Source organism: Jiangella gansuensis DSM 44835 (assembly GCF_000515395.1).
In the GTDB taxonomy this organism is placed as follows: Bacteria; Actinomycetota; Actinomycetes; order Jiangellales; family Jiangellaceae; genus Jiangella; species Jiangella gansuensis.
The window spans coordinates 4,052,444-4,108,063 of record NZ_KI911782.1; the positions used below are offsets into that span (position 1 = coordinate 4,052,444).

At 71.6% G+C, this 55,620-nt stretch carries 58 protein-coding genes and 1 other RNA gene (2 of these 59 only partly in view); 25 read left to right on the plus strand and 34 right to left on the minus strand.

Features of this window, described 5'->3' with window-relative positions:
• The 5 genes from JIAGA_RS0119000 to JIAGA_RS0119020 all read right to left on the minus strand — a co-directional run.
• Positions 1-151, minus strand: the 5' portion of a protein-coding gene (locus JIAGA_RS0119000; protein ID WP_026876888.1) for a CehA/McbA family metallohydrolase domain-containing protein. 1,616 nt of this gene lie to the left of the window's left edge; 151 of the gene's 1,767 nt are visible here — the first part of the coding sequence; its start codon is at positions 149-151; its stop codon lies off the left edge, out of view.
• 144 nt (positions 152-295) lie between these two features.
• Entirely contained in the window at positions 296-550 is a 255-nt protein-coding gene (locus tag JIAGA_RS0119005) for a hypothetical protein (RefSeq protein ID WP_026876889.1), read from the minus strand.
• A gap of 67 nt (positions 551-617) precedes the next feature.
• On the minus strand, positions 618-887 hold the full coding sequence (locus tag JIAGA_RS0119010) for a hypothetical protein (protein ID WP_026876890.1): 270 nt from the start codon (positions 885-887) through the stop codon (positions 618-620).
• Complete coding sequence (locus JIAGA_RS0119015) at positions 884-1,435, minus strand: hypothetical protein (RefSeq protein WP_026876891.1); 552 nt, start codon at positions 1,433-1,435, stop codon at positions 884-886. The genes JIAGA_RS0119010 and JIAGA_RS0119015 overlap by 4 nt, the downstream gene beginning before the upstream one ends.
• Positions 1,436-1,704: 269 nt before the next feature.
• Complete coding sequence (locus JIAGA_RS0119020; RefSeq protein WP_026876892.1) at positions 1,705-2,064, minus strand: hypothetical protein; 360 nt, start codon at positions 2,062-2,064, stop codon at positions 1,705-1,707.
• A 102-nt stretch (positions 2,065-2,166) separates the two neighbouring features.
• Between JIAGA_RS0119020 and JIAGA_RS30875 the strand changes: the two genes are divergently transcribed.
• The 3 genes from JIAGA_RS30875 to JIAGA_RS0119035 are packed head-to-tail and all read left to right on the plus strand — an operon-like array spanning position 2,167 to position 4,926.
• A complete protein-coding gene (locus tag JIAGA_RS30875) occupies positions 2,167-3,036 on the plus strand; it encodes a Nif3-like dinuclear metal center hexameric protein (RefSeq protein WP_035812714.1) in 870 nt (289 codons plus the stop codon).
• Positions 3,037-3,043: 7 nt separating this feature from the next.
• Positions 3,044-3,769, plus strand: a complete 726-nt coding sequence (locus JIAGA_RS0119030) for a zinc ribbon domain-containing protein (RefSeq protein WP_211239734.1) — start codon at positions 3,044-3,046, stop codon at positions 3,767-3,769.
• Positions 3,766-4,926, plus strand: coding sequence for a bifunctional RNase H/acid phosphatase (locus tag JIAGA_RS0119035; RefSeq protein WP_026876894.1), 1,161 nt, complete (start codon positions 3,766-3,768; stop codon positions 4,924-4,926). Before JIAGA_RS0119030 ends, JIAGA_RS0119035 begins: the two co-directional genes overlap by 4 nt.
• Before the next feature lie 186 nt (positions 4,927-5,112).
• On the opposite strand, the gene JIAGA_RS0119040 is transcribed toward JIAGA_RS0119035, so the two are convergent.
• Together JIAGA_RS0119040 and yaaA are read right to left on the minus strand one after the other, a co-directional pair.
• On the minus strand, positions 5,113-6,597 hold the full coding sequence (locus JIAGA_RS0119040) for a glutamate-cysteine ligase family protein (protein ID WP_026876895.1): 1,485 nt from the start codon (positions 6,595-6,597) through the stop codon (positions 5,113-5,115).
• Positions 6,598-6,671: 74 nt separating this feature from the next.
• Positions 6,672-7,481 (minus strand): peroxide stress protein YaaA, encoded by an 810-nt coding sequence (gene yaaA / locus JIAGA_RS0119045; protein WP_026876896.1) that lies wholly within the window; start codon positions 7,479-7,481, stop codon positions 6,672-6,674.
• A gap of 124 nt (positions 7,482-7,605) precedes the next feature.
• Here yaaA and JIAGA_RS30880 point away from each other — a divergent pair, with 124 nt between their 5' ends.
• Together JIAGA_RS30880 and JIAGA_RS0119055 are read left to right on the plus strand one after the other, a co-directional pair.
• Positions 7,606-8,439, plus strand: a complete 834-nt coding sequence (locus JIAGA_RS30880) for a methyltransferase domain-containing protein (protein ID WP_051426269.1) — start codon at positions 7,606-7,608, stop codon at positions 8,437-8,439.
• Between the two features lie 18 nt (positions 8,440-8,457).
• The gene (locus JIAGA_RS0119055) at positions 8,458-11,460 is read left to right on the plus strand and encodes a glycine--tRNA ligase (RefSeq protein WP_035814687.1); all 3,003 of its coding nucleotides are present in this window, start codon (positions 8,458-8,460) and stop codon (positions 11,458-11,460) included.
• A gap of 95 nt (positions 11,461-11,555) precedes the next feature.
• On the opposite strand, the gene JIAGA_RS30885 is transcribed toward JIAGA_RS0119055, so the two are convergent.
• Positions 11,556-12,338 (minus strand): MBL fold metallo-hydrolase, encoded by a 783-nt coding sequence (locus JIAGA_RS30885; protein ID WP_051426270.1) that lies wholly within the window; start codon positions 12,336-12,338, stop codon positions 11,556-11,558.
• A 75-nt stretch (positions 12,339-12,413) separates the two neighbouring features.
• Between JIAGA_RS30885 and JIAGA_RS0119065 the strand changes: the two genes are divergently transcribed.
• Complete coding sequence (locus tag JIAGA_RS0119065; RefSeq protein ID WP_035812715.1) at positions 12,414-13,466, plus strand: iron-siderophore ABC transporter substrate-binding protein; 1,053 nt, start codon at positions 12,414-12,416, stop codon at positions 13,464-13,466.
• Between the two features lie 44 nt (positions 13,467-13,510).
• Here the strand turns inward: JIAGA_RS0119065 and JIAGA_RS0119070 are convergent, their stop codons facing one another.
• Positions 13,511-13,894, minus strand: a complete 384-nt coding sequence (locus tag JIAGA_RS0119070) for an ArsR/SmtB family transcription factor (protein WP_026876899.1) — start codon at positions 13,892-13,894, stop codon at positions 13,511-13,513.
• Positions 13,895-14,074: 180 nt separating this feature from the next.
• On the opposite strand from JIAGA_RS0119070, the gene JIAGA_RS30890 reads away from it, so the two are divergent.
• Entirely contained in the window at positions 14,075-15,049 is a 975-nt protein-coding gene (locus tag JIAGA_RS30890; RefSeq protein WP_157553325.1) for a cation diffusion facilitator family transporter, read from the plus strand.
• On the opposite strand, the gene JIAGA_RS0119080 is transcribed toward JIAGA_RS30890, so the two are convergent.
• On the minus strand, positions 15,046-15,666 hold the full coding sequence (locus tag JIAGA_RS0119080; RefSeq protein ID WP_026876900.1) for a class I SAM-dependent methyltransferase: 621 nt from the start codon (positions 15,664-15,666) through the stop codon (positions 15,046-15,048). The two genes, JIAGA_RS30890 and JIAGA_RS0119080, sit on opposite strands and share 4 nt — an antisense overlap.
• 138 nt (positions 15,667-15,804) lie before the next feature.
• Here JIAGA_RS0119080 and JIAGA_RS0119085 point away from each other — a divergent pair, with 138 nt between their 5' ends.
• The gene (locus JIAGA_RS0119085) at positions 15,805-16,653 is read left to right on the plus strand and encodes a hypothetical protein (protein WP_026876901.1); all 849 of its coding nucleotides are present in this window, start codon (positions 15,805-15,807) and stop codon (positions 16,651-16,653) included.
• 69 nt (positions 16,654-16,722) lie between these two features.
• On the opposite strand, the gene JIAGA_RS36375 is transcribed toward JIAGA_RS0119085, so the two are convergent.
• The 4 genes from JIAGA_RS36375 to map form a co-directional block, all read right to left on the minus strand.
• The gene (locus tag JIAGA_RS36375) at positions 16,723-17,199 is read right to left on the minus strand and encodes a DUF2510 domain-containing protein (protein ID WP_084469800.1); all 477 of its coding nucleotides are present in this window, start codon (positions 17,197-17,199) and stop codon (positions 16,723-16,725) included.
• A 96-nt stretch (positions 17,200-17,295) separates the two neighbouring features.
• An RNA gene (gene rnpB / locus JIAGA_RS33540) (RNase P RNA component class A) lies at positions 17,296-17,669 on the minus strand.
• A 32-nt stretch (positions 17,670-17,701) separates the two neighbouring features.
• Entirely contained in the window at positions 17,702-18,460 is a 759-nt protein-coding gene (gene ppgK / locus JIAGA_RS0119095; protein WP_026876902.1) for a polyphosphate--glucose phosphotransferase, read from the minus strand.
• Positions 18,461-18,504: 44 nt separating this feature from the next.
• A complete protein-coding gene (map, locus tag JIAGA_RS0119100; protein ID WP_026876903.1) occupies positions 18,505-19,353 on the minus strand; it encodes a type I methionyl aminopeptidase in 849 nt (282 codons plus the stop codon).
• 86 nt (positions 19,354-19,439) lie between these two features.
• Here map and JIAGA_RS0119105 point away from each other — a divergent pair, with 86 nt between their 5' ends.
• Positions 19,440-19,628, plus strand: coding sequence for a hypothetical protein (locus JIAGA_RS0119105; protein ID WP_026876904.1), 189 nt, complete (start codon positions 19,440-19,442; stop codon positions 19,626-19,628).
• A 99-nt stretch (positions 19,629-19,727) separates the two neighbouring features.
• Positions 19,728-19,862, plus strand: coding sequence for a hypothetical protein (locus JIAGA_RS35990; RefSeq protein ID WP_281172713.1), 135 nt, complete (start codon positions 19,728-19,730; stop codon positions 19,860-19,862).
• On the opposite strand, the gene panB is transcribed toward JIAGA_RS35990, so the two are convergent.
• The gene (panB, locus tag JIAGA_RS0119115; RefSeq protein WP_026876905.1) at positions 19,853-20,689 is read right to left on the minus strand and encodes a 3-methyl-2-oxobutanoate hydroxymethyltransferase; all 837 of its coding nucleotides are present in this window, start codon (positions 20,687-20,689) and stop codon (positions 19,853-19,855) included. The two genes, JIAGA_RS35990 and panB, sit on opposite strands and share 10 nt — an antisense overlap.
• Positions 20,690-20,880: 191 nt before the next feature.
• Positions 20,881-22,947, minus strand: a complete 2,067-nt coding sequence (locus JIAGA_RS30895; RefSeq protein WP_084469801.1) for an NAD+ synthase — start codon at positions 22,945-22,947, stop codon at positions 20,881-20,883.
• A gap of 68 nt (positions 22,948-23,015) precedes the next feature.
• Between JIAGA_RS30895 and JIAGA_RS35355 the strand changes: the two genes are divergently transcribed.
• The 5 genes from JIAGA_RS35355 to JIAGA_RS0119145 all read left to right on the plus strand — a co-directional run bounded on the left by JIAGA_RS35355 (position 23,016) and on the right by JIAGA_RS0119145 (position 29,069).
• Complete coding sequence (locus JIAGA_RS35355; protein WP_026876906.1) at positions 23,016-24,353, plus strand: glutamine synthetase family protein; 1,338 nt, start codon at positions 23,016-23,018, stop codon at positions 24,351-24,353.
• Positions 24,350-25,069, plus strand: a complete 720-nt coding sequence (locus JIAGA_RS35360) for a type 1 glutamine amidotransferase (RefSeq protein WP_035812717.1) — start codon at positions 24,350-24,352, stop codon at positions 25,067-25,069. The genes JIAGA_RS35355 and JIAGA_RS35360 overlap by 4 nt, the downstream gene beginning before the upstream one ends.
• A gap of 103 nt (positions 25,070-25,172) precedes the next feature.
• Complete coding sequence (gene crcB / locus JIAGA_RS0119135) at positions 25,173-25,598, plus strand: fluoride efflux transporter CrcB (protein ID WP_084469802.1); 426 nt, start codon at positions 25,173-25,175, stop codon at positions 25,596-25,598.
• Positions 25,595-25,945, plus strand: a complete 351-nt coding sequence (crcB, locus tag JIAGA_RS0119140; RefSeq protein ID WP_026876908.1) for a fluoride efflux transporter CrcB — start codon at positions 25,595-25,597, stop codon at positions 25,943-25,945. The genes crcB (JIAGA_RS0119135) and crcB (JIAGA_RS0119140) overlap by 4 nt, the downstream gene beginning before the upstream one ends.
• Positions 25,946-26,057: 112 nt before the next feature.
• Positions 26,058-29,069 (plus strand): bifunctional [glutamine synthetase] adenylyltransferase/[glutamine synthetase]-adenylyl-L-tyrosine phosphorylase, encoded by a 3,012-nt coding sequence (locus JIAGA_RS0119145; RefSeq protein WP_026876909.1) that lies wholly within the window; start codon positions 26,058-26,060, stop codon positions 29,067-29,069.
• A gap of 45 nt (positions 29,070-29,114) precedes the next feature.
• Here the strand turns inward: JIAGA_RS0119145 and JIAGA_RS0119150 are convergent, their stop codons facing one another.
• From JIAGA_RS0119150 to glnA, 3 genes are all read right to left on the minus strand, one after another.
• Positions 29,115-30,056 carry a hypothetical protein gene (locus JIAGA_RS0119150; protein ID WP_026876910.1) on the minus strand — a complete coding sequence of 314 codons (942 nt, stop codon included), beginning with the start codon at positions 30,054-30,056 and terminating at the stop codon, positions 29,115-29,117.
• Between the two features lie 23 nt (positions 30,057-30,079).
• The gene (locus tag JIAGA_RS0119155) at positions 30,080-30,607 is read right to left on the minus strand and encodes a hypothetical protein (RefSeq protein ID WP_157553327.1); all 528 of its coding nucleotides are present in this window, start codon (positions 30,605-30,607) and stop codon (positions 30,080-30,082) included.
• 399 nt (positions 30,608-31,006) lie between these two features.
• On the minus strand, positions 31,007-32,431 hold the full coding sequence (glnA, locus tag JIAGA_RS0119160; RefSeq protein WP_026876912.1) for a type I glutamate--ammonia ligase: 1,425 nt from the start codon (positions 32,429-32,431) through the stop codon (positions 31,007-31,009).
• A gap of 268 nt (positions 32,432-32,699) precedes the next feature.
• Between glnA and JIAGA_RS0119165 the strand changes: the two genes are divergently transcribed.
• Positions 32,700-33,119, plus strand: coding sequence for an RDD family protein (locus tag JIAGA_RS0119165; protein ID WP_026876913.1), 420 nt, complete (start codon positions 32,700-32,702; stop codon positions 33,117-33,119).
• A gap of 185 nt (positions 33,120-33,304) precedes the next feature.
• Here JIAGA_RS0119165 and JIAGA_RS0119170 read toward each other — a convergent pair whose 3' ends face one another.
• The gene (locus JIAGA_RS0119170) at positions 33,305-34,006 is read right to left on the minus strand and encodes a DUF4191 domain-containing protein (RefSeq protein ID WP_026876914.1); all 702 of its coding nucleotides are present in this window, start codon (positions 34,004-34,006) and stop codon (positions 33,305-33,307) included.
• Between the two features lie 386 nt (positions 34,007-34,392).
• Between JIAGA_RS0119170 and JIAGA_RS0119175 the strand changes: the two genes are divergently transcribed.
• On the plus strand, positions 34,393-34,788 hold the full coding sequence (locus JIAGA_RS0119175; RefSeq protein WP_026876915.1) for a hypothetical protein: 396 nt from the start codon (positions 34,393-34,395) through the stop codon (positions 34,786-34,788).
• Between the two features lie 23 nt (positions 34,789-34,811).
• Here the strand turns inward: JIAGA_RS0119175 and JIAGA_RS0119180 are convergent, their stop codons facing one another.
• The 5 genes from JIAGA_RS0119180 to JIAGA_RS0119200 all read right to left on the minus strand — a co-directional run bounded on the left by JIAGA_RS0119180 (position 34,812) and on the right by JIAGA_RS0119200 (position 38,552).
• Positions 34,812-35,561 carry a hypothetical protein gene (locus JIAGA_RS0119180; RefSeq protein WP_157553329.1) on the minus strand — a complete coding sequence of 250 codons (750 nt, stop codon included), beginning with the start codon at positions 35,559-35,561 and terminating at the stop codon, positions 34,812-34,814.
• A gap of 67 nt (positions 35,562-35,628) precedes the next feature.
• Complete coding sequence (lipA, locus tag JIAGA_RS0119185) at positions 35,629-36,558, minus strand: lipoyl synthase (protein WP_026876917.1); 930 nt, start codon at positions 36,556-36,558, stop codon at positions 35,629-35,631.
• 9 nt (positions 36,559-36,567) lie between these two features.
• Complete coding sequence (lipB, locus tag JIAGA_RS0119190) at positions 36,568-37,257, minus strand: lipoyl(octanoyl) transferase LipB (protein ID WP_051426696.1); 690 nt, start codon at positions 37,255-37,257, stop codon at positions 36,568-36,570.
• 60 nt (positions 37,258-37,317) lie between these two features.
• Entirely contained in the window at positions 37,318-38,034 is a 717-nt protein-coding gene (locus tag JIAGA_RS0119195; protein ID WP_026876919.1) for a Type 1 glutamine amidotransferase-like domain-containing protein, read from the minus strand.
• Positions 38,031-38,552 (minus strand): DedA family protein, encoded by a 522-nt coding sequence (locus JIAGA_RS0119200; protein WP_051426272.1) that lies wholly within the window; start codon positions 38,550-38,552, stop codon positions 38,031-38,033. The genes JIAGA_RS0119195 and JIAGA_RS0119200 overlap by 4 nt, the downstream gene beginning before the upstream one ends.
• Before the next feature lie 71 nt (positions 38,553-38,623).
• On the opposite strand from JIAGA_RS0119200, the gene JIAGA_RS0119205 reads away from it, so the two are divergent.
• Positions 38,624-40,579: a protein kinase domain-containing protein gene (locus tag JIAGA_RS0119205; protein ID WP_026876921.1), complete on the plus strand. Its 1,956-nt coding sequence runs from the start codon at positions 38,624-38,626 to the stop codon at positions 40,577-40,579.
• Between the two features lie 103 nt (positions 40,580-40,682).
• Here the strand turns inward: JIAGA_RS0119205 and JIAGA_RS0119210 are convergent, their stop codons facing one another.
• From JIAGA_RS0119210 to lpdA, 3 genes are all read right to left on the minus strand, one after another.
• On the minus strand, positions 40,683-41,579 hold the full coding sequence (locus tag JIAGA_RS0119210; RefSeq protein ID WP_026876922.1) for a TIGR01777 family oxidoreductase: 897 nt from the start codon (positions 41,577-41,579) through the stop codon (positions 40,683-40,685).
• 41 nt (positions 41,580-41,620) lie between these two features.
• Positions 41,621-43,507 carry a 2-oxoglutarate dehydrogenase, E2 component, dihydrolipoamide succinyltransferase gene (gene sucB / locus JIAGA_RS0119215; RefSeq protein WP_026876923.1) on the minus strand — a complete coding sequence of 629 codons (1,887 nt, stop codon included), beginning with the start codon at positions 43,505-43,507 and terminating at the stop codon, positions 41,621-41,623.
• A 69-nt stretch (positions 43,508-43,576) separates the two neighbouring features.
• Positions 43,577-44,959 carry a dihydrolipoyl dehydrogenase gene (gene lpdA, locus JIAGA_RS0119220; RefSeq protein ID WP_026876924.1) on the minus strand — a complete coding sequence of 461 codons (1,383 nt, stop codon included), beginning with the start codon at positions 44,957-44,959 and terminating at the stop codon, positions 43,577-43,579.
• A gap of 220 nt (positions 44,960-45,179) precedes the next feature.
• Here lpdA and JIAGA_RS0119225 point away from each other — a divergent pair, with 220 nt between their 5' ends.
• Positions 45,180-45,503: a hypothetical protein gene (locus tag JIAGA_RS0119225; protein ID WP_026876925.1), complete on the plus strand. Its 324-nt coding sequence runs from the start codon at positions 45,180-45,182 to the stop codon at positions 45,501-45,503.
• A gap of 340 nt (positions 45,504-45,843) precedes the next feature.
• Here the strand turns inward: JIAGA_RS0119225 and JIAGA_RS0119230 are convergent, their stop codons facing one another.
• Both JIAGA_RS0119230 and JIAGA_RS0119235 read right to left on the minus strand, forming a co-directional pair.
• Positions 45,844-47,340, minus strand: coding sequence for a leucyl aminopeptidase (locus JIAGA_RS0119230; RefSeq protein ID WP_026876926.1), 1,497 nt, complete (start codon positions 47,338-47,340; stop codon positions 45,844-45,846).
• Between the two features lie 63 nt (positions 47,341-47,403).
• Positions 47,404-48,159 carry a metallophosphoesterase family protein gene (locus tag JIAGA_RS0119235; RefSeq protein ID WP_026876927.1) on the minus strand — a complete coding sequence of 252 codons (756 nt, stop codon included), beginning with the start codon at positions 48,157-48,159 and terminating at the stop codon, positions 47,404-47,406.
• A 46-nt stretch (positions 48,160-48,205) separates the two neighbouring features.
• On the opposite strand from JIAGA_RS0119235, the gene gcvT reads away from it, so the two are divergent.
• Positions 48,206-49,306, plus strand: a complete 1,101-nt coding sequence (gene gcvT / locus JIAGA_RS0119240; RefSeq protein ID WP_026876928.1) for a glycine cleavage system aminomethyltransferase GcvT — start codon at positions 48,206-48,208, stop codon at positions 49,304-49,306.
• Between the two features lie 16 nt (positions 49,307-49,322).
• On the opposite strand, the gene JIAGA_RS0119245 is transcribed toward gcvT, so the two are convergent.
• The gene (locus tag JIAGA_RS0119245) at positions 49,323-50,579 is read right to left on the minus strand and encodes an MFS transporter (RefSeq protein ID WP_051426273.1); all 1,257 of its coding nucleotides are present in this window, start codon (positions 50,577-50,579) and stop codon (positions 49,323-49,325) included.
• A 333-nt stretch (positions 50,580-50,912) separates the two neighbouring features.
• Here JIAGA_RS0119245 and JIAGA_RS0119250 point away from each other — a divergent pair, with 333 nt between their 5' ends.
• Positions 50,913-51,134 carry a hypothetical protein gene (locus tag JIAGA_RS0119250; protein WP_026876930.1) on the plus strand — a complete coding sequence of 74 codons (222 nt, stop codon included), beginning with the start codon at positions 50,913-50,915 and terminating at the stop codon, positions 51,132-51,134.
• A 98-nt stretch (positions 51,135-51,232) separates the two neighbouring features.
• Here JIAGA_RS0119250 and JIAGA_RS0119255 read toward each other — a convergent pair whose 3' ends face one another.
• From JIAGA_RS0119255 to JIAGA_RS30905, 3 genes are read right to left on the minus strand one after another with little or no spacing between them, the layout of a single operon-like run.
• The gene (locus JIAGA_RS0119255) at positions 51,233-52,237 is read right to left on the minus strand and encodes an aldo/keto reductase family protein (RefSeq protein WP_026876931.1); all 1,005 of its coding nucleotides are present in this window, start codon (positions 52,235-52,237) and stop codon (positions 51,233-51,235) included.
• Between the two features lie 38 nt (positions 52,238-52,275).
• Complete coding sequence (locus JIAGA_RS0119260; protein ID WP_245597208.1) at positions 52,276-52,785, minus strand: GNAT family N-acetyltransferase; 510 nt, start codon at positions 52,783-52,785, stop codon at positions 52,276-52,278.
• Positions 52,782-53,369, minus strand: a complete 588-nt coding sequence (locus JIAGA_RS30905; RefSeq protein WP_035812719.1) for a DUF3043 domain-containing protein — start codon at positions 53,367-53,369, stop codon at positions 52,782-52,784. The genes JIAGA_RS0119260 and JIAGA_RS30905 overlap by 4 nt, the downstream gene beginning before the upstream one ends.
• A 136-nt stretch (positions 53,370-53,505) precedes the next feature.
• Here JIAGA_RS30905 and JIAGA_RS0119270 point away from each other — a divergent pair, with 136 nt between their 5' ends.
• The 4 genes from JIAGA_RS0119270 to pspAB all read left to right on the plus strand — a co-directional run.
• On the plus strand, positions 53,506-54,279 hold the full coding sequence (locus tag JIAGA_RS0119270; protein WP_026876933.1) for a PspA/IM30 family protein: 774 nt from the start codon (positions 53,506-53,508) through the stop codon (positions 54,277-54,279).
• Positions 54,276-54,569: a PspA-associated protein PspAA gene (gene pspAA, locus JIAGA_RS0119275; protein WP_026876934.1), complete on the plus strand. Its 294-nt coding sequence runs from the start codon at positions 54,276-54,278 to the stop codon at positions 54,567-54,569. The genes JIAGA_RS0119270 and pspAA overlap by 4 nt, the downstream gene beginning before the upstream one ends.
• 132 nt (positions 54,570-54,701) lie before the next feature.
• Positions 54,702-55,601 (plus strand): zinc metalloprotease HtpX, encoded by a 900-nt coding sequence (htpX, locus tag JIAGA_RS0119280; RefSeq protein ID WP_026876935.1) that lies wholly within the window; start codon positions 54,702-54,704, stop codon positions 55,599-55,601.
• A gap of 2 nt (positions 55,602-55,603) precedes the next feature.
• Positions 55,604-55,620 carry the 5' end (the start) of a PspA-associated protein PspAB gene (gene pspAB, locus JIAGA_RS0119285; protein ID WP_026876936.1) on the plus strand. The gene runs 550 nt beyond the window's last position, so the window shows 17 of its 567 coding nt (coding positions 1-17); it begins with the start codon at positions 55,604-55,606; its stop codon lies off the right edge, out of view.

The window sequence follows — 55,620 nt, forward strand, 5'->3', positions numbered from 1 at the left end:
GCGACAGTTCGCCGTCGGCGATGGAGGTGTCCAGCGCGACCGCGGTGTCCGGGTCGAGGTCGTCCGTGCCGTGGGCATGGCCGTGGCTGTGCGTGTGACCGTGGCCGTGGTGATGGTCGTGCGGCTCGTCGAGGCCGTGGCTGTGGCACATGGGACTGCCTTTCGGACGGGGACGGACGCTTGCTCCCGCAACATCGCTCCACAAGGTGACCGCAGGGAGACATTCCGGTACGCAGCGCGCGAACGGTGATCGACCGGTACGACGTCCAGGTGCGTCAGGCCGCGTGCGGCGGAGTCAGCCACGGCCGCCGCGGGCGGCCTCGACGGCACGTACCCAGGCCGCCAGCGCGGGCCAGTCGAGGTCGGCGACGATCTCGTGCCCGACGATCGCGACCCCGGTCCACAGCGCGCAGCGGCGGCCCTCGACGGACGGCGGGACGAGCGTGCCCAGCGCACGGCCGAGAGGCTGGCTGTCCATGACCTCGAGAACGAGCGGGATGCGCGCCTCCGGGCCGGGGTGCTCGTCGATGGGGGAGATGCGGTGCGCCACGCTGGACCTCCATGGTGTGCGGGAAGGCCGCCGAGCCCGCGGGCCCGGCGGCAGATGCCGGCCCTGGTCATCGGTTGGCCCGGGACGCAGCGTCGATGAGTGCCCGGCCGACGCTCTTCGCCTCGGCCGGGTCGAGCGGGACGATGGCCACGGCGCCGCGCCGGGTGCTGGCGGTGAGCTCGACGTGTGCCGTGTCGTCGTTGGCCTGGACCGTGTTGACGCCCACCATCCACGAGCCGCGCCACGCGACCAGTGACGTGAGATAGAGCCGGTGGACCGTGTGGTCGCCGATCTCGTTGCACCACGTGACCTTGCATTCGCCGCGCCCGGTGTTCACGGCCGCTCGCTTTCGGCCCGGTAGAACGCCGCGAGCTCGTCCAGCGACGTACGCAATTCGGTCAGGGGCGCAGCCGCCGTGGCCACCGCGGCCAGGTGGTCGGCGGCGGCATCGATTGCCGCGACCGCCCGGGCGACGGCCTCACCGCCGAGCTCGGCGGTGAGCAGCCGCCCGGCTCGCCAGCCGAGCGTGCCGTGGTGGCCGGGCGCCATGCCGCGGTGGGCACGGGCGAGCCGGTCCAGCCGCTCGATGATCTGCTGGTCGGTGTGGCCGGGTAGGAACCGCTCCCGTACCTCGGTCAGCACGGCCGGCGTCCAGGCGGCCCGCTGGGCGACGTCGGCGATCTCGGTGAGCTGGCCGGCGAGGTCACGCGCCTCGGCCGGGGACAGCGACAGCTCGACACGCTGACCGCTGTCAGTGGGCGCCACGGCGACATCGATGGTCGGCCCGTCGGTGTCGTGCCGCGCGACCATCTGGCCGACGTCGTCGCTCAGGAAAGCAGTGCACACGATGATGTCGGACTGCGTGGAGTTGGGTACGGTGACCACGGATCTCCTCCAGGAATGAGCTGGATGGGGTCAAGGGGCCGCCCCGACGGGCATGCGCCGGGGCGGCCTCGCCTGGAGCCGCGCCGGATCGGCGGGCATGAATGTCGCGTCGTCGCCAGCCGTCCCACGATGAGCGGCTGGAACGAGGCGACCGGCGGGCTTGCCCGTGCCTCGTGGTCGTGTCACCGGATCGGGCCGAGGGGCCGGACCGGTGGTGGTGAGGCGATTCTGACATCGGTGTAGTTCGGGAGTCAAACAGGCGTTCGAATTCATTGCTTCGAGCTGGTCATCTGTTCGGACAGCTCTTCCAGCGTGGCGATGAGCTCGCGGACCTGAGCGGCGGTGAGCTGCGACAGGTTGCCCCGGCGCGGCCGGCCGAGCGCGATGCGCAACGTCGCGGAGCCCGCGCCCTCGAGCCAGGCCGCGCCGCCGCCGGGCAGCCGCCGGACGTCGCCGAGACAGGTACCGGTCGGGTCGTGCTCGACGCACCACGGAAAGCCCTCGGAATCGTCGTGAGCGCAGATGGTGCCGACCTCCGTTCGCCGTTGTGGGATGCGCCGAGACCCCGGCCGGAAGCCGGTGCCGTCGGCGGTGCACAGGCGTCCTCGCGTGGCCGCGGGGCCCTGCACGGGGACAGGTTCACGCGGGTGCTGGCAGGCGTCAACGACGGTCTTTATGAAGCGACGCCGGCGCCCGGACCCGCCGTCGGTGCGGCTCGGTAGGGTCGGTGCGTGGCTCGCCTCACCGATGTCGTCGCCGCCCTCGAGCGGCTGTATCCGCCTGCCCTTGCCGAGCCGTGGGACGCCGTCGGCCTGGTCTGCGGTGACCCCGACGCCGAGGTCGGGCGAGTGCTGTTCGCGGTCGACCCGGTCGCCGCCGTGGCCGACGAGACGCTTTCCTGGGGCGCCGGTCTCGTCGTCACCCACCACCCGCTGTTCCTGCGGCCGGTGCACGGAGTACCCGCCACCACGCCGAAAGGGCGGCTCGTGCATCGGCTGATCACCGGTGGCGCCGCGCTCTTCGTCGCGCACACCAACGCCGATCGCGCCGCTCCAGGCGTCAACGACGCTCTTGCCGCCGCCATCGGGCTGGAGGGGACTCGCCCGCTGGTGCCGGCCGACCCCGCCGAGCCCGCCCTCGGGCTGGGCCGCATCGGCGTGCTGTCCACACCACAACCGCTGGCCGCGTTCGTCGAACGGGTCGCCCGCGGCCTGCCGTCCACGGCGGCCGGCGTCCGGGCCATGGGTGACCCCGACACCGTCGTCGAGACGGTGGCCGTCTGCGGCGGCGCCGGCGACTCCCTGCTGGACACCGTGCGGGCCGCCGGCGTCGATGCGTACGTCACCGCGGACCTGCGCCATCACCCGTCGTCGGAGGCGGGGGAGTCCGGTGGGCCAGCCCTCGTGGACGTCGCGCACTGGGCCAGCGAATGGCCGTGGCTGGCCGATGCCGCCGCACGCCTGGCGGCGGAGTTGTCGTCGCGGGGCAGTACGGTGGAGACTCGCGTCTCGACCACACCCACCGACCCGTGGACGATGCTCGCATCGTCCACGAGCGCACCGGTCGGCTGGGCCGACGAAGGAGGCTCCGCTGAACGCTGACCCCGCCGTGCAGTTGCGGCTACTCGACCTCCAGACTCTCGACCAGACGCTGGATCAGCTGGCCCACCGTCGCGCGTCGCTGCCGGAGGCGGCTGAGCTGCAGACCTTGGCCGCCGAGCACAGCCGGCTCCGCGACGCCGAGGTGGTCGCCGGCACCGCCGTCGCCGACCTCGAGCGGGAGCAGAAGCGCGCCGACACCGAGGTGGAACAGGTCCGCGCCCGCAAGGATCGGGACCAGCAGCGGCTCGACGCCGGCCAGGTCTCCTCGGCCAAGGAGCTGGAGAGCCTGCAGAGTGAGATCGCCTCGCTCAACCGCCGGCAGGGCGTCCTCGAGGACGCCGAGCTCGAGATCATGGAGCGTCTGGAGGAAGCACAGCGGGAGGCCGCGGCGCTGGCCGCCGAGCGCGAAGGGGTCGGCAAGCGGGCCCAGGAAGTCCAGCGTGCGCGCGACGCCGCCTGGTCGAAGATCGACGAGGATGCCGCCGCGGCGCGGGCCGAGCGGACGGCGCTGGCCGCCCAGATGCCGGCCGACCTGCTGGCCCTCTACGAGAAGATCCGCGCCGAGCGGGGCGGTATCGGTGCGGCCGCGCTGCGGCAGGGCCGGTGTGAGGGCTGCCGGCTGCAGTTGGACGCCGCCGAGCGCACTCGCATCCGCGGCCTGGCGCCCGACGTCGTCGTCCGGCACGACGAGTGCCGCCGCATCCTGGTGCGTACGCCCGAGTCCGGCTTGTGAGCGGACGCCGGCTGATCGTCGAAGCGGACGGCGGTTCGCGGGGGAACCCCGGCCCGGCGGCCTACGGCGCGCTCGTGCGTACCGCCGATGCAGGGGAGGTCCTGGCCGAGGTCGCCGAGGCCATCGGCGTCGCGACGAACAACGTCGCCGAGTACCGCGGCGTCCTGGCCGGCCTGCACGCCGCGCACCAGATCGACCCCGACGCCGTCGTCGAGGCTCGCTTGGACTCCAAGCTGGTCGTCGAGCAGATGTCCGGCCGGTGGAAGATCAAGAACGCGGAGCTGCAGCCGCTCGCGCTCGAGGCACGGCGGGTGTTCCCGCCCGGACGGGTCACGTACACCTGGGTGCCGCGGGCCCAGAACACACACGCCGACCGCCTGGTCAATCAGGCCCTCGACGGACAGCCGATCGGTACGGCCTCGGTGGTCGCGCAGCCGGCTGCGGCGCCGGACCAGGCCGACCGGTCCGAGGCGCCGGGCGCCGTCGGAGCGGAGCCGGCCGAGCCGAGCAGCCCGCAGAACCGGCTCGCGGCCTGGAGCCCGGAGCTCGGCACCCCGACCACGCTGCTGGTCGTGCGGCATGGGCAGACCCCGTTGACGGCTGCCCGGCGGTTCAGCGGCGGTGGCGTCGAGGGGCCGGGTCTCGACGAGGTCGGGCGCGAGCAGGCGGCCCGCGCCGCCGAGTTGCTCGCGTCGTCGGGCGCCGTCGCGGTCGTGGCGTCGCCCATGGTCCGCACCCGGCAGACCGCCGAGGCCATCGCCGCCCGGCTGGGCGTGAGCATCCGCGTCGACGACGGCTGGCGGGAATGCCACTTCGGCGAGTGGGAAGGCCTGACGCTGGCGGAGATCACCGAGCGCTACCCCGAGCAGGTCGCCAGCTGGTACGCGTCGACGGCGACGGCGCCGCCGGGCGGGGAGTCGCTGGACGACCTCGCCCGCCGGGTCGGCGTGGCTCGCGACAAGGTGCTGGCGCGCCACCCGGCCCAGACGGTCGTCGTCGTGACCCACTCCATGCCGATGCGCACGCTCACCCGGATCGCCCTGGGCGCGCCGCCGGAAACGCTGTTCCGGCTGCTGCCGGCGCCGGGGTCGGTCACCGAGATCCAGCTCTTCGCCGACGGCGCCGCCGCCGTGCCCCGCTTCGGCCATCGTCCGTAGCCCCGTCGCACCGGCCCGTCCCTGCGCCCGGCGCCGGTAGCCCCATTCGGAAATGATCACGTCCACCATGGGTGCACCCGCATACCCAGGAATGCTTGCCCGGTGACGCGGGAGAACCCATGGTAGACGTGATCATTTCCGGCTCTCCGACCCGATCCGTGGGCGGTGGCAGCCGGCGGCCGGCGTTCACCTCGTGACGCTGGGCCACGCGTGCGCGGGCTGGTTGGCGTGCATGTGCTCGCTGTAGCGGCTCAGCATGGTGCGCAGCGCGTCGTCGCGGCTGGCTGAGGTGGTGTCGAAGAGCTCGTGGAACGCCCGGGCCTGCCAGGTGGCACCGTTGGTACCGGTGGCGCAGCGCTGCTCGATGATGCCGAGCAGCCGGTCGCGCTGCTCGGGTTCGACGTCCCAGCGGCGCAGGCCCTCGTGCGCGAGCGGCAGCAGCCGGCGCAGCACCAGCTCCGCGACCGGTACGTGGCCGAGCCCCGGCCAGTACACGTGTGCGCCGATGCCGTCGCGGGCGCATGCGTGGAAGTTCTCCTCGGCGGCGCTGAACGACATCTGCGTCCACAGTGGCCGGTCCTCGTCGGCCAGCCCGCGCATCAGCCCGTAGAAGAACGCCGCATTGGCGAGGGTGTCGACGACGGTCGGCCCGGCGGGCAGCACGCGGTTCTCCACCCGCAGGTGCGCCCGGCCGCGCACCACCGCGTACACCGGCCGGTTCCATCGGTAGATGGTGCCGTTGTGCAGGGTCAGCTCGGCGAGCTTGGGGGTGTCGCCGTGGTCGAGCACATCGATGGGGTCCTCGTCGGAGCAGATCGGCAGCAGCGACGGGAAGTACCGGACGTTCTCCTCGAACAGGTCGAAAATGGACGTGATCCAGCGCTCGCCGAACCAGACCCGCGGTCGCACGCCCTGGGCCTTGAGCTCTTCGCTGCGGGTGTCGGTGGCCTGCTCGAACAGCGCGACGCGGGTCTCCGCCCACAGTTCCTTGCCGAACAGGAACGGTGAGTTCGCGCCGACGGCGATCTGCACGCCGGCGATGGCCTGGGCGGCGTTCCACATGGCGGGGAACTGCTCGGGACTGACCTGCAGGTGGAGTTGCGTGCTCGTGCAGGCGGCCTCGGGGACGATGGTGTCCGACGTGGCCCGCAGCCGCTCGCGGCCGTTGATGGCCAGGTGCAGGTCTTCCCCGCGGGCGGCCAGGATCTGCTCGTTCAGCAACGCGTAGCGCGGATTGCCCGACATCGCGTGACCGGACATGTGCTGCTGGCGCAGGGTGGGCAGGATGCCGATCATGACCAGGCGGAGGTCCACGGTGCGCGCCTTTTCCTCCGCGGCGTTCAGGCTGGCGCGTACGTCGTTCTCGAACGCCTCCGCGCCGTGCCCGCTCAGCTGCCGCGGAGCCAGGTTGATCTCGAGGTTCCACTGACCCAGCTCGGTCTGGAACGCCGGGTCGGCGATGGCGGCCAGCGCGTCGGCGTTGCGCATGGCCGGGTCGCACTGCTCGTCAACCAGGTTGAGTTCGATCTCCAGGCCGGTCATCGGGCGCTCGAACTCGAAGTGCGACTCCCGCAACATCCGCTCGAACGCGTCCAGGCAGCGGCGCACCTTCACGCGGTACTTGGTGCGGTCCGCGCGGCTGAACTCGCGCCGGTCGACGTCCTCGCCCATGTGACCTCCCGCGGTGTCGCCAGGTCATTATCCCGCCTGGCGCGTTCCGCACGGTGATGTCGGTCACAGCAAATCTACGACGTTGCGACCTCGGCGACGACGACGTCCACGGTGGCCGGGCGGCCGGGGCGCGGTGGCGGGGTCAGTTCGGCGGTCCAGCCCAGGCGGGTGAGCGTGCGCGCGAACGCTTCGGGCGTGCGTGGCCCGCGGGCGCCGGAGGCCCGGCCGTCGTCGAGCAGTTGCCGGACGAGACGGCCCTTGGTGGCCTTGTTGTGGTGGCTGACGACGGTGCGCCGGCCGTCGTGCTCGTGCAGCACCCGGACGACGACGGTGCGATCGGCGATATCGCCGGTGGGTCGCCAGAAGGCCGTGTAGGTGCTGGAGCGCAGGTCGACGACGAGGTCGTCACCGGCCGTGGCGGGCAGGCTCTTCGCCAGCGGGCGGCGCCAGTAGGCGGCCAGGGGTCCGGTGCCCGGCAGGCTCACCCCACCGCCCAGCCGGTAGGCCGCAATCACGTCCGACGGCCGCAGCAGCCCCCACAAACCGCTCGTGATCAGCAGCGACGCGTCGGCGCGCCGAGCCGTCGCGCCGCGCAGCGAGCGGAGGCCGAGCGCCTCGTACAGCACGCCGGTGTAGACCTCGCGTGCCGGTGCGGCCGGCGCCTGCGCCAGCTCGGCGTTGCGGGCGACCTCGTCGGCCTGCTGGGGGCCCAGCCCGAGCGCGGAGGCCGCCGTCGCCGGATCGGTGCGGCACAGCCGGACCAGCGCGGCCAGCAGGTCCACGCGTTCGCCGGTGAGTTCCGGGAACGACAACGCGTCGAGGTCGACGGGGGAACCGCTCGCCGGTGCCGCCTTGCCCTCGGACGGCGGGAGCAGGATCAACACGTCGCCAGCGTACCCACCGTCCGTCCCATGATCATCAAGGGTTGACCCGGTCAGGGTCGGATCAACCCTTGATGATCAAGGGGGCAGGTCCCGATGCCTGGGCGAGCGTTTCTACCGTGGGCACATGGCGACATACACGCACGGCCACCACGAGAGCGTCCTGCGCTCGCACCGCTGGCGCACGGTCGAGAACTCCGCGGCCTACCTGCGTGATGCCTTCGTGGCCGGGGCCGAGGTGCTGGATGTCGGGTGCGGCCCGGGCACCATCACTGCCGAGATCGCGACGCTCGTGGCGCCCGGCCGGGTGGTCGGCATGGACACGTCCCCCGACGTGCTGGTGACAGCCCGCGCGCAGGTCGTGCCGGAGGCCGCAGGGAACCTGGACTTCGTCGTCGGTGACGCGACGGCGCTGGACTTCGCCCATGGCTCTTTCGACGTCGTACACGCCCATCAGGTGCTCCAGCACGTGTCCGACCCGGTCGCGGTACTGCGCGAGATGGGCCGGGTGTGCCGGCCGGGTGGGGTGGTCGGCGCGCGTGATTCCGACTACGCCGGCATGACCTGGTACCCGCAGCTGCCGGGTCTGTCCGAGTGGCTGGAGCTGTACTGCACGCTGGCGCGGCAGAACGGCGGTGAGCCCGACGCGGGCAGGCGCCTGCTGGGCTGGGCGAACGCGGCCGGGCTGACCGACGTCACCGCCACCGCGAGCGTCTGGTGCTTCGCTGATCCCGAGTCCCGGGCGTGGTGGGGCGGTCTGTGGACCGACCGCGTCGTCGACTCGGCGTTCGCCACCCAGGCGGTGAGCCGCGGCCTGGCCACCACGGCCGACCTGGAGCGGCTGGCCGCGGCATGGCAGACCTGGGCCGGCCATCCCGATGGGTGGTTCGTCGTTCCACACGGTGAGATCGTGGCGCGCGTCGCCAGGTACGAGTTCGATCCCACGGCCTCGCACCACTAGGGTTTCCCCGTGCTCACGATGCAGGATGCGCTGCTGGCGCTGACGAAGTACTGGACCGACCGGGGCTGCTTGATGGTGCAGCCGTTCAACACCGAGGTCGGCGCCGGAACCATGAACCCGGCGACCATCCTGCGAGTGCTGGGTCCCGAGCCCTGGCACGTCGCCTACGTCGAGCCCAGCGTCCGCCCCGACGATGCCCGGTACGGGGAGAACCCCAACCGGCTGCAGACGCACACCCAGTTCCAGGTCATCCTCAAGCCCGACCCGGGTGACCCGCAGGAGATCTACCTGGCCAGCCTGGAGGCGCTGGGTATCGACATCCATGCCCACGACATCCGGTTCGTCGAGGACAACTGGGCGTCGCCGGCGCTGGGCGCGTGGGGGCTGGGCTGGGAGGTCTGGCTCGACGGCCTCGAAATCACCCAGTTCACGTACTTCCAGCAGGCCGGCGGGCAGACACTCGACCCGGTCTCGGTCGAGATCACCTACGGTATCGAGCGCATCATCATGGCGCTGCAAGGTGTGAGCCACTTCAAGGACATCGCCTACGCGCCGGGCATCTCCTACGGCGAGGCGTTCGGCCAGGCCGAGTACGAGATGTCGCGCTACTACCTCGACGACGCCGACATCGAGGCCAACCGGCAGTTGTTCGAGACGTACGCCGCTGAGGCGGAGCGCTTGATCGCCGAGCGGCTGCCGGTGCCGGCGCACACCTACGTGCTCAAGTGCTCGCACACGTTCAACGTGCTCGACTCCCGGGGCGCCATCAGCACCACCGAGCGGGCCAAGGCCTTCGCCCGGATGCGCGGGCTGGCTCGCGAGGTGTCCGCGCTGTGGACGGAGCGCCGCGAGGAGCTGGGCTACCCGCTGGGCACGGTGGTCCGGCCGGGGCTAGACGGCGAGGACGCGGAACCGCTCCTGCCCGACGCGCCCACGGCTGAGTTGTCCGGGCCGGCGCCGCTGCTGTTCGAGATCGGCACCGAGGAGATGCCGCCGCACGAGGTCACGAACACCGTCGAGGCGGTGCGGGCGGCGGTCGAGCAGAAGCTGGGCGCGACCCGGCTCGGGCACGGCGCGGTCAGCGTCGTCGGCACGCCGCGCCGCGTGGTCGTGCGGGTCGACGCGGTCGAGCCGCGGGAGCCCGACGCCACCCGGACGGTGCGTGGCCCGCGTGTGAGCGCCGCCTATGACGCCGACGGCCAGCCGACGAAGGCGCTGCGCGGGTTCGCTCGCGGCCAGAACGTCGACATCTCGGAGCTGTCCACAGCTGACTTCGGCGGCAACGAGCACGTCGTGGTGAGCGTCGTCGACGCCGGCCGCGGCGCGGTGGCGGTGCTGTCTGCGCTGTTGGGCGAGGTCGTGTCGGACCTGCGCTCGGAGAAGAACATGCGCTGGAACGACCCGGCGCTCTCGTTCACCCGCCCCATCCGCTGGCTCACCGCCCTGCTGGGCGAGATCGTGGTGCCGGTACGGGTGTCCTCGCTGGTCAGCGGGCGCAGCACCCGGGTTCACCGCACCGCTGACGAGCCGGTGGTCACCGTGCCCACGGCGGCGGACTATCTGGACTTCCTCGCCGGCCACGGCATCGTCGCCGACGGCGCCACCCGCCGGGCCGCCGTGGTCGCGGCCGCCGGTGAGCTGGCCGCGAGCGTCGGCGGAACCGTCGACACCGACGCCGAAGCCGGCCTGATCGACGAGATCACCAACCTGGTCGAAGAGCCCAACGCGCTGCTCGGCTCGTTCGACACCGGCTACCTCGAGCTGCCCGAGCAGATCCTCACCACGGTCATGCGCAAGCACCAGCGCTACCTGCCGGTGCGCTCGGCCGACGGCACCCTGCTGCCGTACTTCGTCGCCGTCGCCAACGGATCCTGCGACGCCGACGTGGTCCGGGCCGGCAACGAAGGGGTACTGCGAGCCCGGTACGAGGACGCCGCGTTCTTCTGGCGCGCCGACCTGGCCGTGCCGCTGGAGGAGTTCAAGGCCGGCCTGGCCAAGCTGACGTTCGAGGAGAAGCTCGGCTCCGTGGCCGAGCGCGCCGCCCGCATCGAGACCATCGCGGCCGACCTGGCCAAGAGCGTCGAGCTGTCCCCGTCCGAGCGGGCCGCCCTGGACCGGGCGGCGGCGCTGGCGAAGTTCGACCTTTCGTCGCAGATGGTGGTCGAGCTGTCCAGCCTGGCCGGCGTCATGGCCCGCGAATACGCCGTCCGCGCGGGGGAGTCGGCCGAGGTCGGGCAGGCGCTGTTCGAGATGGAACTGCCCCGGTCCACGGTCGACGCGCTCCCGTCGTCCACCCCGGGCGCGGTGCTGGCGCTGGCCGACCGGTTCGACCTGCTCATGGCGATGTTCGCACTCGGCGCCAAGCCGACCGGCAGCTCCGACCCGTTCGGGCTGCGGCGGGCAGCGCTGGGCGTGGTGCGCATCCTGCGCGAGACGCCGGCGCTGTCGTCGGTGACGGTCGACGGCGGCCTCGCCGTGGCGGCCGACCGCTTGCGCGCCCAGGGCATCGAGGTCGGCGACGACGCGGTGGCGGCCGCGCACGAGTTCGTCGTGGCCCGCTTCTCGCAGCAGCTGCGCGACGAGGACGTTCCGGCCGACTTCGTCTCCGCGGTGCTGCCGGGCGCCGACGCGCCGGGCCGAGCGGTGGCGACGCTGGCCGCGCTGCGGTCGCGGGCTGGGGATTCATCCTTCCGCGATCTGGTCGCGGCGCTGCAGCGCATCGCCCGCATCGTGCCGGCCGGCACGCCCGCGTCCTACGACCCGGCGGTTCTGACCGAGCCGGCCGAGCAGCGCCTGGTCACCGCGGTGTCGGCGGTGGGCGACTGGTCCGGCCGCCCGGTCGACGAGTTCGCCGACGCCGCCGGCCAGCTGGTCGACCCCGTGAACGCCTTCTTCGACGACATCCTGGTGATGGCCGAGGACCCAGCTATCCGGGCGTCGCGGCTGGGTCTGCTGGCGACCATCAGCGCGCACAGCCCGCGCTCGGTCGACTGGGCCGCGCTGGACACCGCTCTGGGCTGATCAGTCGGGCGCGCGGCCGCCCTGACTGGTTGATCTTGGAGTTTACGCAGCAATGCTGGACGATATGTCCGATTGATTCCGCGAATACTCCAAGATCAACCGGTTCGGGTGATGGAGATCTTGGCTCGCTGGGCCCGGTGGTCGCGGACCAGCCAGGCTTGCGTGAGCCGCGGATCGTCGTCGCCGCGGCCGGCGCTGATCTCGTCGAGATAGTGACGGTCGGCCGTGAGCCGCCGCCGCAGCTCCGCGCCGTCGCCGACATGTCCGTGACCGGGGATGACCTGCTGGACGTCGGCAACCGCGCCGAACAGGTCCAGCGCGTGGTGGTAGTCGCCGAGCGGGTCGGCGGCGTCCAGGTCCAGTAGCGGGATCTCGATGTCGGAGCACATGTCACCGGTGATCAGCACGTGTGCGTCGACGACGTGCAGTGCGGCATGCCCGGGCGCGTGGGCTCGGTGCTCGACGACGTCGACCCGCGGGCCGCTCCACGGGACGCACTCGGCGCCGTCGGGCAGCGGAGTGAGCCGGCCGTAGAGGTCGTGGTCGGTGCCGGGCGCGAACTCGTCTGCGAGCGCGAGGCCCCGTTCGCGGTCGGCCGCGGTGGCGACCACGGCCGCGGCGGTGGCGAAGCGGGGCGCGTCGCCGAGGGCGCGCGCCCACAGCACATGGTCCCAGTGTGGGTGGGTGGCGAATCCGGCGGCGACCCGTAGGCCGTGCCGGGCCAGGTCAGCCGCCAGTGTGTCGAGCTCGGCGGGCGAGATCCCGGGGTCCACCAGCAGGCAGGTGCCGTCGTCTGCGGCGACGACGGTGGTGGTGCTGGTGCAGAAGTCGTGGGTGGCGACGAAGACGCCTCTGGTCACCTCGACGAGTCCGGCCATGGGAGGAACGTACCCGCGTACAGCGGCGGTGGGGGCGACGCTCCGTCCCCACTAAGGTGAGCCTATCCTTTCTCCATGTCCACACGCGGAACGCGCCACGTCCTCGTCGCCCTGACGGTGTCCCTCCTGCTGGCCGCCGGTTGCGGGTCCGACGACCCCGACGCAGCCGCCGACAGCACCACCGCTAACGGCGAGCCGGCGCCGTCGTCGGCGGAGGGCGAGTTCCCTGCCTCCGTGGAACATCGGTACGGCACGACGGAGCTCACCGAAGCGCCCGAGCGCGTCGTCACGCTCGGGTTCAGCGACCAGGACGTCGTCCTCGCGTTCGGGGTCGCGCCTGTCGCCGTCACCGACTGGTACGGCGAGCAGCCGTCCGCCACCTGGCCGTGGGCGCAGGACGAGTTGGGCGACGCCGAGGTGACCGTGCTCAACGAGGGCGCCTTCACCGGCGTCCAGGACTTCGACTACGAGACCATCGCCGGCCTCGAACCCGACCTGATCATCGGCCTCTACACGGGCATGACCCAGGAGGAGTACGACACCCTGTCGGTCATCGCGCCGACGGTGGCGTCGTCGCCGGACCATCCCGAGTACGGCATGCCGTGGCAGGAGAGCACCCGGATGGTGGGTCAGATCCTCGGCCAGGCTGACCGTGCCGAGGAGCTCATCAGTGAGGTCGACGCCAAGTTCGCCGAAGCGGCCGCCGCACACCCGGAGTTCCAGGGCGTCGAGATGGTGGTCGCCGAGCAGTTCGAGCCGGGCTCGTCGTTCGCCCGCAGCGCCACGGATCCGCGCACCGTCTTCATGACGTCGCTCGGCTTCGTGCTGCCTGACGACATCGCCGCGCTGGCCGGTGACAAGGACGGCGCGCCCATCAGCGACGAGCTGATGACCCACCTCGACCGCGACCTGCTGGTCTGGAACATCGGCCACGACCCGTCCTTGCGCGAACAGATCGAGGCCAAGCCGCTGTATGACCAGCTACAGGTGGTCCAGGATGGCCGGGTGCTGTACGTGGAGGACCCGCTGGTGTCGGGGGCCCTGACGTGGTCGACGGTGCTCAGTCTGCCGTACGCGCTGGAGCACCTGGTGCCGCAGCTCGCCGAGGTGGTCGGCTCCGGCTCATGATCATCGGCAACCGACCCCGCTATAACGGGGCGGATCGCCGATGATCACCGGGGGAGCGGGGCGCTGCCGATCTCGTGGACGTGGTGCGGGTCGTCCTCGCGGGGGTGCTCGCCCCGGGCGTGGTCGGCGTGGAACAGCGCCTGCTCCAGCAGCTGACGCACGTGGGTGTCGGCGGCGTGGTAATAGACGAAGGTGCCGTCACGGCGGCTGCGGACCAGGCCGGCCAGCCGCAGTTTGGCCAGGTGTTGGCTGACGGCGGTGGGGCTGGCGTCCACCAGTTCGGCCAGGCAGTTCACCGACGACTCGCCCTGCAGCAGCGCCCACATGAGCTTCAGCCGGGTGGGGTCGGCGAGCATGCGCATGGCACCCGCGGCGCGCTCGACCTGGTCGGCGGCGGGCATCTCGAAGCCGGCGATGCTCTCGTGCACGGGTCGATCGTACCGCTGCGCACTTGCGTATCTGCGTAGGTACGCAGGTATGATGCCGTCGTGGAGACGACGGATGACAACACGACGGCCGCGCGTTGCGGTCGCGGCCACAGCGGTCACGGCCACGACGGGAGTCACGGGCATGGGCATGAGCACGGCGACGGCGGTGGTGGCGGCCTGATGGCCAGGCTCCGCCACGCCCTGACGCCGCACTCGCACGATGCCAGCGAGACGATCCAGAGCGCCGAGCAGAGCACCCACGCCGGCATCCGGGCCGCCTGGATCGGGCTGGCCGGCATGATGGCCACCGCCGCGCTGCAGCTCGTCATCGTCGCCGTGAGCGGATCGGTCGGGCTGCTGGCCGACACGGTACACAACCTCGGGCACGCCATCACCACTATCCCGCTGCTGATCGCGTTCCGGCTGGGGCGCCGACCGCCGACCCGGCGCTACCCGTACGGCTTCCGTCGCGCCGAGGACCTCTCCGGCGTGCTGATCGCGCTGGTCATCGCGCTCTCCGCGGTGTTGATCGTCGTCGAGTCGGTGCGTGCGCTGGTCGACCCCCGCGAGCTGACGAACCTCGGCTGGGTGTTGGCCGCCGCGCTGATCGGTGCGGCCGGCAACGAGGCGGTCGCGGTCTACCGGATCCGGGTCGGCCGGCGCATCGGGTCCGCGGCACTCGTGGCCGAGGGGCAGCACGCACGTGCCGACGGGCTCACCTCACTGGCCGTGGTAGCCGGCGTGGCCGGAGCGTGGCTCGGCTTCCCGCAGGCCGACGCCGTCGTCGGCCTCGTGGTGGCCGGGGCAATCCTGTGGATCCTGCTGGCCTCGTGTCGCACCATCCTCCGCAGGCTCATGGACGGTGTCGACGACGGCACGGTCGAAGCCATCGAGGCGGTGGCGGCCCGGGTCGACGGCGTCGAAGGCGTCGGGCGGGTGCGGGCGCGCTGGGTGGGGCACCGGCTCGAGGCGGACGTCGACGTCAACGTCGACGGTGCGGCCACCGTCGAGGAGGGCCACCGTGTCGCCGAGGTCGTCACGCACGCGCTCCTGCATCGGGTCCGTCACCTGGACCAGGTGGTGGTGCACGTGAACCCGTCCTACGGCGGCGAGGTCCCCGACCACGTGCACGAACTGACCGCGCACCACGCCTAGGACGGTTTACGGGACCAGAACAGCGCGTGCCCGCCGTTGCCTTCCGGAACGAAGTCCTCCCGCTCGACGGCCAGGCCGGCGTCGTCGATCCAGGTCCGGTACGTGGCCGCGTCGGCGTGGCTCCACCACATGGTGGCCCCGCCGCCGAGCCAGTCGTCGTCCGTCCCAGTCCAGGTCCCGTGGCCGGTGGTGGCGAGGAACCAACCGCCCGGACGCAGCCAGCTCGCGATGCGCGCCAGCAGCGCCGGCTGTTCGTCGAGCGGTACGTGGATGATCGCGTACAGGCAGACCACTGCGTCGAAGGATGCCGCCGGGAACTCGACCGCGGTGATGTCGGCCTGCCGGAACGTGCCGGCCGGGACGAGCCGGCGGGCCCGCTCGATCTGCACCGCGCTGAAGTCGACGCCCGTGACGGAGAGCCCGGCGGCGGCCATGTCGCGCGCCATCGGTACTCCGTTGCCGCAGCCCAGATCGAGGACACTGCCGCGAACGCCGACTCGGCTGGTCAGCTCGTCGGCCCACGACCCATACGGCCCACTGTCGGCGTCGTCGGAGCGGTAGACGTGCGAGATGGCGTCGTAGCCTCGCCGCACCGTCTCCTTCGGGTCGGTGGTCATGGTGCGGGATCGTACGTGGCCGATTCCGTGAGAATCCACAGAATTCCGGCGGAAAGATCTATCCGGGCGGCCCGTTTCGCGCTAGCCTCCCGGCCTTGGCGTTGATCAACGCCTGTCAACGATTCAAGGGGGGCGACCTTGAAGAAGGTCACCATTGCTGTGTTCGCCGCGCTCGCGCTGGCCGTGTCCGGCGCGACCGCGGCTCATGCCGACTCGAGCGATGCCGCACTGAGCACCGAGGCAACGAATGAGACTCAGCCGGAATCGACTGAGACCCCGGTGGGGGAGACGAAGGACGCGGCTGACTGCGCCGCCTATGCCGGTGCCGACGACTGGTGCGATCCTGCCTTCGGCGACTACGACTGTCCTCAGATCGACAATGTCCACAAGCCGATCGTGCTCCACGATCCGTCAAACGATCCGTTCAGGCTCGACGCCAACGGAGACGGGCTCGGCTGCGAGAACGACGTGCCGTCCGGCGGTGACGACGGTGACGGCGACGCCGGTGGATCGCCGGAGGAACCGAGCGAGCCGCCGGTCGAGGAAGAACCGGTCGAGGAAGAACCGGCTGAAGAGGCGCCGGACGAGCCGGTGAGCGACTGCGCCCACTACGCGCACTCCGCGGCGTGGTGCGTGGACGGCGTTGAGGATTACGACTGCGACGAGATCGACGACGCGCACAAGCCGATCGAGCTGTTCGACGCGGAGAAGGACCCGTTCCACCTGGATCGTGACGTCGACGCGGTCGGCTGCGAGATCGACGAGGACGACGGCGGCTCCGGGGGCGACGACGGCGGCTCGGGCGATGACGGCGGCTCGGGCGACGACGGTTCTGCCGACGGGGGCGCGACCGGCGGTACGGAGGGTTCGGCCGGCGGGGGCGAGCAGCTGCCCAACACGGGTGCCGGCCTTGGTTCGCTCTGGCTCGCGGCACTGGCGCTGCTGGCCGGTGGCACCCTGCTGACGTACCGGCGGGCACGGGCCTGACCGCCCGCGCCGCGGCGTGCATCGGAGGGCCACCGCCACCGGTGCACGCCGCACCGGCGTCGAGATCGGCTACGAGACGTCGACGATCAGGACAATCAGGCCGGCGCCGATGGCGACCGTGTTCCGGAGCCGGTGTCGCTTCTTCGGCTTCTCGGTCATCGCCATCGGTGTGGCGGCCCGCGGCCGGGTGGCGCCGGTCCAGCTGCCGCCGTCCCACCACCGCTCCACGCTCGACGTCTGCGGTCCCAATACCAGCCCTCCAAACCGCCTGTCAACGGATAGGCTTGATCGTCGCTGGGTTAGGCGCTGCAACGCCCGTGATCCCAGCTGAGCCCCGGCGCGTGCTGTAGTGGTTCCGCGTCGGGGCTTCCTCACGTCGAGGCTGGCGACGGGTGCGCGGACGTGGGTGAGGAGGGTGGGTGTTGACGTGCTGTCGGTATGGTCGTCGTGGTGGCGTGCGGTTCGGGTTCGCCGGCGGAGACCGCGTGCCGAGGCCCGCTTCTGCGGCGATGCGCGTAGCGTCAGCGCGCGAAGTGACCCTCGCACTGTGAAGCCCCGCGTCGGCCACTGAGAAGCAGCCCCCGCGGTCGGGGATCGTCCATGATGACGGTCGCCATGCCCGGGCTCGTTGAGCGCAGGTGAGGGACGAGCCGGCCTGTAGGCCGGATTCTGTGGCTCCCGGCGGACCGGGACCGGCGACCATCCATCTACGACCGCCGTTGCCGGCGGCCTCCTGCGGTCTACCCGGGAACTCGGGCGGGCAGCCCTCGAATGTTCCCTGTCTGACCTTGCTCCGGGTGGGGTTTACCGAGCCGCCCCAGTCACCTGGGGCGCTGGTGGTCTCTTACACCACCGTTTCACCCTTACCTCCCGCGAAAGCGGGAGGCGGTTTGCTTTCTGTGGCACTGTCCCGCGGGTCACCCCGGGTGGGCGTTACCCACCACCCTGCCCTGTGGAGTCCGGACCTTCCTCGGCGAAGCCTCGAGAGGCTCCGACGCGGCCGCCCGGCCAGCTCGTCCTCACCGTAAGCCTACTGCATCGGTGCTGCTCACCGGGAACGTTCGGCGGCGGTAAGCGCGGCGCCGATGATGCCGCCGTCGTTGCGCAGGCCGGCCGGCACGATGGGGGTGGCGAGGTCGAGCAGGTGGAGGTATTTGTCGGCCTTCTTGCTGACGCCGCCGCCCACGACGAACAGGTCGGGGGAGAAGATGAACTCCAGGTGGGCGTAGAACTCCTGCAGCCGCTCGGCCCACTCCTCCCATGACAGGTCGTGGTCTTCGCGCACCGATGCCGCGGCGTACTTCTCCGCCTCGTGGTGGTGATGGGGCAGGTGGAGGTGGCCGAACTCGGTGTTCGGCAGCAGGACGCCGTTGTGCAGGACGGCGCTACCGATACCGGTGCCGAGGGTGGTGACGATGACGAGGCCGTCGACGTCGGCGGCCGCGCCGAAGCGGTCTTCGGCCACCCCGGCGGAGTCGGCGTCGTTGAGGATGGTGGCCTGTTGGCCGGTCCGTTCGGTGAGCTCTTTTTCGAGGTCGACGCCGATCCATGACTTGTCGACGTTGGCGGCGGACCGGATGACACCGTGGTGGACGATGCCCGGGAAGGTGCATCCGAATGGCCCGGTCCAGCCGAACTGCTCGAGGACCTCGAGCGCCACCGCGATGACGTTGCCGGGCGTGGACTCGTCGGGGGTGTCGATACGGATCCGCTCCGCGGCGAACTCGCCCCTGGTGAGGTCGACCGGAGCTCCCTTGATTCCACTGCCACCGATGTCGATGCCGAAGCCCTGCGTCGTCGTGGTCACCTATCAAGCTTCGCGCATGTGGCCGGGAGTGGCCAGCCGATGTCTCAGGGCAGGGTGAGGATCTCGGCGCCGGAGTCCGTGACCAGCAGTGTGTGCTCGAACTGTGCCGAGCGGCGGCCGTCGCGGGTGACGACGGTCCACCCGTCGTCCCACATGGTCCATTCGTGGGTGCCGAGGTTGAGCATCGGCTCGATGGTGAACACCATGCCGGGCTCGATCAGCGTGGTGGAGCCGGGGTCGTCGTAGTGGGGGACGACCAGGCCGGAGTGGAACGCCTCGCCGACGCCGTGGCCGGTGAACTCACGGACGACGCCGTAACCGAACCGTTTCGCGTACGACTCGATGACCCGGCCGATGACGTTGATGGCACGGCCCGGCTTCACCGCCTTGATGGCCCGGTTCAGCGCTTCCTGGGTGCGTTCGACCAGCAGGCGGGTCTCCTCGTCGACGTCGCCCGCGAGGAACGTGGCGTTGTTGTCACCGTGAACTCCGCCGATGTAGGCGGTGATGTCGATGTTGACGATGTCGCCGTCGGCGACGACGGTGGAGTCGGGGATCCCGTGGCAGATGACCTCGTTGACGCTGGTGCACAGCGACTTCGGGAAGCCGCGGTAGCCGAGGGTCGACGGGTACGCGCCGTGGTCGCAGAGGAACTCGTGGCCGACGGCGTCGAGTTCGTCGGTGGTGATTCCGGGCTGGACGTGCTTGCCGACCTCGGCCAGTGCCCGCGCGGCGAGCCGGGCGGCGACGCGGATGCGTTCGATGGTCTCGGCGTCCTTGATCTCCGAGCCGGAGAACGGCGTGGGCCGGGCCTTCCCGACGTATTCCGGGCGGACGATGGACGGCGGGACCGGCCGCTCCGGGGAGACGGTGCCGGGGACGACGGACGACATGGTGTGAAAGTCTAGGCTGAGGCAGGCTTCTCAGGCGAAGCCTGGGTGTTCAGCTGAGGCAGGCTTCTCAGGCGAAGGGAGCGACCATGGCGGACGGACCCTGGTACTGGTGCCTGGTGCACGAGCGGGTCGAGCCTGAGGCCGGTTGCCCGAATGACCGGCGCCTCGGCCCGTACGCGACGCGCGCGGAGGCAGAGGACGCCATCGCCCGGGCTCGCGCCCGTACGGAGGAGCAGGAGGCCATCGACCGCGCCTGGAACGACGACGACCGCTGAGGCGGTCGAGTTCCCCGCCCCTCTGGCGCATACGCTGCCCGCATCACCAGGCACTTCGCGCCCCACTAGGCAAGCATGCGTGGTGCAGCGGTAGGAACCATGGTGGACGTGATCATCACGCCGGTGGCGTCGGCCGCCTCCTACGACGGCGACGACGCCCGCCGGCTGTGGGAGATCACCGAGCGGCTGCGCGGCCCTTTCGGCCAGCCGCGGATGACCCAATCTCAGTGGTAGGTGTGCTCCTCGGCGGGGAAGGCCCCGCTGACGACGTCCTCGGCGAACGCCCGGGTGGCGGTAGCCAACGCACCCCGTAGGTCGCCGTACTGCTTCACCAGCCGCGGCATCCGGCCGGCGCGCATGCCGGCCATGTCCTGCCACACCAGCACCTGTGCGTCGCAGTCGGGACCGGCGCCGATGCCGATGGTCGGGACGGACAGCCGCTTCGTGACCTCGGCGGCCACTTCAGCCGTCACCATCTCCAGCACGACGGCGAACGCGCCGGCGTCCTCCAGGGCGAGAGCCGCCTCGATGAGCCGGTCGGCGTCGTCACCGCGGCCCTGGATCCGGTAGCCGCCGAGGGCGTTGACGCTCTGCGGGGTGAACCCGGTGTGCGCCATGACCGGGATGCCGGCCTCGACGATGCGGCGGACCGAATCGACGACCGTGAGCCCGCCCTCCAGCTTGACCGCCTGGACCCCGGTCTCCTTCATGACCCGGATGGAGGTGGTGAGCGCCTGCTCCGAGCTCACCTGGTAGGAGCCGAACGGCAGGTCGCAGACGGTCAGCGCCCGGCTGGTGGACCGCACGACCGCCCGCGCCAGCGGGATGAGGTCGTCCACCGTCACCGGGACGGTGTCGGGGTAGCCGTAGACGTTGTTGCCGGCCGAGTCACCGACCAGGAGGACCGGGATGCCGGCCTCGTCGAACACCTCGGCGGTGTACATGTCGTACGAGGTCAGCATCGGCCAGCGTTCGCCGCGCTCCTTGGCGGTGCGCAGGTCGCGGATGGTGACCCGGCGGGACAGTTTCCCGCCGTAGAGCGGCACGGTCTCGTGCGTCATGGCAAGGCTCCTTGAATGTGTCTCGAGGCCCGTTGGTCGGGTCCCCTAACAGGAGCGATTCTCCCACGATCGGGCGCCTCGCCCATCCCGCTCCGCGTTGATCTTGGAGTAATCGGGGAAACGTGGGGCGGAATGTCCGATTGATTCCGCGGTTACTCCAAGATCAACGGGAGGGCGGGCTGCTGCTCGGCCTAGCCCGGTGGGGGAGGCGGTGGCTGCTCCACTCCGCTGGGCTGGGGCTGTGCCGATGGCCGCTGTGCCGGGGGCTCCTGTGCCGACGGCTGCACTGCCGGGGATGTCGGCGCGGTCTCGTCGTCCGGCCGGCCGCCCGGCGCGGACTGCTCGCGAGCGGTCGGTTCGGGGCGCTCCTGCGGCGGCGCCTCGGCGCCCGACGGGGCCGGCCCTCCCGCCGCGCCGGAATCCGCCGGCGTCGCAGCCACAGCGGAACCGGAGCCCGTCGCGTCGGTGGCGGGCGGCGGGGTCCCCGACTGGCTCTCCCGCCAGGCGTTGGTGATGGGGACCCGCCGGTCGCGACCGAAGTTGCGCATCGTGATCTTCGGGCCGGGCGGGTACTGGCGGCGCTTGTACTCGGCGGCGTCGACCATCCGCAGCACCTTCGTGACCACCTCGGGGTCGAACCCGGCCGTCTGGAGCTCGGTCGCGCCGCGGTCCTGCTCGAGGTGCTGGAAGAGGATGTCGTCGAGCAGGGCGTAGTCGGGCAGGGAGTCCGAGTCGAGCTGACCGGGCCGCAGCTCCGCGCTCGGCGGCTTGTCGATGGAGCCCTGCGGGATGGGCGGAGTCTCGCCGCGCTCGGCCGCGGCGGCGTTGCGCCAGCGGGCCAGCTCCCAGGTGAGGGTCTTGGGGAGGTCCTTGATCGGGGCGTAGCCGCCGACCGCGTCGCCGTAGATGGTGGAGTAGCCGACGGCCAGCTCGGTCTTGTTGCCGGTGGCCAGCACCAGGTGGCCCTCCTGGTTGGACAGCCCCATGAGGATCATGCCGCGCACCCGGGCCTGCAGGTTCTCCTCGGCCAGCCCGGTGAGCGAGACGTTGTCCAGGAAGGCACGCACCATCGGCGCGATCGGGATGGTCCGGTACTGCAGGCCGGTGCGCTCGGCGAGGTCACGCGCGTCGGACTTGGAGTGCTCGGACGAGTAGTCGCTTGGCATGGAGACGCCGTGCACGTTCGCCGCACCCAGGGCGTCGACGGCGATGGCCGCCGCCAGCGCCGAGTCGATGCCGCCGGACAGCCCCAGCACGACGGACGAGAACCCGTTCTTGCGCACGTAGTCGCGCAGCCCGGTGACGATGGCCGCGTATACCTCGGCGGGATCGGAGAGGCGCGGTGCGATGGCGCCGGGCTCGGGGGTGTAGGACGGCAACGGCGCCGTGGTCAGGGTGGTGCGGTGGATGGCGAACCCGGCGATGCGCTCGTGCGTCACCCCCCACGGCGGCGGGGCCGGGGCGACGGCGTCGGGCAACTGGACGTCGACGACCAGGCAGCCCTCCTCGAACTGCGGCGCCCGGGCGAGCAGTTCGCCGTCGGGGGCGACGATGAGGGAGTCGCCGTCGTAGACCAGTTCGTCCTGGCCGCCGACCATGTTGACGTAGGCAAGCGTGGCGTGGGCGTCCGCGGCGCGGCGGCGGGCCAGCTCGAGCCGGCTGTCGTCCTTGTTGCGCTCGTACGGCGAGCCGTTGATCACGAGCAGCAGCCCGGCCTGGGCTTCCCGCGCGACCGAGACCGGCCCGCCGTCCTGCCAGATGTCCTCACAGACCGCCAGGGCGATGTCGGCGCCGTGCAGCCGGAACACCCCGAGGTGGTCGCCGGGCACGAAGTACCTGAACTCGTCGAACACGCCGTAGTTGGGCAGGTGGTGCTTGGCCTGCCTGGCCACGACGCGCCCGCCGTAGAGGACGGCGACGGCGTTCTGCGGCGACCCTTTCGGCCGGCCCAGCTGCTGGACGCCTGCCGTGGCGTCGTCCCTACCCAGGTATCCGACGACGACGGCCGTGGCGCCGAGGCCCTCGGAGTCGAGCCGGACGGCGAGCTTCTCCAACGCCGCACGGGAGGCGTCCACGAACGACGCCCGCAGCGCGAGGTCCTCGACGGGATAGCCGGTGAGCATCATCTCCGGGAACGCGACGAGGTGGGCGTGCTGACCGGCGGCGTGCGCCGTCATGCGGACCACCTGGTCGGCGTTGGCTTCGAGCGCGCCGACCGTGGGGTTCACCTGAGCGAGCGCGATTCTGATCTGCGGCACGCCTCCGAGCCTAGGCCACAGGTCCGTCCAGCTACCTGTTCGTCACATTGGTGAGGCAGACTGGCGCCGTGGAGAAGCAGCAACAGTTCGTCCTCAGGTCGCTGGAAGAGCGCGACATCCGTTTCGTGCGGCTCTGGTTCACCGACGTGCTCGGGTTCCTCAAGTCCGTGGCGGTGGCACCGGCCGAGCTGGAGAACGCGTTCTCCGAGGGCATCGGCTTCGACGGCTCGTCCATCGAGGGGTTCGCCCGCGTCTACGAGGCGGACATGCTGGCCAAGCCCGATCCGTCGACGTTCCAGGTGTTGCCCTGGCGCGGTGGCACGAACGGCACGGCCCGGATGTTCTGCGACATCCTCATGCCCGACGGCTCCCCGTCCTACGCCGACCCGCGGCACGTCCTCAAACGCGCACTGAGCCGGGCGGCCGAGCAGGGGTTCACCTTCTACACCCACCCCGAGGTCGAGTTCTTCGTCTTCAAGAACCAGCCCACCAGCGGCGAGGTGCCCATCCCCGTCGACGCCAGCGGGTTCTTCGACCACACTGCGCACGGCATCGCGCAGGACTTCCGCCGCGACACCATCACCATGCTCGAGGACATGGGCATCTCCGTCGAGTTCAGCCACCACGAGGGCGCGCCCGGTCAGCAGGAGATCGACCTGCGCTACGCCGACGCGCTGGCCACGGCCGACAACCTCATGACGTTCCGCGCGGTCGTGCGCGAGGTGGCGCTGTCGCAGGACCTGTACGCGTCGTTCATGCCCAAGCCGTTCACCGAATGGCCGGGGTCGGGCATGCACACGCACGTGTCGCTGTTCGAGGGCGACCGCAATGTCTTCCACGAGCCGGGCGCGGAGTTCCAGCTGTCCAAGGTGGCGCGCTCGTTCATCGCCGGTCTGCTGCGGCACGCGCCGGAGATCACCGCCGTCACCAACCAGTGGGTCAATTCCTACAAGCGGCTGCGCGGTGGCGGCGAGGCACCGGCGTACGTCTGCTGGGGGCACAACAACCGATCCGCGCTGGTGCGGGTGCCGATGTACAAGCCGGACAAGGGCCAGTCGGCCCGGGTGGAGTTCCGGTCGCTGGACTCCGCCTGCAACCCGTATCTCGCGTACGCCGTCATCCTCGCCGCCGGCCTGAAGGGCATCGAGGAAGGCTACGAGCTGCCGCCGGGCGCGGAGGACGACGTCTGGGCGCTCACCGACCGCGAGCGCCGCGCCATGGGCATCGACCCGCTGCCGGCGTCGCTGGACGAGGCCATCGAGGCGATGGAGAACTCCGAGCTGGTGGCCGAGACTCTCGGCGAGCACGTCTTCGAGTTCTTCCTGCGCAACAAGCGTGCGGAGTGGAACGAGTACAGCCTGCAGGTCACCGCGTTCGAGCGGGCCAAGATGCTCCCGGTGATGTGAGCACCCGCCCACCGCTGATCGACGTCGTCGAGCACGAGCCGGGCTGTCCGCTGGACCGCTTCGGCCCGTGGCTCGCCGACGCGGGTGCGCCGGTGCGGGTCGTGCGGCCGTACGCCGGCGACGCCGTCCCGTCCGAGCCGGGCGCCGGGCTGATCGTCCTCGGCGGGCAGATGTCCGCCTACGACGACGGCGCCGCGCCCTGGCTGCCCGCGGTCCGGTCGTTGCTGGCCGCGTCCGTCGAGGCGGGGGCGCCGACGCTCGGCATCTGCCTGGGGGCCCAGCTGCTGGCGGTGGCGCTGGGCGGTGCGGTCGATGTCGGCGCCGCACCGGGCCGCGAGTCCGGCGTCGTCGACGTGGTGTGGCGCGCCGAGGCCGACGACGACCCGCTGGTCCGCGGGCTCCGGGCACCGTTCCCCGGGCCGAGCATGCACGCCGACGCCGTCGCCGTCCTGCCGCCCGGCGCGGTGTGGCTGGCGTCGTCGGCGATGTACCCGCACCAGGCGTTCCGGGTCGGGCCGGCGGCGTGGGGCGTGCAGTTCCACCCGGAGGTGTCGCTTCCGACGTTCACCGGCTGGGCGGAAGCATTGTCCGACGTCCACACCGAGACGGTGACGGCCGAGCTGGCCGCCCGCGACTCCGAGGTCGCCGCTGCCGGGCAGGCCCTGGCGGCCCGGTTCGCCTCGTTGGTCGTGCGTTCCGGGCTTCGCGCCGGGTAGCATCGGCGGCGATGGCGGTGGGGCTCGCCGACACCCGCCGTGGCCTGTTCCGGGCCCGGCCAACAGTCCCTACCTCGGTTTCGTCGACGGTAGGGAGGACTCCGTGTCCAGGCTGAGGCGCCAGGCTCCGGTGCTGGTGGTGATCGCCGCCGGGGGAGCCGCCGGGTCGCTGGCCCGTTACGCGGTCAGTGACTGGCAAGCCGAGCCGCCGGGCTGGCCGTGGGCGACACTGCTGGTCAACGTCACCGGGTGCTTCTTCGTCGGCGTGCTGATGACGGTGCTGGCCCTGCTCAGCGCACCGCACCGGCTGCTGCGTCCCTTCCTGGGCATCGGCGTGCTCGGGGGATACACGACCTTCTCCACGTACGCCGTCGACATCCAGGCCATGCTGGTGGACGGGCGGTACGCCGCCGCGCTGCTGTACTTGGGGCTGACGCCGGTGACGGCGCTGCTGGCGGTGTGGCTCGGTTCGGCCGGCACCCGGGAAGCGCTGTCGCGGTGGAACCGCGGCCCGGAGGGCGCTGGATGACCCTGCTGCTGGTGGCGGTCGGGGCGGCCGTCGGCGCCCCGCTGCGGTATGTCGTCGACCGGCTCGTGCAGGCACGGCTGGGCAGCCGGTTCCCATGGGGGACGCTGCTGGTCAACGTGGCCGGGTCGTTCGTCCTCGGCGTGGTGCTGGGCTCCACCGCCGGCGACGGGGTCCGCTCGCTCGTGGGCATGGGGTTCAGCGGCGCGCTGACCACGTACAGCACGTTCAGCTACGAGACGCTGCGCCTGACCGAGGACGGTGCGTGGCGGCGGGCCGCGGCCAACGTCTGCCTCAGCGTCGGCGCCGGCCTGGCCGCCGCGGCCCTGGGGTGGGTTGTGGCGGCATGATTCTCGCCGCCGCGCCGTGACGCTAACCCTGACCTGGGGCAACAGCCGGCACATCGAGGCGTGCGGCGGACGCCGGGACGGGCAGGTGACGGCGACCGGTAGATTCTGCTCCATGTCGGTGAACCGGACCGAGGGACGCGTCGCAGGGTTGGCCAAGGCCGGGTTCGCCGACACGGTCGCCGCCCAGCGGGAGCTGGACGGGCCACTGCTCGCCACGCTCACGGCCGAGTCCGACCTGGTCGCGGCGCTGGCCGCCACGCCGGATCCGGACCTGGGGTTGCGCGGGCTGAGCCGCCTGCTGGAGGCACTGCCATCAGGGCCGGACCGCGACCGGCTCCTGGCGGAGTTGTCCGCCGACACCCCGCACCGGCGGCGGTTGCTGGCCGTTCTGGCGTTCAGCTCGGCCCTTGCCGACCATCTGTGCCGGCATCCGGGGCATTGGCTCGACCTCGGTGAGCTCGACCCGGCGGCGCGGCCGGATGCGGCCGGCCTGCGCCGCACCATGCTGGCCGCCGTCGGAGCCGATCCTGACGTCGCCGAGCCGGTCGCCACGGGCGGCCACCAGGAGCTGCTCGACGCACTGCGCGCGGCGTACCGCCGGCACGTGATGGCGCTGGCGGCGCTCGACCTCGCCGACGGCGTGGACGTGGCCGCGGTGGCCGCAGAGCTGGCCGACCTGGCCGGCGCCACGCTCGAGGCTGCTCTGGCGATCGCCCGCTCCGAGCTTCCGCCGTCGGCGCCGCCGTGCCGGCTGGCGGTCATCGCCATGGGTAAGGCCGGCGGCCGGGAGCTCAACTACGCCTCCGACGTCGACGTCGTGTTCGTGGGCGAACCGCCCGCCGAGGCCACCGACGACACCGGGTGGCTCACCACGGCGACTTCCCTGGCCACCGCCACCATGCGGGCCTGCTCGGACTACACCACCGAGGGGACCATCTGGCCGGTCGACGCGGCGCTGCGGCCGGAGGGCAAGGCCGGCCCGCTGGTGCGCACCATCGCCAGCCATGTCGCTTATTACCAGGACTGGGCCAAGACCTGGGAGTTCCAGGCGTTGCTCAAGGCGCGGCCGGTGGCCGGCGACTACGAGCTGGGCGCCGCCTACGTCGATGCCCTCATGCCGATGGTGTGGAACGCCGCCGGCCGCGACGGGTTCGTCGACGACGTGCACGCGATGCGCCGGCGGGTCGAGGACCACATCCGGCCGGCCGAGGCGGATCGCCAGCTGAAGCTCGGCCCCGGCGGCCTTCGCGACGTCGAGTTCGCCGTTCAGCTGCTGCAGCTGGTGCACGGCCGCGCCGACGCCGGCCTGCGTGACGCCAACACCCTGGACGCGCTGGCCGCGCTGACCCGGGGCGGCTACGTCGGCCGCGACGACGGCGCCGTGCTCGACGCCGCGTACCGGTTCCTGCGCACCTTCGAGCACCGCATCCAGCTGCGCGGGCTGCGCCGCACCCACGTCGTCCCCGAGTCCGACGAGCAGCTGCGCGTGCTGGCCCGGTCGCTGGCCATGAAGCAGCCGGCGGAGCTCGTGGACGTCTGGCACCAGCAGGCCCGCGAGGTGCGCCGGCTGCACGAGAAGCTGTTCTACCGGCCGCTGCTGTCGGCGGTGGCGCGGCTGCCCGGCGACGAGGTCCGGCTCAGCCCGGAGGCGGCGCTGACCCGCCTCAAAGCGCTGGGCTACGCCGACCCGGCCGGTGCGCTGCGGCACCTCGAGGCGCTCACCACGGGGGTGTCGCGGCGGGCGGCCATCCAGCGCACCCTGCTGCCGGTGTTGCTGGGCTGGTTCGCCGACGCACCCCTGCCTGACACCGGGCTGGCTGGGTTCCGCAAGGTCAGCGACGCGCTGGGCACCTCACCCTGGTACCTGCGGCTGTTGCGCGACGACGGCGCCGCGGCCGAGCGGATGGCACGGGTGCTGGCGTCCGGGCGGTACGCCGTCGAGCTGCTGCTGCGGGCACCGGAAGCGGTGGCCATGCTCGGCGACGACGCGGAGCTGCGGCCACGCTCACGGGAGGCACTCGAGAAGGAGGTCCTGGCCGGGGTGCAGCGGCACGACGACCCGGTCGACGCCATCGGTGTCGTCCGGGCGATGCGCCGGCGCGAGCTGTTCCGGGTCACCGTCGCCGACCTCGCCACCGACGCATCCATCGAAACGGTGGGGGAGGCGTTGACAGCCATCGCCGAAGCGACGCTGTCCGGTGCGCTGGCCGCCGCCGTCCGCGCCGTCGAGGCCGCCCGTGGTGCGCCGCTGCCCACCCGCATCGGCGTGGTCGCGATGGGACGCCTCGGCGGCCGCGAGATGGGCTACGCGTCCGACGCCGACGTGCTCTACGTGCACACCCCCTACCCGGACGAGGACGAGTCGGAAGCCGCCAACGCCGCGCTCGCTGTCGCGAACGAGATGACCCGGCTGCTGTCGCTGCCCTCGCCGGAGCCGAGCCTCACCGTCGACACCGCGCTGCGCCCGGAGGGCCGGCAGGGGCCGCTGGTGCGCACGCTGGCGTCGTACGCGGCGTACTACGAGCGCTGGGGCGAGGTGTGGGAGCGGCAGGCGCTGCTCCGGGCAGCGCCGTGCTGCGGCGATGTGGAGCTGCTACGCCGCTTCGAGGCGCTGATCGACCCGCTGCGCTGGCCCACCGGTGGGCTCACCGACGCGCAGGTCCGTGAGGTGCGGCGAGTCAAAGCACGGGTGGAGTCCGAACGGCTGCCCCGCGGCGCCGACCCGTCCATGCATCTCAAGCTCGGCCCCGGTGGGTTGGCCGACGTCGAGTGGTGCGCACAGCTGCTGCAGTTGCGGCACGCCTCGACGGTGCCGCGGCTGCGCACCACGTCCACGCCGGGAGCGTTGGACGCGGCCACGGCGGCTGGGCTGCTGGCGCCAGAAGACCGGACGATGCTGCTGGAGGCGTGGCGGCATGCCGCGGCCATCCGTAACGCGACCGTGTTGGTGACCGGGCGGCCGTCGGACATGCTGCCCAAGGACCCGACGACACTCGCGGCGGTGTCGCGGGTCCTCGGGTACGCGGCCGGGACCAGCACCGTCTTCGTCGACGACTACCACCGGGCGGCTCGGCAGGCTCGCGCCGTCGTCGAGCGCATCTTCTACGACGACGCCCGCTCCTGACCGCTGGGCGGCGCCGCAACGGCCGGGGCGGGCGTCGCGCGGAGGCTACTCGACGATCGCCTGGATCTCGCCGACCGGCACCGGCGTGGACTGCCAGGGGCCGACGAGCTGTGTCGGCAAGCCGTCCAGCTCGAGCGGAGCGCCGTCGTTCTCGAACCGGACCGAGTAGACCAGCCGGGCCTGCGCCTCGTAGGCGGGTTGGCCTTCGACCTGCTGGGCGCCGTCCACCGACGCCTTCGCGTATGCGTAGATGCACGCATCGGACCGGCTGGTCACCCAGGCGCAGGTGAACGAGCCGCTGCCGTCGCCGGGGTTCACCTCGATGTGGTCCGGCGTGGCGATGGCCACGACTCCGAACGCGGAACTGCCGGTGATCTCGTCGTTGCCGACGCCCTCGGCCCACCACCACGTGTCGAGGTTGACGAACGTGCGCTGCGGCGGGTTGAAGGCCAGCGTGAAGTCGGGCGCGACGAGCAGGCCGTAGGCCGTCATGGCCTGCTCCTCCAGCGGCGGCTCGGCCGGTTGGTCATCGGACCAGTAGTAGAGGTCGTAGGTGCTGCCGTCCGGGTTCAGGCACCGGTAGTAGACGGCGTAGGAGTCCGGCGACGGCTTCGGCACGCCTTCCAGCTCCGGCGGGTCCTGGATGGCGGCCGGGTCGTTGATCCAGCACGGGTTGGCGCCGTCACAGAAGTCGTTGAAGAGATCGACGTACTCGCAGGTCGGCTGGTTGCTGCCGTCGTCGTCTCCACCGCCGCCCTCGTCGCCGCCGGAATCGTCGCCCGGGCAGTGCGTGATGGTGATGATGTTGCCGTTGTCGTCGACGTACGACTCCGTCCAGCCCGGCGGGACAGTGCAGTCGGCGCGAGCCTGCGGCGCGGACTGCGTCTCTGCGGTGTCCTGCGCGGTGTCGTTCACGTCCGGGGCCGGCGCGGCCTGGGCGCTGCTGCCCACCAACAGGGCGAGGACGACCCCGGAGAGAGCCGCCACCAGCCGAGACGTTCGACCGGAGATCAACATGTCAGCTGTGCCTCCGCTACCGGAATGCGGGCGACGATGACCCAGCCGTCGCCGTCACGCTCGAGCCGCACGCCGATCGGGCCGGGCTCGATCTCCAGCGGCGGTTGGGTCTGCTCCTGCACGACGACGCCCCAGGGACGCTGGTCGACGCACGCCTCCGCGGTGGCCTCGTCGCCGTCGACGGTGACCTGGACCTCGCCGATCTCGGGCTCGCCGATGCGCTGCTGCTGTTCGTCGACCATGTTCTGGACACGAGCCAGCTGTTCCTCGACGACGCCGCCGGTGGCGATGCCGTCGAACAGGGCCGGATTCGGATCGGGACCGTTCTCCGACGTGATGACGGCATCCCAGTAGTCGGCGTAGACCTGCTCGACGGCCGCGGCGTCGTCACCGGAGGTGGGCTCAGCGGTCGGTGGGGCCGTGGTCTCCAGACCGGCCGGCTCGTCCGCGTCGCTCGAACAACCGGCGAGAGCCACGGTCAGCGCCGCGGCGACGATCACCCCGACTCTCAACTGCGACAAGCCCCTTGCCTCTCAGTTTCGATGACTTTCATCGTCCCGTGCCCGGGCGCAGCCTACCTCGGGAGCCGAGAGCCACGCCAACGCATCGCCGCGGTCGCGGCGCATCAACGCCGCTGCCTGCTCTGGGCGTCCCATCTCCTGGAGGACCTCGTTGAGTTCTCGCAGGATGGCTCCTCCGTGGGCGCAGCGTCGAGCGAGCTCGTGCGCTGCTCGAGCGCTTCCTGGAGATAGCTCGCTGCTTGGGGCTTCCGAAGAGGCCCCACTCGACGACGACACGGAGAACGTCGCATCGTCCGGCGAGACCGACCGTTCATCGATGCCACTGGTCGCCAGGTGCACGAAAGTGGCCCTTGCCGTGCGCTTCCTCAGGACAAGGGCCACGTGCCGTTTGAGCGAGGATCAGATGTCGAAGTAGAGCTCGAACTCGTGCGGGTGCGGGCGCAGCCGGATCGGGTCGATCTCGTTGGTGCGCTTCCAGTCGATCCAGGTCTCGACCAGGTCGTCGGTGAAGACGCCGCCCTCGAGCAGGTAGTCGTGGTCGGTCTCGAGCGCGTCGAGTGCCTCACCGAGCGACGCCGGCACCGTGCCGATGTTGGCGTGCTCCTCGGGGGGCAGCTCGTACAGGTCCTTGTCGACCGGCTCCGGCGGCTCGATCTTGTTGCGGATGCCGTCGACGCCGGCCATCAGCATCGCCGAGAACGCCAGGTAGGGGTTGCTCGACGGATCGGGCACCCGGAACTCGACGCGCTTGGCCTTCGGCGAGGCGCCGGTGACGGGGATGCGGATCGCAGCGGAACGGTTGCGCTGCGAGTAGACGAGGTTGACCGGTGCCTCGAAGCCGGGCACCAGACGGTGGTAGGAGTTCACCGTCGGGTTGGTCCAGGCCAGCAGCGACGGCGCGTGCTTGATCAGGCCGCCGATGTACCAGCGAGCCATGTCGGACAGGCCGCCGTAACCCAGCTCGTCGTAGAACAGCGGGTCGCCGTTCTTCCACAGCGACTGGTGGCAGTGCATGCCCGAGCCGTTGTCGCCGAACAGCGGCTTCGGCATGAAGGTGGCCGTCTTGCCGGCCTCCCAGGCGACGTTCTTGACGATGTACTTGAACAGCATCAGCCGGTCGCCGGCGTGCTGCAGGGTGTCGAACTTGTAGTTGATCTCGGCCTGGCCGGCGGTGCCGACCTCGTGGTGGGCGCGCTCGATCTCGAGCCCGACACCGGTCAGCGCCTTGACCATGTCGTCGCGCAGGTCGGCGTAGTGGTCGACCGGCGGGACCGGGAAGTATCCGCCCTTGTAGCGCGTCTTGTAGCCGCGGTTGCCGCCCTCCTCGACGCGCCCGGTGTTCCAGGCACCCTCGATGGAGTCGATGTAGTAGTAGCCGGCGTTCTGCTTGGTCTCGAAGCGGACGTCGTCGAACACGTAGAACTCCGCCTCGGGGCCGAAGTACACGGTGTCGGCGATGCCGGAGCTGGCCAGGTACGCCTCGGCCTTCGCGGCGATGTTGCGGGGGTCACGGCTGTAGGGCTCACCGGTGAACGGGTCGACGATCGAGAAGTTCAGCGCGAGGGTCTTGGCCTTGCGGAACGGGTCGACGAATGCCGTCGCCGGGTCGGCGATCAGCTTCATGTCGGACTCGTGGATGGCCTGGAAACCGCGGATCGAGGAGCCGTCGAACATCAGGCCCTCGGCGATCGCGTCCGCGTCGAACGCGCTCACCGGCACGTTGAAGTGCTGCATGACCCCTGGCAGGTCGCAGAACCGGACGTCGACGAACTCGACGCCCTCGTCCTTGACGAACTTGAGTAGCTCGTCCGGGTTGGTGAACATCCGCATCTCCATTCGCACCTGGCGCGGCGCAGTCCGGAATCGTCGACGGTCGGCGTTGACCGCATTGCCCTCGTGACCCGGACGCTAGGGTCTGGCAATTTCCCTACGGTATCTCGTGTGTTTCACCAGTGTTACGTCGGTGCTCAGGCGCCGAGTGTGTGGGCCGGAGCGCGCACGGCCGCCGGCGCGGCTGCCCGGGAGGCCGTCGGCCCGGAAGATCTTCGGCCCGGGACGCCGTCGGCCCGGGCGCAGGCTCTAGGCTCGAGGGGTGAGCTCGAACCAACCGCCGGCCACCGAGGCGACGCTTCCCTCGCAGGGCCCCGGGTCGCCCGCCAGCTGGCCGCGGCGCATCGCGGCACTGCTGCTGGACTGGCTGGCCGGCAATCTGCTGGCGTTCGTCGTCACCGGTGGTGCCGACGTGTGGGACGCCACCAGCGGCCTGGTGTGGATGCCGCTCATCTGCTGGTACGTGCTGGTGGTGGTGTCGACGGCGGTGGCCGGCGGCAGCCTCGGGCAGCTCATGGTGAAACTGCGGGTGGCGCACCTCGGCGGCCGGCGCATCAGCGTGTTCGTCGCCGCGGTGCGCACGCTGATGATCGCCCTGGTGATTCCGCCGCTGGTGTTCACCCATGACGGCCGCGGCCTGCACGATCTGGCGTCGAACACCGCGGTGGTCAACGCCGCCTAGCGCGGCCCCCTCGCCCCGGCCGGAAATGATCACGTCCACCATGGGTCAGTTCGCTTCACCAGGCAAGCATCCCCGGTGCGGCGGGAGTACGCATGGTGGACGTGATCATTTCCGGCCGGGCGGCGGGGTCGGACCGGACGGGCCGGGCGGGTCGGACCGGACGGGCGGGACGGGACCGAGGCGGCTCAGCGGCCAGGTAGCTGGGTGCCCTTGGGCAGCCGCGCGCCCTTGGGCAGCGGGCCCTTCGGGACGCCGATGGGCTGGATGCTCAGCGCTCGCAGCCGCGCCCGCAGCTCGGTGACCTCGGCCGGGCGGATGTTCTTGGGCAGCTTGCCCAGTTTGCGCGTGAGCTGGGGGAGCGGCACCTGGCCCTCCTCGCGGCCCACCGTGATCTCGACCACGGGCATCTCTGGCGCGACCCGGCTGTGCCGCTTCTTCTCCTGCGCCAGCAGGTTGGCGACCCGGTTGGCCGACGTGCCCTCGCCGATGAGCACGATGCCGGGGCGGCCGACCGCACGGTGGACGACGTCCTGGTGACGGTTGGCGCCCACCATCGGGGTGACGTCCCAGCCGCGGCGCAGCGTGCCGAGCGCGGCCGCGGCGGCGCCGGGCTGGCCCTCGATCTGCGAGTACGCGGCCCGCTCGGCCCGGCGCCCGAAGACGATGGCGGCGGCGAGCAGCGCGATGGGCAGGCCGACGACGATCCACAGCCACAGTGGCCCGAGCAGCAGGCCGACCACGACGGCCAGTGCGATGACGCCGAGCAGGATGCCGAGCGTGATCCAGCCGATCCAGCGGTCGGACCTGCGGGCCATGCGGTAGGTCTGCTTGATCTGCGCGATGCGCCCGGACTTCTCGGCAGACTCCTGCTCGTCGTTGCGTGCCATGAGGAGAAGAGTACTTCCTGGTGTGCCGCGGGTTCGACCGGCCGCCTCGGCCGTGGTACGCCCGCGCGTCGCGCCGTTGATCTTGGAGTTGTGCGGGAAACCCGGCCCGGAATGTCCGATGGATGCCCGAAGAACTCCAAGATCAACGAGGCGGGGGCTCGGCTAGACTCGGGACGTGAGCAGCGGTGGCGGAACGTCCCTCGACGCGGCCGCCGGCCGGCTTCCGCGGGAGATGCTGCTCGCTCGTGCGTAGGCCCGCCTCGGTGACGCGGTGGCGCCGCTCAGCAACGCCTCGGGGCGTCCGCTGGTCCGCACCGTCCGGCTCATCCTCGACCCGCTTGTGTTGCGGCCCGCGCAGAACCCCCGGCTCGGGCCTCGTCACCGAGGTGACCGCGAGGCTGCCACCGGAAGGCGCCTGCGTCGGCGCGGAATGGCCGTACCGGGTCTTCGAGGACGGCGCGGAGTCGGCCGCGGCGACGGCGGGTCTGGCCAGCGGGCATGTCGTCGTCCAGAGCACGGCGGGACCGAATGGCGACGACCGGCTCCTCACCGTCGTAGACGTCGAGTCCGGCGAGGTCACCGCGACCGTCGACGCCGCAGGCGGCTTCCACGCCGCGATCACCGCGCCGTCCGGGCAGCTGGTGATCCTGGCCGAGGCGCGGTGGCGCGGCCCGTTCGGCACCTGGGGCGGGCCGTCGCCGACCGACATCGTCGTCATCGTCGGCGCGGACGGCACGGCCCGCGAGCTCATGGTGGCGGAGAAGGACTGGTTCGGGACCTGACGCGGCGCTCAGCCTCCACCGGGTCACGGACCGTCTCGACGCGCCAGGTCGCGGCGTCGTCGTCGGGCAGCAGGATTCGCCACGAGCTGGTGGCCGCGCCGCGGAGGAGGTAGCCGCCGTCCGCCTCCGGGCCGAACAGCTCCGTGGCCGGCAGCACCCGGCGAGAGGATCCGTAGCGATCCCACCGCCTTGATGGCGGCGGGGTCGTGCCGTACCCCGTCCAGCCAGTCGCCGAAGGCCGAATGCAGGCGGACCGCCTGGGCGTCGGTGACCCGGACGTCGATGGCGATCTCGGCTGGGGCGGTTCCTTCGTCAGCCTCCAACCGCAGCCGAGACGGGAACGTTTCGACCAGGACACCGTCGCGGCGCACCTCGTCGTACAGCTCGCGCAGGTATCGCGGATGGTCGTGCCGGCGGCGGAGGTAGTGCACAGGCGCCCAGACCAGCAGCACGGCGCCTACTGCGAGCAGCAGGGACCACGGCGGCCACATCGACAGCAGCTCGAACACCGTCGCCACCGGCTCATCGACGTGCTCGCGATCGATCGGCGTCCGCGCCGTCTGATACGGCCGGAGGTACAGGCCCACGCCGATCGACCACGCCGCGAACAGCAGCAACATCAGCGGCCAGGCCAGGTACGCGCCGCGCTGCGGCACCAGCCGGGCGAACGTCTCGAAGTCGCTCAGGTCGGGTGCCTGCCGGCGCCGCGGCGGCCGGGTGGTCGACGCCGCGGCGCGCCACCCCGTTGATCTTGGAGTTCTGGAGGAATCCATCGGACATTTCGGGCCGCGATTCCGCGGTTACTCCAAGATCAACGGGGAAGTGGCCCTAGCTCTGGGGTCAGCGGGTGGTGCGGGCCTCCATGGCCTGGCGGTACAGCCGACCGGCGCGGTACGACGAGCGCACCAGCGGCCCGGACATGACGCCGACGAACCCGATCTCCTCGGCCTCGGCCTGGAGTTCGACGAACTCCTCGGGCTTGACCCACCGCTCGATCGGGTGGTGGCGCACCGACGGGCGCAGGTACTGCGTGATGGTGATCAGGTCGCAGCCGGCCTCGTGCAGATCGGTGAGGGCCTGCGAGATCTCGTCGCGGGTCTCGCCCATGCCGAGGATCAGGTTCGACTTGGTGATCATGCCGGCGGCTCGTGCCATGGTGAGCACGTCGAGCGAACGCTCGTACCGGAACGCCGGCCGGATGCGCTTGAAGATGCGCGGCACGGTCTCCACGTTGTGCGCGAACACCTGCGGCTGGGCGTCGAACACCTGCTGCAGGAGGTCGGCCTTGCCGGAAAAGTCCGGCGTCAGGATCTCGACCCCGGTGGTGGGGTTGATGCGGCGGATCTCGCGGACGGTCTCGGCGTACAGCCAGGCGCCCTCGTCGGGGAGGTCGTCGCGGGTGACGCCGGTGACGGTGGCGTAGCGCAGGCCCATCGCCTGGACGGACTCGGCGACCCGGCGCGGCTCGTCGCGGTCGAGGTCGTCGGGCTTGCCGGTGTCGATGAGGCAGAAGTCGCAGCGCCGGGTGCAGTGGTCGCCGCCGATGAGGAACGTCGCCTCGCGGTCTTCCCAGCACTCGAAGATGTTGGGGCAGCCCGCCTCCTGGCAGACCGTGTGCAGGCCCTCGCGTTTGACCAGTGACTGCAGCTCCCGGTACTCGGGCCCCATGGTGGCCTTCGTCTTGATCCAGGACGGCTTCTTCTCGATGGGCGTCTCGGCGTTGCGTACCTCGAGGCGCAGCAGCCGACGTCCCTCCGGTGCGACAGTCACCCTGCCACCCTACGCGTGCGGAGGCGGCGCGAGCACGTCGTCGAGGTGACGTTCGACATACGGCAGCACCTCGGCGACGGTGACCTGTCGGCCGGTCTCCTGCGACAGCGTGGTGGTGGCCGCGTCGGAGATGCCGCACGGGACGATGCGGTCGAACCAGCCGAGGTCGTTGTCGCAGTTGAGCGAGAACCCGTGCATGGTGACGCCCTTGGCGACCCGCAGGCCGACGGCGCCGATCTTGCGGTCGGGGCTGCCGTCGCCGGGTTGGATCCACACCCCGCTGCGCCCGTCGCGGTCGACGCGGACGCCGTCGACGCCGAACTCGCGGCACACGTCGATCATGACCTGCTCGACCCGGCGGACGTAGGCGACGACGTCGTACGGCTCCGGCAGCGCGATGATCGGGTACCCCACGATCTGGCCCGGCCCGTGCCAGGTGATCTTGCCGCCACGGTCGACGTCGATGACCGGTGCGCCGGCGTCGAGCAGCGGCCGATCCTCCGGCGCGGTGCGCTTGCCGGCGGTGTACACGGCCGCGTGCTGCAGCAGCATGACGGTGTCGGGTTCGTCGCCCGCCACCCGAGCGGCGTGCAGGCGCCGTTGCTCGGCCCAGGCCTCTTCGTACGGCACCAGGTCTTCGTACCGGACCAGGCGCAGACCGCCGGGTGTCCGGGTGAACTGCCGATGACTCGTCTCCACGCCGATCACGCACACCAGCCTACGCCCGCCGCACGGCCCGCGCCGGAGCCGGCCTCGGCCTCAGAGCCGCTCGGCGCTCAGCGCGGTCTCCACGGCGTGCCCGCCGGCGGCCTCGACCCGGTACGCGTACGCGCCGTCGGTCTCGGCGTAGGCGCCCAGCAGGTCGGTGCCCTGGTAGAGCAGCCCGACGCCGTTGTCGGTGGCGTACGACGTGGGCAGCGTGCCGGCGGCGACGAGTTCGTGCAGCATGGGCCGCCGCTCGGCCTCGGAGTCGTAGTGCACGCCGTTGCCGTACGGCAGCAGCCCGAGGCCGTCGGTGACCGGGCGCAGCCGGGGCCCGAACGAGTCGGTGGTGCCGCCGGCGTGCCAGCAGATCGAGCCGGCCGACACCCCGGCGAGCACGACGCCGGCGTCCCACGCCTCGCGCATCACCTCGTCGAGGCCGTGGAGGCGCCACATCGCCAGCAGCCCGGCAACGGAGCCTCCGCCCACCCACACCACGTCCTGCTCCAGCACGTGCTTGCGCAGGTCGTCGACGTTCGGCATCGGGAACAGCGAGAGATGCGACACGTCCACCGACCAGCCGGCGAACGCCGCGTAGATCATCTGGACGTAGCCGACGGCGTCGCCGGACGCCGTCGGGACGAAGCACAGCTTCGGCCGCTCCGCGCCGGTCAACCGCAGCGCGAGCCGGGCCAGTCCGGCCGGGACGCTGTTGCCGCGGGCGTCGCGGGTGAAGCCGCCGCTGGTGGCGAGGATCGTCGGCGGACGGGTCATCGGGTCTCCTTCTCGTCGCTGGCCTGACGGGTACGGCGCCGGCGCACCACGGCGACCACGGCGGCGGCCGCGACCACCACCGCGGCCAGCGTCATGGCCGTGGCCCACGGTGAGCCGGACGTGAGCCGCAGCGCGCCCCAGACGACCCCCAGGCCTCCGACCGTCCAGATCACCGCCCACAGTGCGGACCCGACCAGCATGGCGACGAGATAGCGCCCGAACGGCATCCGGGTGCCACCGGCCACGGCGTTGACGGCGGTCTGGACGCCGACGGTCAGGAACGACAACGTGACCGCCACCGGTCCGTACCGGCCTACGACGTTCTCGGCCCGGGCCAGCCGGTCGTGGCCGATCCGCTCGCCCCAGCGCGAGCGGGCGATGCCGGTGCCGGCCGCGCGGCCTATCCAGTACGTGGCCTGGGCTCGCACGACGACGATGCCGAACATCACGGCGATGCCGATCCACAGCGGCAGACCGAACGGGCTCTGCGGGGCGGCAAGCGGCGTGACCCCGTCCATGGGCGGCATCGTAGCCACCTCGTATGGCGGCCGATGAGGCATCCTGGCCCGAGGTTTGAAACGATGGCCCGATGCAGGGTCACGAGGCTCCCGCGGGATTCACCGTCACCCGCCGGCTGGGCTCCGACGCGTCGGACATGGTTCTCGCCCGCGAGGACGCGACGGGCCGGCAGGTGACCCTTCGCCTCATCGGTCAGATCGGCGCGCAGGTGCGCGACCGGCTGCGGATGGCGGCTCACGCGCTGCGCTCCGTCGACCACCCGCACGTGATCCCGTTCCACGACGTCGTCGACGGCCCGGCCGGCGCGGTGGTGGTGCTCGGCGCTGCCGAGGGCGGCAGCCTCGCCGGCATCATCGGCGCCCGCGGTGTGCTGCCGGCGGGCGAGGTCGTGACGGCGTGTGCGCCCGTGGCCGACGGCCTCACCGAGCTGCACCGCCGCGGCCTGATCCACGGCGACCTCACGCTCGACGACATCGTCTTCAGCCTCGACGGACGGCCCATGGTCGCCGGGGTGGGCCTGGTCCAGGCCGGCGTGCCGCTGCGCGGCGGTCAGTACGCCCGGCCGGTCCCGCCGGAGGTCCAGGCCGGCCAGCCGCCCGGCCCGCCCGCCGACGTCCACGGCCTGGTCACCGCGGCCGTCGTAGCCCTGACTGGCTATCTGCCGGCCGCCGGGCTGTCGCTGCCCGGTGTCGCGCCCGCCGCCCAGGCGCTGCTGGCCAGCGCGCTCGAGCCGCAGCCGCACCGGCGTCCCACGGCGTCGGCCGTCGGCAATGCGTTCTTCGCCATCTCCGACCCCGCGCCGGTCGAGCTGGTGCTCGAGGAGGGGCACGCCACGACGGGGTCGCTGCGGCCGGTCGTCGACGCCCCGGCCGAGGACGACGACATCGCGGCGTTCATGCGCCGTTCCACCTCCACCGGCCGCCGGGCCCGCCGGCGCGCTGCCGAGCCAGAGGGCCCCGGCGCGGCCGGTGCCGGGGGAGCGGCGGGCGCGGCTGGTGCCGGGGGAGCGGCCGGCGCGGCTGGAGCCGCGGGGGCGGCCGGCGGGGGCGGTGCTTCGGACGAAGGCGTGAGTCCCACCGCGCCGACCCGCCCGATCCGTACCCCACGACGGGGCCGCCGGGCCCGTCCCGACGACCAGACCCCGCCCGGCGTGGCCGCCGAGCCGACGTCGTCCGCCGAATCGACACCGCTTGCCGGGCCTGATCCGGCCGCGACGCCGGAGCCCGGCGCGGGCTCGCCGGCGGACCAACCGGCCGAGCGCCGTCGTGGCCGCCGCCAGGGCGGAGCAGGCGCGGCTGGTGCGGGTGCGGCTGCGGCGGGTGCGCCCGGACCGGGCGATGGCGGCGGCAGCGGTTCCGGTGCCCCCGCACCGTCCGCGCGCGAACCCCGTCGTGGCCGCCGCGACACCGCGGATGAGCCCGAACCTGCCGAGGGCGGCCGCAACCGGCGCGTCGACGGCATCTGGATCGCCAGCGCCCTGGTGGTGTTGTTGCTGGTCGCCGGGGCCGTGCTGGTGGGCATGCGCGTCTTCGGCGAGGACAGCCCGACCGAAGGCCCCGGCACCGGCTCGACCCCGACGGACACCGAAGCCTCGACGGACCTGTGCGGAGGCCCGCAGCCGGCGCCCACGGCGGCGCCGCCCGCGGTGACCGACTGGACCCAGGAAGTACAGCGGCTCTATTCGCTGCGTGCCCAGGCGTTCGAAGACGGCGAAGCCGAGCTGTTGTGCCAGGTGCATGCGCCCACCAATCCGGTCCTCGCCGAGGACGCCGAGCTGCTGCAGGAGTACGCCGACGCCGGCGTCCACACCGAGGGCCTGGCGTTCGAGGTGGTCAACGCCGAGCTCGTGAGCCAGGACGGCGGCCGGGCGACCGTCCTCATCACCCAGCGCATCCCCGACTACCGGCTGGTCGACGACGACGGCGACGTGGAGCAGGAGATCGACGGCACCGGGGACGAGACGTGGGAGGCCGAGCTGGTCGCGGTGGCCAACGAGGACGGCACGGCATCCTGGCGCTTCGGCTGACCGCCCCCACAAATGATCACGTTCGGCATGGGTGCACCCGCTTCACCATGGATGCTTGCCTGGTGACGCGGTAGCACGCCTAGGGGGCGTAACCCGCAAACCGTCAGGCGCGGACCGCGGCGGCGATGATCGACCGGGCGTCCGGATGCTCGAACGTGAAGCCGGCTTCGGTGAGCCGGGTGGGCACGACGTGCAGGCTGCCCAACAGCTCGCCGGCGGACTCGCCGAGCGCGATGCGCAGCGCGAACCCCGGCACAGGAAGCAGCCGGGGCCGGTGGAGCTCAGCGGCCAGCAGCCGGCTGAACTCGCCGTTGGAAACCGGTTCGGGCGCGGTGACGTTGTAGGCGCCGACGCAGCCGTGCTCCTCGATCATGAATCGCAGTGCGCGGACGGTGTCGTGCAGCGAGACCGGGCTCCAGGACTGCTCGCCGTCGCCGAACGCGCCGCCCAGACCCAACCGGAACAGCGGCAGCATCGGACCCAGCGCGCCACCGCCCGGTCCGACGACGAGGCCGAAGCGCGGGTGGCACACGGCGATGTCGGCCGCACGGGCCGGTGACGCGGCCTGTTCCCAGTCCTGGCAGAGCCGGGCCAGGAACCCGTCGCCGGCCGCGTCGTCCTCGTTCAGGACGTCGTGGCCGCGGTCCGGGCCGTAGTAGCCCATGGCCGACGCGGACACGAACACCCGCGGGCGGGTGGCCAACGTCGTCAGGGCGGCGGCCAGCACCGCCGTGGAGCGCACCCTGCTGTGGTGGAGCTGCTGCTTGTAGCGGCGGGTCCAGCGGTGGCCGCCGACGTTGGCGCCGCCCAGGTGCACGACGGCCTCGACGTCGGCCAGCTGCGCCAGCGGCACCGCGCCCTGTTCCGGGTCCCAGTGGGCCTCGTCCGGCGCGCCGGCCGCGCGGCGCACCAGCCGGACGACGTCGTGCCCGTCGGCGGTCAGCGACGCGCACAGCGCGCTGCCGATGAATCCGCTGGAGCCGGCGACGGCGACCCGCATGTCAGGCCGCCATCGCCGTGGTCGTCCCGACCGGCACGCCCTTACAGGCCGAGGTCGGCTTCGAACCGGCCGCCTTCGAGCCGCTTCTTGACCGTGGTCAGGAAGCGGGCGGCGTCGGCACCGTCGACGAGGCGGTGGTCGTAGCTGAGCGCGAAGTAGACCATGTGCCGCACCGCGATGGTCTCACCGAGGTTGGGGTCGTCGATGACCATCGGCCGCTTGACGACGGCCCCGGTGCCCAGGATGGCGACCTGCGGCTGGAAGAAGATCGGCGTGTCGAACAGGGCGCCCCGGCTGCCGGTGTTGGTCAGCGTGAACGTGCCGCCGGTGATCTCGTCGGGCGTCAGCTTGCCGGTGCGCGCCTTCTCGGCCACCTCGGCGATCTTGCGGGCCAGCCCGGCGATGTTGAGGTCACCGGCGTCCTTGACCACCGGCACGAGCAGGCCCTGCTCGGTGTCGACGGCGATGACGAGGTTCTCGCGGTCGTGGTAAGTGACCTCGCCCTTCTCGACGTCGATGGACGCGTTGATCTTCGGGTGCTGCTTGAGGGCCTCGACGGCCGCCTTGGCGAAGAACGGCAGGAAGGACAGCTTGACGCCCTCACGCTGCGCGAAGTCGGCCTTCACCCGGTCGCGCAGCCGCGCCAGCGTGGTGATGTCGATCTCGACGACGGACGTCAGCTGCGCGGTCTCCTGCAGCGACTCGTGGACCCGCTTGGCGATGACCTTGCGCATTCGGCTGAGCTTCTCGGTGGTTCCGCGCAGCGGCGACGGCTCGACGGCCTCCGGTGCTGCCCCCGCGGTCGGCGCCGGAGCGGCCGGAGCAGCGGCGGGTGCCGGCTGAGCGGCTGCGGCCTTCGCCGCCTCGGCCGCGGCCAGCACGTCCTGCTTGCGGACTCGCCCGCCGATGCCGGTGCCGTTGACACTGGACAGGTCGACGCCGTGCTCGGCGGCGAGCTTACGGACCAGCGGGGTGACGTACGGGGCGCCGTTACCCGACGGCTCCCGGGCCGGCTGCACCGCCGGCGCGGGGGTGGCCGATGCCTGTGCCTGCTGTGCTTCTTCCGCCGGCGCGTCTGCCTGCGGACCGGGCGTCTGCGCCGCGGGGGCGACCGCCTCCGTGGTGGCCTGCTCCTGAGCCGGCGCGGCCTGCTCCTGCTCCTGCTCGGGCGCGGCCTGCTCCTGCTCAGGTGCGGCCTGCTCCTGAGCGGGCTCCTGCGACGGCGCGGCGGCCTGGGATCCGTCGCCCGCATCGGTGCCGATGAGCGCCAGTTCGGCGCCGACCTCGACGGTCTCGTCCTCGGCGACCTTGATCTCGAGCAGGGTGCCGGCGATCGGCGAGGGGATCTCGGTGTCGACCTTGTCCGTGGAGATCTCCAGCAGTGGCTCGTCGACGGCCACCTGGTCGCCGGGCTGCTTGAGCCAGCGGGTGACCGTGCCCTCGGTGACGCTCTCGCCCAGGGCCGGCAGCGTCACCGGCGTGCTCTCGCCGCCGCCGTTGCCGCTGTCGGTGGATGCCGCCGGCGCCTCCTGCTGCTCCTGGGCGGGCTCCTCCTGCTGGGCGGGCTCCTGCTGGGCGGGCTCATCCTGCGCCGGTTCCTGCTCGGCGGGCGCTGCCTCGGCCTCCGGCTGTGCCTCCTGCTGCTCCGCGGCCGCCTCGCTCTCGCCGGCGCCGTCACCGGCGGATTCGCCGGCCTCGCCGATGAGCGCCAGTTCGGCGCCGACCTCGACGGTCTCGTCCTCGGCGACCTTGATCTCGAGCAGGGTGCCGGCGATCGGCGAGGGGATCTCGGTGTCGACCTTGTCCGTGGAGATCTCCAGCAGTGGCTCGTCGACGGCCACCTGGTCGCCGGGCTGCTTGAGCCAGCGGGTCACTGTGCCCTCGGTGACGCTCTCGCCGAGTGCGGGCAAGGTGACGGAGGTTGCCATCGTCAGTCCTCTCGATTTCTCACGGACATCAGCCTTGGGGAGCCGAACGCAAGCTTAAGCCTCGCGTGGTCAGCCGTGGACGTGCAACGGCTTCCCGGCCAATGCGAGGTGGGCTTCGCCCAGTGCCTCGCTCTGGGTGGGGTGCGGGTGGATCAGTTGGGCGACCTCGTGGGGGAGTGCCTCCCAGTTGTAGATGAGCTGCGCCTCGGCGATCAACTCGCCGACCCGGGCACCGACCATGTGGATGCCGATCACCGGGCCGTCCTTCTCACGCACGAGCTTCGCGAAGCCCTGCGTCTTCAGGATCTGGCTCTTGCCGTTGCCGGCGAGGTTGTACTCGAGCGTCTCGACCTTGTCGTCGCCGAGGCGCTCCTTGGCCTGTGCCTCGGTGAGTCCGACGGAGGCGACCTCGGGGTCGCAGTACGTGACCTTGGGGATGCCGAGGTCGTCGACCGGGACGGGGTTGAGTCCGGCGATGTCCTCGGCCACGAAGATGCCGTGCGCGAAGCCGCGGTGGGCGAGCTGCAGGCCGGGCACGATGTCGCCGACGGCGTAGACGCCCGGCACGCCGGTGCGCAGCCGCTCGTCGGTGGTGACGAAGCCGCGGTCGAGGGTTATGCCGGCTTCCTCGTAGCCCAGCCCCTCGGTGACGGGGCCGCGTCCGACCGCGACCAGCAGGACTTCCGCGTCGATGGTCTCGCCGTTCTCCAGCGACACGGTGACGCCGCCGTCGCGCTGCTCGACGCCGGCGAACCGCACGCCGGTCTTGAAGCCGATGCCACGCTTGCGGAACGTCCGCTCGACGACCTTGGACGCGGCCTCGTCCTCGGCCGGGACCAACCGGGGAAGCGCCTCGACGATGGTGACCTCGGCGCCGAAGGAGCGCCACACGCTGGCGAACTCGACGCCGATGACGCCGCCGCCCAGCACCACCGCCGACGCCGGCACGCGGTCCAGCGTCAAGGCCTCGTAACTGCTGATGACGCGGGTGCCGTCGATGTCGAGACCGGGCAGCGAGCGCGAGCGGGACCCCGTCGCCAGGATGACGTTGCGGCCCTCGTAGCGGGTGCCGCCGACCTCGACGGCGTTGGGCGCGACGAGCCGGCCCTCGCCTTCGATGAAGGTGACCTTGTTGGCCTTGACCAGGCCCTGCAGCCCCTTGTAGAGGCGCGACACGATGCCGTCCTTGTACGCATTCACGCCGGCCATGTCGATGCTCTCGAAGGAGGTCTTGACGCCGAACTGCTCGCTCTCGCGGGAGTTGTCGGCCACCTCCGCGGCGTGCAGCAGGGCCTTGGTGGGGATGCAGCCGTAGTGCAGGCAGGTGCCGCCGACCTTGTCCTTCTCGATCAGCCCGACGGACAGTCCGAGCTCGCTGGCCCGGAACGCGGCAGCGTATCCACCGCTGCCGCCGCCGAGGATGAGGACGTCGAAACCGGCGTTGTCGGCCACGGTGGTGCTCCTCGAGGTCGTCGTTGTCGTCGAGACTCGTCTCGGACGCTGGCGGCGCCCGGCCGGGATCGGTCCGGCGCGGGCCCCGTAGGCGTCAACCTCATCCTTCCATCCGGTGTTCCGACACCTTCAACCGGATCGGCTCGTTGCACGTGACGAGATACTGTCGCGGTACCGTCTCGGTCCGATCGCGGCCGAGAAGACACACGGAGGTAGTCGAATGGCGTTGTTCCGGCGAAAGCGCAAGAGCGCCGAGGGCAGCCTGGATCGTGCCGCCGACAACGCCGACGTCAAGCACCTCGAGGAGTTCGCCCGGGCGCGCCGCGGCGTCGAGGCGTTCGTGGAGCCGCCCACCACCATGACGGCCACCACGGTGGTCTTCGTCGCTCACGACGGCGAGTGGACCAGGCGCCGGGTCCAGGACGCAGCGGCCGCGCACGCGCTGGCCCGCAAACTGGCCATCCCGGCCTACGACGCTCAGGTTGTCGGCTATCCGCAGCGGATGCGTGACTGGAACCGCAAGAACGGCGGCCGCGGCGTCTGACGGTCTGACCGCTGGGGTCTCGGCCGCAGGTCAGGGTGACGTTCTCGGGCCTTTGCAATGGGCACCAATACGCACCACGCAGGCCCGGAATCCTCGACGGCCCCTGCGACCTCGCTGCCACCGCGTTCCTGCAGCGGCCTCACACCGTTCTCCGGCGTCTGCCATTCCACCCGCCCCGGTGCCTGCCACACCCTGCGACGTCGCGCCACAGAGTGGGCAGCCGCGTCATCCGACATGGAGGCGCACAGGTGGTGCGTATTGGTGCCCATTGCAAAGCGCCCGACGCAAGGCCCTGACCTGTGCCGTTGCTCGCAGCGCAGGGTTCGCCGGCTGAGCGAGCTCAGAGGTCTCCGTCGGCGACGTCCTCGACCAGCCGCACCAGCGTGCGCACGGCCGCCCCGGTGCCGCCCTTGGGGGTGTAGCCGAAGGCGGAGTCGCTCAGGGCCGGGCCGGCGATGTCGAGGTGCGCCCAGCTGATGTCGTCGGCGACGAACTCCTTGAGGAACAGGCCCGCCTGCAGCGCGCCACCCCAGCGGTCGCCGATGTTCGCGAGGTCGGCGATCGGGGAGTCGAGCTTGTCGCGCAGGTCGGCGGGGAGCGGCAGCGGCCACATCTGCTCGCCGGCGCGCTCGGCGGCATCGTGGATGCGGTCGAGCAGCTCGTCGTCGTTGGCCATGATGCCGGAGACCCGCTTGCCCAGGGCGACGACCGCGGCGCCGGTCAGTGTGGCGACGTCGATGATGAGGTCGGGCTCGTCCTCGGCGGCGCGCACGAGGCCGTCGGCCAGCACGAGCCGGCCCTCGGCATCGGTGTTGAGCACCTCGACGGTCTTGCCGCCGTAGATGGTGATGACGTCGGACGGCCGCTGCGCGCTGCCCGACGGCATGTTCTCGGCCATGGCCGCGTAGGCGGTGACGGCGACCTTGGTGCCGAGCGACGCGATGGCGTGGACCGCGGCGATGACGGCGGCGGCGCCGCTCATGTCGCTCTTCATGTCCGCCATGCTGTCCGACGGCTTGAGCGACAGGCCGCCGGAGTCGAACGTGATGCCCTTGCCGACGAACGCCACGTGCCGCTTCGCGCGGGACGGACGGTAGGCGACGCGCACCAGCCGCGGCGGGTTGGCTGAGCCCTGGCCGACCCCGATGAGCCCGCCGTAGCCGCGCCGGGCCAGGAGCTTCTCGTCCAGCACCTCGACGTCGAGCTTGGCGCTCTTGGCGAGCTTGCTGGCGGCGTCGGCGAACGCCTCCGGGGTGAGATCGCGCGGCGGGACGTTGACCCAGTCGCGGGCGCGGTTGACGGCGGCGGCCAGGGTCTCGGCGCGGGCGACGGCGTCCTTGACGCCCTTGGCCTTCACCCCCGGTCCCACCAGCGTGACGGACGCCAGCGGCTCGGTGCCGCCATCGCTCTTGTAGCGGTCGAAGCTGTAGGCGCCCAGCAACAAGCCTTCGACGACGGCGGCGGCGTCGGCCTCGTCCTGGACCGGCAGCGCGATGGCGGCGGACTGCTTGCCGGCCAGCGCGCGGGCGGCCGCGCCGGCAGCCCGCCGCAGCGTCTCGAGGCGGGCCGGCCCGGACGCGTCCAGCGGGCCGGTGCCGACGGCCACCACGAGCGGGGCCTTCACCGAGCCCAGCGCGGGGAGCTTCGTGACCTCGTCGGCCCGGCCGGTGGCACCCAGCTGGCCGAGTACCTCCGGCAACGACCCCTTGAACGCCTTGCTGACCGATTCGCTGCCGGGCAGCGGGGTCACCGCGTCGTCGCCGGGGGCCACCCCGACGACGACCGCGTCGACCTTGAGCCCGGTTGCGGCGGCGGAGGACAGGGCAATGCTGGTCACGGTTCTCCTGACGTCGTACCGTTCAGTCGATTCCGCCCGATGCTACCGCTGGGTCGGCCGTCGTCAGGTGCCCATCCGGCCGTCCCGCGGCGCGAACGTGGTCAGCGCGTCGGTGTCGGAGTAGGCGGAGCGGGCGTACATGTCGGCCCAGGCGGCCGCGCCCGGGAAGACGCTGGCGGCCACGACCGCGTCGGCCAGCGCATCCAGGTCCACCGTGGTCGACCGCAGCGTGACCACGCCGTCGCGCAGCAACGCCCAGTGTGGCCCGGGCCGGCCGTACGGCATGCCGACGCTGCCCGGGTTGACCACGAGCCGCCGGTCGACCAGCCGCTGGAACGGCATATGGGTGTGGCCGCAGACGATCGTCCGGACGTCGTCGGGCACGCCGGCCAGGACGTCGGCCCAGCGGGCCAGTGAGCTGTCGACGAGGACCACCTCGTCGTCGTCGCGGGGACTGCCGTGGCAGAACAGCACCGGCCCGAAGCCGTCGACGTCGAGGGTCACCGGATGCGGCAGGCCGTCGAGGAGCTCCACCTGGTCCGGGCGCAACTGCCGGCCGGCCCAGTCGGCCACGTCGATGCCGGACGTGCCGCCGCGGGCGACCGTCACCAGCTCGCGATCGGCGTTGCCGCGCACCCACACGACCCGTTCACCCAGGGACGTGAGCAGGTCCAGCGTCTCGACCGGCAGCGGCCCGGCGGCGATGTCGCCGGTGAGCACGATGCGCTCGGCGGCGACGACGTCGGGCTCGGCGAGGACCGCCTCGAGCGCCGGCAGCGCGCCATGGACGTCGGACAGGACGGCGACGGACGCGACCATGCGGCCACTCTCCCATGATCACGAAGTGGGCCCGTAGGGTGAGGCCGTGACTGCCGAAGACCTCGCCAGAACGTCCCTGTACGAGCGCCACGTCGCGTTGGGCGCCAAGTTCGCCGGGTTCGGTGGCTGGTCGATGCCGCTGCAGTACTCCGGCGTCGTCGACGAGCACACAGCCGTGCGCGAGCGGGTTGGCCTGTTCGACGTCAGCCACCTCGGCAAGGCGTCGGTCACCGGGCCGGGGGCGCGGGCCTTTGTCGACGCGTGCCTCACCAACGCACTGGAGAAGATCGGCCCGGGCCAGGCGCAGTACACGCTGTGCTGCGACGAGTCCGGGGGAGTGGTCGACGACCTCATCGTCTACCTGAACGCCGACGACGACCTGCTCCTGGTGCCCAACGCCGCCAACAACGCCGAGGTGGTCCGGCTGCTGGCCGCGGCCGCACCAGGGGACGTCGAGGTCCGGGACCGGCACCGCGACTTCGCCGTGCTGGCGGTGCAGGGTCCGCGCAGCGACGAGGTGCTCACCGCGCTGGACCTCCCCGTCGGTCACCCGTACATGTCGTTCGTGGAGGCGGTGCATGACGCCGTCGCGCTGATCGTCTGTCGCACCGGCTACACCGGCGAGCGCGGCTACGAGCTGCTGGTGCCGTGGGACGAAGCCGGGTCGGTGTGGGACGCCCTGCTGGCCGGGGGTGCACAGCTCGGCATCGTGCCGTGCGGGCTGGGTGCGCGCGACACCTTGCGCACCGAGATGGGCTACCCGCTGCATGGTCAGGACCTGTCCATGGACATCTCGCCGGTGCAGGCGCGGGCCGGCTGGGCGGTCGGGTGGTCGAAGCCGGCGTTCTGGGGCCGCGACGCGCTGCTCGCCGAGAAGGAGGCCGGGCCGGCACGGCGGCTGCAGGGCATCAGATCACTCGGGCGGGGCATCCCGCGGCCCGGCATGATGGTGACGGTGGACGGCGAACCGGCCGGCCAGGTGACGTCGGGGACGTTCTCGCCGACGTTGCGGCAGGGCATCGGGCTGGCGCTGCTGCCGCCGGACACCGCCGTGGGCAGCCAGGTCCAGGTGGACGTACGCGGCCGGGCCGAGACGTTCGAGGTGGTGCGTCCGCCGTTCGTGCAATCGAGCACGAAGGAGCGTTGACGCCGTCCGGCGGGCGTCAGTCGTCGGAGGCGACGTCGAGCACCCGGGGCGCGGACCGCAGCGACGACAACCACGCCACCAGCGCCGCGACGACGAGCGAGAGCTGGCAGATCAGGATGGTGGTGTCGGTGTCGAACCGGCTGGCGAGCATGCCGGCCAGCACGGCGCCCAGGGGGTAGCCGACGCCGAACGTCGCCATGCGGCCGGCGGTCATGACGCGGCTCATCAGCGGTTCGGGAGTCACCTGCTGGCGCAGGGTCACCGAGATGGTCGCGATCAGGATGTACATCATCGACCAGGCCGCGAGCGCGAGGATGCCGGGCAGCCAGCTCTGCGCCAGGGAGATGGCCAGCCCGGCGCCGCCCGCCGCCGGCAGCACCAGCAGCGCGGCCCGGACCCCGCCGAAGCGCCGCACGAGGCGCGGCACGAGCACGCTGCCGGCGACCGCGCCGACGCCCCACGCGCCGTACAGCACGCCGAGCCGCCAGTCGCCCTCGCGCACACCGAGGGTGCGGTCGGCCCACACGACGAGCACCGCCATCAGGGACCCGGCGCTGAACGCGACCAGGGCGCCGATGACGATCATGACCCGGACGATGCGGTGCCGCAGGATGAAGCGGGTGCCCTGCGCCACCGCGGCCAGGCCGAGCGACGACTCGCGGTCGCGCGCGCCGCTCAGCGGCCGGGTGATGCTGCGGATGAGCATCGCCGACGCTACGAACGTCAGCACGTCGATGGCGATGACGGACGCCGGCGAGATGACCACGATCAACGCGCCGACCAGCATGGGCACCACTGTCTCGGCCACCGTGCTGGCGCCGAAGACCAGCGCGTTCGCGGACGGCAGCCGGTCGCGGGAGACGAGGCTGGGCAGCGCGCCCTGGTTGGCCGCGTCGAAGAAGACGTAGATGATGCGTGCCGCGAACGCGGCGGCCAGCACGTGTCCGGCGGTCAAGGCGTCCAGCCAGGAGGCGACGGGGACGGTGGCGAGGGCGAGCGCCGCCAGCACGTCGGCCCCCACCATGACCCGGCGCCGGTCGACGTGGTCGGCCAGCGCACCGGCCCACAGGCCGAACAACAGGTAGGGGATCGCCTCAGCGACAATGACCAGCGACGTCCAGGTGGCCGAGCCGGTGATGCCGTAGATGAGGACCGGCATGGCGATGAACGTCACCGCCGAGCCGGTCAGTGAGACGATGCGCGCTGCCAGGTACCGGAAGATGTCCGGATCACTCAGCAGACGCTGGCGCCGTGCGGGCGCTGAACTACCCACGTCGATGAACTCCCGCCCCCCGCGAACTGAACTTTACGCGGAAGGCAACAGCATGACGGGTGTCTTGTCAAGGAGCCGTGACCATGATCAGAGCCGCCGGTCGCGCCGCCCGGAATGGCCCGAATGTGGCCGGATCATCGCGGGCGCGCCGTTGCCGTCCCCTGCGCGGCAACGACGCGCCCCGATACCTGTCAGGACACCGACGGGGCCGGCTCATGACGCGGGGAGACGAGAAATCTCGGTGTGACGTGGACAACACCGGGACCAGTGTCGGGCGGAGGCGGCGCGGACCGTACTGTCGTGGCGACTGCTCGGTGCGATCGGGAGGCGAAGATGAGCTGGACATGGCGGTTCCTGGCGCCGGACGGTGCCCCGGCGGAGAACGTGGACGACGGCGCCGGCAGGCCGGAGGCGGGGTTCCCGACGCAGTCCGACGCCGAGAGCTGGCTGGGGGAGCACTGGCGCGCCCTGGTCGAGGCGGGCGTCGACTCGGTGGTCCTGGTGGAGGACGGCCGCGAGGTCTACGGTCCGATGAGCCTGCGCCCGCCGGACTGATTCGCTGTTCCGGAAATGATCACGTTCACCATGGGTGTTCCCGCTCCACCACGGATGTAGGCATGGCGAAGCGGGAACACGCCCGGTGACGCGTCCTGTCAGCGCGACGACGGCGACCGGGTTGCCGTCAGCTCCGGGTCACGCACGACTGCGTCGCCCAGCACCTCGTCGATGGCGGCCAGCAGGTCGGCGTCGAGACGGACACCGCCGGCCTTGACGTTCTCGGCCACCTGCTCCGGCCGGGACGCGCCGATGATCGCCGTCGCGACGTTCCGGTTCTGCAGCACCCACGCGATGGCCAGCTGGGCCAGGGACAGTCCGGCCTGCTCGGCCAGCGGGACGAGCCGCTGCACCCGCGTGAGCACGTCGTCGGTGAGCCAGCGGCGCGCGATGTCGCTGCCGCCACTGGTGAGCGCGGCGCGCGAGCCTTCCGGGATGGGCTGCCCGGGCTGGTACTTGCCGGTGAGCACACCCTGGGCGATCGGGGAGAAGACCACCTGCGACACGCCCACGTCCTCCGAAGCCGGCACCACCTCGGACTCGATGACCCGCCACAGCATGGAGTACTCGGGCTGGTTGGAGACGAACGGGATCTTCAGCTCGCGGGCCAGGGCGTGCCCGGCGCGGATCTGGTCGGCCGTCCACTCCGAGACACCGATGTAGAGCACCTTGCCGGCGCGGACGAGGTCGGCGAAGGCCTCCATCGTCTCCTCCAGCGGCGTGCCGTGGTCGTACCGGTGCGCCTGGTAGAGGTCGACGTAGTCGGTGCCCAGCCGGCGTAGCGAGGCGTTGATGGCCTCGTGGACGTGCTTGCGCGACAGCCCGCGGTCGTTGGGGCCGTCGTGACCGGCCGGCCAGAAGAGCTTGGTGAAGATCTCCAGTGACTCACGGCGCTGCCCGGCCAGCGCCCTGCCCAGCACCTCCTCGGCCCGGCCGGCCGCGTACACGTCGGCGGTGTCGAAGGTGGTGATGCCGGCGTCCAGCGCGGCCCGCACGCAGGCGGTGGCTGCGTCGTCGGCGATCTGGGAGCCGTGGGTGATCCAGTTGCCGTAGGCGATCTCGCTGATCTTGAGGCCGGAGCGGCCCAGGTTGCGGAATTCCATGCGCCCGAAACTACCGGGGCACCGTGGACGCCCGGCGCTCAGGCGTCGTCGAGCGGGACGACGAGATCCTTGGCGAAGAAGCGGCTCAGCTCGGCGTCGACGTAGTGCCCGAACGGGTCGGTGGCCACGTATCCGCTGGAGCTGTAGAGCGCGATGGCCTCCGGCTGGCGCAGCCCGGTCTCGAGCACCACCCGCCGGTAGCCGGCCTCGACCGCCTGCGCCTCCAGTTCGGCGAGCAGGCGGCGCGCGTGGCCGCCGCCGCGGTGCTCGTGCGCCACGTACATGCGCTTGATCTCGGCGACGCCGTCGCTGTGGCGGCGGAAACCCCCGGTCGCCACCGGCTCGTTGCCGACGAAGCCGACCAGGAACCGGCCCAGCGGCGGCGTGAACTCGTCCGGGTTGACCGGAGTCTCGTCCGGGTCGCCGTACCGCTCGACGTACTCCTGCTGCAGCTCGGTCTCCAGCGCGCGCACGACGGGGTCGGAGTAGCGCAGCGCCCGGATGAACAGCCCGGTCTGGTCGCGGTCGGCGGTGGGCGCGGAACTCACACCAAGGTCCCGGGCTTGACCTGCGGCTTGGGCAGCCGCAGCCGGCGCAGCTGGGTGGCGCGGGTGACGGCGTACAAGACGTGACCCTTTCCGTCGTCGTCCGGGAACCGCTTGCGCACCTCACGCTTCACCCGGAAGCCGAGGATCGTCAAGTCCACGACGAGCAGGATCATGGCCGCCAGCCAGATGACGGTGGAGATCAGCTGGACCTGAGCGACGCCGATCAGGCTCGTCAGCAGGATGACGAGAATGATCGGCAGGAAGAACTCGGCCACGGTGCGGCGGGAGTCGACGTAGTCGCGCAGGAAACGGCGCACGTCGCCCTGGTCGCGCTTGAGGAAGTAGCGCTCGTCGCCGGTGTTCATGGCCGCCCTGGTCTTGGCACGCTCGGCCCGCATCCGCTCGCGGTCGCGGCGCATCGCCTCGCGGCGGTTCAGCGGGGGCCGGACGCGCTGCTTGCGCGCCTGCTCGGCCTCGCTGCGCTTCGGCGTGGGCCGGCCCTTGCCGACCGCGCGGGCAGGCTCGTCCGCGGCGTCGGCGGCGGGGACGTCGACTGTCTCAGGGGAAGTTCGGCGACGGAACACGCCTACCAGGGTAGGCCAGTATGCAACCGGCCCTGCCACCGTGCGGCCCTACACCGTAGTGTTGGTGGAAACAGTGTGCACGACACTGCACCAGCTCGAGAAAGGGATACCTGGCCAGATGGGGATCCTCCAGCGAATGTCCATGATCTTCCGGGCCAAGGCCGACAAGGCGCTCGATCGCGCCGAGGACCCCCGGGAGACGCTCGACTACTCCTACAAGAAGCAGCTGGAGCTGCTTCAGAAGGTGCGCCGCGGTGTGGCCGACGTCGCCACCAGCCGCAAGCGCATCGAGGTCCAGATGACCCAGCTGCAGTCGCAGTCGGGCAAGCTGCAGGAGCAGGCGCAGAAGGCGCTGTCCCTCGGCCGGGAGGACCTGGCCCGCGAGGCGCTCACCCGCCGCTCGGGGCTGCAGAACCAGATCACCGATCTGCAGACGCAGCACGCCTCGCTGCAGGGCGAGGAGGAGAAGCTCACGCTCGCCGCCCAGCGCCTGCAGGCCAAGGTCGAGTCCTTCCGCACCAAGAAGGAGACCATCAAGGCCAGCTACACCGCCGCCGAGGCGCAGACGCGCATCGGTGAGGCGTTCAGCGGCATCTCCGAGGAGATGAGCGACGTCGGCCTGGCCGTCCAGCGCGCCGAGGACAAGACGGCCAACATGCAGGCCCGCGCGGGTGCCATCGACGAGCTGCTGGCGTCGGGCGCCCTCGAGGACCCCACCGGCACCTCGAAGGACGACATCAGCGTCGAGCTGGACCGGCTGGCTTCCACCAGCGACGTCGAGCTCGAGCTCTCCCGGATGAAGCAGGAGATCACCGGTGGCGCGGAGGCTCCGAGGCAGCTCGAGGGCCAAGGCACCGAGCCCGCCGCCGAGCCGCAGGCGCAGCGCCAGCGCGAGGAGGGTCAGCTGTGATCATCCGGATCATGGGTGAGGGCCAGTTCGAGGTCGACGGGTCGCATCTCGACGAGCTCAACCGGCTCGACGACATCCTCGGCGACGCCATCGAGAGTGGCAACGACGAGACGTTCCGCGCGGCGCTGATGGCGCTGCTGAACGAGGTGCGGCGGGTCGGCACGCCGCTGGCCGACGACGTCCTCGTCGACAGCGACCTGGTGCTGCCGTACGACGAGGCCCACGTCGACGAGGTGCGCGAGCTGCTCACCGACGAGGGCCTCATCCCGGTCGAGCCGCCGACCACCTGATCGCCGGGCGGCGGCCACGGCGGCTGCCGGGTGAACGACCGAGCCCGGCCGCCCGGTGGGAACCGGCGTGCCAGCGCGGCCGTTCTCACAACGGGTGACGTATCGCCCACCGCAGGTAGGAAAGGAAGCACGTTGGCGAGTTCGAGGTTCGCCCCGGACCGAGGCCTCTCGTTCCGGATGGGCCTGACGATGGTCCTGCTGGCCCTGCTGTACGTCGTGCTGATCGGGGCCATCTCGCTCGGCACGAACAGCTGGATCCTCGGCCTGGTCATCGGCTTGGGTGTCTTGTGGGGGCAGTGGTACTTCTCCGACAAGCTGGCGCTGTCGGCCATGGGGGCTCGCGAGGTCTCGCCGGCCCAGGAGCCGGATCTGCACGCCATGATCGACCGGCTGTGTGCGCTGGCCGACATGCCCAAGCCGAAGGTGGCCGTCGCCGACACCGACCTGCCCAACGCGTTCGCCGCCGGCCGCAGCCCCAGCCGTGCCGTCGTCTGCGTCACGCGGGGCATCCAGCGCCGGCTCGACGAACGCGAGCTGGAGGCGGTGCTGTCGCACGAGCTGTCCCATGTCGCGCATCGTGACGTCCTGGTCATGACGGTGGCGTCCGTCGTCGGCGTGCTGGCCGGGTTCATGACCCGGATGCTGCTGTGGTCGGGCATGGGCAACAACCGCAACAACAACAACGCCGCGGTGATGGTCCTGGTGGTCATGGTGGTCGCGGCCGTCGTGTACGGGGTGAGCTTCCTGCTGACCCGGCTGCTGTCGCGATATCGGGAGCTGGCGGCCGACCGCGCCGGTGCCATCCTGACCGGCCAGCCGTCGGCGCTGGCCAGCGCGCTCACCAAGATCTCCGGCGAGATGGCGCGAATCCCGAGCAAGGACCTGCGGGCCGCGGAGCCGTACAACGCGTTCTTCTTCGTGCCGGCGTTGACCGGCAAGCTGGACATCGCCTCGCTCTTCGCCTCGCACCCGCCGCTGGAGAAGCGGCTGAACCAGCTCAGCCGCATCTCCGTCGAGCTGGGCCGGGAGTGACGGTGGGCATCCTCGACGC

Coding starts and splice junctions, on each gene's coding strand:
- JIAGA_RS0119210 (WP_026876922.1), bottom strand. CDS start 41,579: ATGCGGGTCGCCGTCGCCGGCTCCAGCGGATTCATCGGCAGCGCGCTG.
- JIAGA_RS30885 (WP_051426270.1), bottom strand. CDS start 12,338: ATGGCCGGACTCGTCGAGGTGACCAGAGGCGTCTTCGTCGCCACCCAC.
- JIAGA_RS0119055 (WP_035814687.1), top strand. CDS start 8,458: ATGCAGGATGCGCTGCTGGCGCTGACGAAGTACTGGACCGACCGGGGC.
- JIAGA_RS0119250 (WP_026876930.1), top strand. CDS start 50,913: ATGAGCTGGACATGGCGGTTCCTGGCGCCGGACGGTGCCCCGGCGGAG.
- JIAGA_RS0119170 (WP_026876914.1), bottom strand. CDS start 34,006: ATGGCACGCAACGACGAGCAGGAGTCTGCCGAGAAGTCCGGGCGCATC.
- glnA (WP_026876912.1), bottom strand. CDS start 32,431: ATGTTCACCAACCCGGACGAGCTACTCAAGTTCGTCAAGGACGAGGGC.
- JIAGA_RS0119225 (WP_026876925.1), top strand. CDS start 45,180: ATGGCGTTGTTCCGGCGAAAGCGCAAGAGCGCCGAGGGCAGCCTGGAT.
- JIAGA_RS0119235 (WP_026876927.1), bottom strand. CDS start 48,159: ATGGTCGCGTCCGTCGCCGTCCTGTCCGACGTCCATGGCGCGCTGCCG.
- JIAGA_RS0119255 (WP_026876931.1), bottom strand. CDS start 52,237: ATGGAATTCCGCAACCTGGGCCGCTCCGGCCTCAAGATCAGCGAGATC.
- JIAGA_RS35990 (WP_281172713.1), top strand. CDS start 19,728: ATGGTGGACGTGATCATCACGCCGGTGGCGTCGGCCGCCTCCTACGAC.
- JIAGA_RS0119105 (WP_026876904.1), top strand. CDS start 19,440: ATGGCGGACGGACCCTGGTACTGGTGCCTGGTGCACGAGCGGGTCGAG.
- JIAGA_RS0119040 (WP_026876895.1), bottom strand. CDS start 6,597: ATGGGCGAGGACGTCGACCGGCGCGAGTTCAGCCGCGCGGACCGCACC.
- JIAGA_RS30880 (WP_051426269.1), top strand. CDS start 7,606: ATGGCGACATACACGCACGGCCACCACGAGAGCGTCCTGCGCTCGCAC.
- JIAGA_RS30890 (WP_157553325.1), top strand. CDS start 14,075: ATGGCCAGGCTCCGCCACGCCCTGACGCCGCACTCGCACGATGCCAGC.
- panB (WP_026876905.1), bottom strand. CDS start 20,689: ATGACGCACGAGACCGTGCCGCTCTACGGCGGGAAACTGTCCCGCCGG.
- map (WP_026876903.1), bottom strand. CDS start 19,353: ATGTCGTCCGTCGTCCCCGGCACCGTCTCCCCGGAGCGGCCGGTCCCG.
- crcB (WP_026876908.1), top strand. CDS start 25,595: ATGACCCTGCTGCTGGTGGCGGTCGGGGCGGCCGTCGGCGCCCCGCTG.
- JIAGA_RS0119180 (WP_157553329.1), bottom strand. CDS start 35,561: ATGGATTCCTCCAGAACTCCAAGATCAACGGGGTGGCGCGCCGCGGCG.
- JIAGA_RS0119080 (WP_026876900.1), bottom strand. CDS start 15,666: ATGACCACCGACCCGAAGGAGACGGTGCGGCGAGGCTACGACGCCATC.
- JIAGA_RS0119200 (WP_051426272.1), bottom strand. CDS start 38,552: ATGGACGGGGTCACGCCGCTTGCCGCCCCGCAGAGCCCGTTCGGTCTG.
- JIAGA_RS0119065 (WP_035812715.1), top strand. CDS start 12,414: ATGTCCACACGCGGAACGCGCCACGTCCTCGTCGCCCTGACGGTGTCC.
- JIAGA_RS0119145 (WP_026876909.1), top strand. CDS start 26,058: ATGTCGGTGAACCGGACCGAGGGACGCGTCGCAGGGTTGGCCAAGGCC.
- JIAGA_RS0119195 (WP_026876919.1), bottom strand. CDS start 38,034: ATGACCCGTCCGCCGACGATCCTCGCCACCAGCGGCGGCTTCACCCGC.
- JIAGA_RS0119270 (WP_026876933.1), top strand. CDS start 53,506: ATGTCCATGATCTTCCGGGCCAAGGCCGACAAGGCGCTCGATCGCGCC.
- JIAGA_RS0119205 (WP_026876921.1), top strand. CDS start 38,624: ATGCAGGGTCACGAGGCTCCCGCGGGATTCACCGTCACCCGCCGGCTG.
- sucB (WP_026876923.1), bottom strand. CDS start 43,507: ATGGCAACCTCCGTCACCTTGCCCGCACTCGGCGAGAGCGTCACCGAG.